The sequence below is a fragment of the Streptomyces sp. NPDC058751 genome (genome assembly GCF_042746485.1).
Lineage (GTDB): Bacteria > Actinomycetota > Actinomycetes > Streptomycetales > Streptomycetaceae > Streptomyces.
This window is the reverse complement of sequence record NZ_JBHYPZ010000004.1, coordinates 11,358-68,088: the sequence shown is the minus strand read 5'-3', so window position 1 is coordinate 68,088 and position 56,731 is coordinate 11,358. Positions and strand designations below refer to the sequence as shown.

The window sequence follows — 56,731 nt, the reverse complement described above, 5'->3', positions numbered from 1 at the left end:
TTTCGTGTGCCCGCACCTTTTGGACGCGTCGAGGCACGCGCAGGATCCCAGGAACGAGGACCACATGACCGACCCCGTGACGCTGGACGGCGAGGCCGCGATCGGCGAGTTCGACGAGAAGCGCGCCGAGAACGCCGTACGGGAACTCCTGATCGCGGTCGGCGAGGACCCGGACCGCGAGGGCCTGCGGGAGACGCCGGCGCGGGTCGCGCGGGCGTACAAGGAACTGCTCGCCGGGCTCAGGCAGGCTCCTGAAGAGGTGCTGACCACCACGTTCGATCTCGGCCATGACGAGATGGTTCTGGTGAAGGACATCGAAATCGTCAGTCTCTGCGAGCATCACTTGCTGCCGTTCCACGGAGTCGCTCACGTCGGGTACATCCCGGCGGAGAGCGGCAAGATCACAGGCTTGTCGAAGCTGGCCCGCCTGGTCGAGGTGTTCGCCCGTCGTCCGCAGGTGCAGGAGCGTTTGACCACGCAGGTCGCCGACTCGCTCATGCGGATTCTGGAGGCGCGCGGGGCGATCGTCGTCATCGAGGCCGAGCACATGTGCATGTCCGTGCGGGGCATCCGGAAGCCCGGCGCCAAGACCACGACGTCGGCGGTACGCGGCCAGCTTCGTGATGCCACGACCCGTCATGAGGCGATGAGCCTGATAATGGCGCGCTGACCTGAATGTCAGTGCTGCCCGATACGGTCCCTGATCAGTGAGGCGTTCGCTGAGCAGGGGGATCGGGATGGGGTACGGGCTGCCCAGCAGGCAGACGGTGAACGGCTTGAGCGGCCGCGTACGCGCGCGTGACGTTCAAGCCGGAGCCCGCCTGTGGTCACTGGACGGGGACCGCACGGTCGGGACGACAGTCACGCACGTGACGGCTGTCAAGGTCCGGAAGGTCGTCGACGTGGTCACCGATCACTCGGCTTTCACCGTGGCACCGGAACAATTGCTCCGTACACCGGACGGCTGGGCCCATGCCAGGGACGTGGAAGGCATGGTCCTTGCCTGGACCCACGCGAGGAAGCTCTGCCGGGAACGGCTGACCGTCAAGCCGGGCTACGAGTTCGGCTACCTGATGGGTGCTACGTGCTCGGACGGTACGGTCGGCACCAACTACGTGTCGCTCGTGGTCAACGACGAGGACTTCGCCGGCCGGTACGCGCAGTGCCTGACCAGCGCCACCGGCCTTGACTCAAGGTTCGAAGCCGTCACTCGCCCGTCGGGGTATCTGCGCCGCGAGGTGCCCGGGTTCCGTGTCCGTGTCGTCTCGTCCTACTTGGCCGATCTGATGCGCCAGTACGTGGGGGGCGACGCCCATCACATGCGTCAGCGTTTTCCTCGGGTGGTGCTGCGGGACCGAGTGACCTTCGAAGGCTTCCTGGACGGCTACACGGACGGCGACGGGTATCGCAGCAAGACGTGGTCCGGACGCCTGCTGGTCAGTTCCAACGGACCGTTTCTCTCCGAACTGGCCGAGGCGATCGGTGCGAGATTCACTCCATGTACCGATGGGCAGGCGTCACACCTGGTCGTGGTGGACAGGTGGCCGGACCGGGGCACGTTCAGGGCCGAGCGGCATCCGGTCCAGCTCAGGGAGTCCTCGTGGGCCCAGGTTCAGGAGGTGCGATACCGGGACGCGGGCAGCAAGCCCTACACCCTCTACGCGTTCCGGCTCGCTCCTTACGACGGGTTCCTGATCAACGGGCATCTCGCGCGGCAGAACTGGTAGAGCGTGTTCCTACGCCACCGGGGCCGTGCCGCCGTGGTGTTCGTCGTCCTCCGGGAGCTTGCAGACACGCTCCAGGAAGAAGGCGGCCGCTATCACGCCGAACCCGGCGAGGACGGAGAAGCCGGCGTAGATGGCCTGGTCGCGGCGGGCGGGGACCTCCAGGGACTCCAGGAGGAACACGCCGGTGCCGCCGTACATCCCTGCCACCAGGGCGGCCACCAGGGCGCTCGCCTGACCGAAGACGACCGCGCGGGCGGCCATCAGCGGATCGACGCCCTTGGCGCCGGGGCGGCGCTCGCGCTGGGCCTTCAGACGGGCGCGCAGCGACAGACCCGTCGCGAGGAGGACGATCGCGATCAGGGCGAGGACGATGGGGGCGGCCAGCGGGACCCGGGGCAGTGTGCCGACCGCGTTCCACAGGCGGGCGCCCGCCCAGGACAGCACTCCGGCCACCACGAACACGGCGGCCAGTGTCCTGATCCGCAGCTGTTTCACGTTGTCCCTTCGGTAGCCCGCGTGAGGCCGGGACCCGTGTCGGGCCGGCCTGTGGTCGTCTTGACCTTAACGACTACTCGGGCAGCCGGAGTTCCAGGTCGGCGCGGGCCGCGACACCGTCGAGGGTGAGGGCGTCGAGGAGGGCGGCGACGGAGCCGTGGCCGGGGAGCTGCGCCTCGGGATCCACGTCGTGCCAGGGGGCGAGGACGAAGGCCCGCTCGTGGGCGCGCGGGTGAGGGAGGGTCAGCACCGGGTCGCCGGAGACGACCTCGGCGTACGCCACGATGTCCACGTCGATGGTGCGCGGGCCCCAGCGCTCGTCCCGTACGCGGTGGAAGGCCTCCTCGACCGCGTGGGCGCGCTCCAGGAGCGAGGACGGCGGGAGGGTGGTCTTCAGGACCACGACCGCGTTGAAGTACGAGGGCTGGCTGCCCGGTTCGACACCCCACGGCTCGGTCTCGTAGACGGGGGAGACGGCTTTGACCCGGACGCCGGGGGTGTCCTCCAGGGCGTCGACGGCGCCCTGGAGGTTCTCCAGGCGGTTGCCCAGGTTCGAGCCGATGGAGATCACCGCGCGTCTGGGGTTGCTGAGCGTCGTGTCGGCGGCGTCGACCTGCTCGACCACGGAGGCGGGCACCGGCTGGACGGTCGGGTCGCTCTGACCCCCGGTGAAGGGCGCGGTCATACTCGGCTCCGGGTGATCGTGACGGTCACGTCGTCGAAGGGGACCGTGATGGGTGCGTCCGGTTTGTGGACGCAGACCTCGACCTCCTGGACCCCGTCGTGCTTGAGGCACGTCCGGGCGATGCGCTCGGCGAGCGTCTCGATGAGGTCGACCGGCTCGCCCTCGACCACGGCGACGACCTCTTCCGCCACGATGCCGTAGTGCACGGTCTTCGCCAGGTCGTCGTCGGCCGCGGCCGGCCGGGTGTCCAGGCCCAGCGTCAGGTCCACGATGAAGGTCTGGCCCTCCTCGCGTTCCTTCTCGAAGACACCGTGGTGCCCGCGGGCCTTGAGGCCGCGCAGCGCGACACGATCCACGCGAATCACTCCTGACAATCGTGGGTGAAGGCCGTCGTGCGCCGGTTGCGGTCGGCACACCGGCCTCGGACGAATCTACCCGCGGGCACTGACAACGCTCGCCGACGGGGACGGGCGCCCCGGTGAGGGCCACAAGGCTTCACCGGGTGTTTCCCCCGGGGAACGCGGCGGCTCACGGGTAGGTAGCCGCCCCTACCCCGGACCGGCGGTTCCAATCACCTTTCGGTCCCCGCGGGCCGCATCCCACTCAACCGGCGGTGTCCTCGTCCTCTTCCCCGTCGGACTCGGCCAGCACGGGGGAGGCGTGGTGGGACCAGAGTTTCCAGCCGTCGGCGGTACGGCGGAACACGTTCGTGGCGACGACGAGCTGGCCGACGAGCGGGCCGAGCCCGTCCCCGCCCTCGGGGGCGGGACCGCCGCTGAGGATGTTCTCGGTGCAGGTCACCAGGGCCGTGTCGCCGGACACGGAGACGCGCACGTCGGTGAGGAAGAACTGGATGTACTCCGTGTTCGCCATGATCAGCGCGTACGAGCGGAGCACCTCGCCGCGGCCGTTCAGGACGGGCCAGCCGGGGTGGACGCAGGACACGACGGCGCCCTCGCCCTCGAAGTCGTCGTCGGAGGTGTCCAGCGGGGCCAGCCACTGGGAGGTCAGCTCCTCGAAGTCACCCCTCTCCATCGCCTCGTAGTACGCCGTGTTGGCGAGTTCGACCTGCTCGACGTCGGTACGCGGTGTGCTCACCGGGCTCCCTCTGCGGCCGGACCGCCGTCGGTGTCGTCCGCCCCGCCGGTCCGGGCGCCCTCGACGGCGCGGGCGACCCGCACGGCGTCGGCGGTGGCCCGTACCTCGTGCACGCGGACCGCCCAGGCGCCCTGCTGGGCGGCTATCGCCGAGACGGCGGCGGTGGCGGCGTCACGCTCGCGCGCGGGCGGCGGGGCGCCCTCGGGGCCGGCCAGGACGCGGCCGAGGAAGCGCTTGCGGGAGGCGGCGACCAGCAGGGGGTGGCCGAGGGCGCGGAGGCGGTCGAGGTGGGCCAGCAGGGCCAGGTCGTGCTCGGGGTCCTTGGAGAAGCCGAGCCCGGGGTCGACGACGACGCGGTCGGGGGCGACGCCGCCCGCCAGAACGGCCTCCACGCGCGCGTGGAGCTCGTCGAGGACCTCGGTGACCACGTCCTCGTAGGCCCCCTGGATGTTCCCGTCGGCCAGGAAGCCGCGCCAGTGCATGACCACGAAGGGGGCGCCCGCGGCCGCCACGACGGGGATCATCGCGGGGTCGGCGAGGCCGCCGCTGACGTCGTTGACGAGGGCCGCGCCCGCGGCGAGCGCCTGCTCGGCGACGGAGGCGCGCATCGTGTCCACGGAGACGGTGACGCCCTCGGAGGCGAGGCCGCGGACGACGGGGACGACCCGTTTCAGCTCCTCGGCCTCGTCCACGCGCGTGGCTCCGGGGCGGGTGGACTCGCCGCCCACGTCCACGAGGTCGGCGCCCTCGGCGACCAGGCCGAGGCCGTGCTTGACCGCGGCCGTCGTGTCGAACCAGCGTCCGCCGTCGGAGAAGGAATCGGGGGTGACGTTCACGACCCCCATGACCGCGCAGCGGTCCCACGTCGGCAGTCCCGCGACTCGGCCGCGCCCGCGCTCGATGCTCATACGTCCAGCCTAGGCCCCACGGGTGATACGTCATCGCCCTTTGAAAGCCCCGTCGCCTCCGTCGGCCCCGGCGGCCGCCGCCGCGGGGGCGGGGAGCCTCCTGGGGCCGGACGCGGCGGGAGGCCCCGGGCTACGCCGCCCTGACCCCCCGTTCCGCCACCGCGTGGGCGCAGGGGCGCGGGACCGGTGCGCGGCGGCGCAGGATCCGGGGCAGGGCGAGGTTCACGAAGCCCTCGGCCTGCATGGCGGCGAAGCCGATGCGGGGGAGGTCGCGGGAGGAGGCGTAGACCACGAAGCGCGGCTCCCAGCGCGGGCGGAACTTGGCGTTGAACTTGTACAGCGACTCGATCTGGAACCAGCGCGACAGGAACACGAGCAGTCCGCGCCAGGCGCGCAGCACCGGCCCCGCGCCGATCTTCTCGCCGCGGGCGAGCGCCGCGCGGAACATCGCGAAGTTGAGGGAGACCCGGTCGACGCCGAGGCGGGGTGCCGCCTGGAGCGCCGCCACGATGAGCAGCTCGTTCATGCCGGGGTCGGCGGAGCGGTCGCGGCGCATGAGGTCGAGCGACACGCCGTCCGCGCCCCACGGGACGAAGTGCAGGACGGCCTTGAGGTCGCCGTACGGGCCGGGCGGATCGTCGGCCTTGTGGGCCGTGGCGATCAGACAGTCTCCGTCGGACGGGTCACCGATACGGCCGAGCGCCATGGAGAAGCCGCGTTCGGTGTCGGTGCCGCGCCAGTCCTCCGCCGCGCGCCGTATCCGCTCCAGCTCGCCCTCGCCGAGGTCACGGATGCGCCGTACCCGGGTCTCGTAGCCGGCGCGCTCGATGCGCTTGACCATCTGGCGCACGTTGCGCATCGCGCGCCCGGCCAGGGAGAAATCCGCGACGTCCACCACCGCCTCGTCCCCGAGCTCCAGGGCGTCGAGGCCGGTCTCGCGCGTCCACACCTCGCCGCCGGTCTCGGAGCAGCCCATGACGGCGGGTGTCCAGGAGTGCGCCCTGGCCTCGTCCATGAAGCGCTCGATCGCGCCGGGCCAGGCCTCGACGTCGCCGATGGGGTCACCGCTGGCGAGCATCACCCCGGAGACGACCCGGTAGGTGACCGCCGCCTTGCCGCTGGGCGAGAAGACGACCGCCTTGTCGCGGCGGAGCGCGAAGTGGCCGAGGGAGTCGCGGCCGCCGTGCCGTTCCAGGAGGGCGCGCAGCCGGGCCTCGTCGTCCTCGGTGAGGCGGGCGGCGGGGTGCTCGGGCCGGAAGGCGAGGTAGACGGTGGTGACGGCGGTGAGCCAGCCGAGGGCGCCGAGGGAGAAGGCGACGGTCCAGGAGGTGGGTCCCGCGTAGTCGACGGGGCCCTCGAAACCGATCAGGCCGTACAGGACGTGACTGATGCGGTCGGCCAGGCTCGGGTCGCCGATCATGCGGTCCTCGTGGACGCTGACGATGACGAGTCCGAGGACGAGGGAACCAGCGCCCATGAGAACGAAGTTGGCGAGAGCGCGCCAGCGGCTGCGCGGATCGGGCAGCGCGGCGAACTCGCCGCGGTGGCGCAGCAGCGGCGCGAGCAGCGCGGCCGAGATGACGACGCCTATCACCGAGTGGCGGTACGCGAACTGCGCGGCGGCCCCCGCGGGCAGCAGCAGGACCGCGGCGCGCCACGCCCGGCGCTTGCGGCGCCGCAGCCCGTGGGCGAGCAGCAGCAGGAGCACGCCGGCGCTGAGCGACAGCGCGGCGGCGAAGGGCCCGAACGAGCCGGGCAGCACCTCGGCCAGGGCGTGCATACGGCTGTGACGGAAGCGCGGGAAGACGCCCGCGGCGATGTCCAGGAGACCCACGAGCGTGCAGGCCCTGGCGATCAGGGCGGGGACGGCGTCCGGGCTCGGACCGCGCAGTGCGCGCCGCGCCCGGCCCGTCCGGCCCGGAACCCCACCCGACAATTCCCCATCTACCCTTACAGACATCGCATCCCGTGGTTCCGCGAGAGATCGTGAATCCGGCGCCATTCCGGCATCCGGCGACATTGCGCCCTCTAGGACGGTGTCTTGGGGAGACAGGTTCACTCCCTTCCGGAAAGCCGGTTCAAAAGGCAAGGAAAGTCCAGGGCAAGGCCTCGCCAATGGGCGGGACGGACCCGGACGGAAAGCGCAGGCGGTGCACCCCGTGGGTCTCACGAGCGACAAGATGCTGGCATTGGTGATCCTGCTCGCCGTACTGCTTTTCGTCGGCACGGTGTGGTGGTGGCCCCGGCTCGCCCGGCGTACCTGGCGGTCCGTCACCGGGCGCGTGGGGCTGCTGCTGGCCACCCAGGTGATGCTGTTCGCCTCGGTGGGGCTGTACGCCAACCAGGCGTTCGGGTTCTACGCGAGCTGGGCGGACCTCCTCGGCCGCGAGCGCGGTGAGGGCGTGGTCGTCGACCACGACGGCGCGAACGGTCCGGGAGCCGGCCCCCTCCAGGTCGTGGACACCGAGCAGGTGGCCGTCTCGGGCGGGGCGCGGCCGCGGACCGGCGGCCAGATCCAGAAGATCGAGATCGTCGGCCGTACGACCCGGATCGCCACACCGGCGTACGTGTACCTGCCGCCCGAGTACTTCCAGCCGCGGTACCGCACCCGCACGTTCCCCGCGGTCACCGTGCTGACCGGCTATCCGGGGACGGCGAGGGCGCTCATCAAGGCACTGCACTTCCCGCAGACGGCGGACCGCCTGGTCAAGAGCGGCAAGAGCCGGCCGATGATCCTGGTGATGCTGCGGCCGACCGTCGCCCCGCCCCGGGACACCGAGTGCGTGGACGTCCCCGGCGGACCGCAGACGGAGTCCTTCTTCGCCAAGGACCTCCCCGCCGCGGTCTCGGCGCATTACCGGGTGGGCGGAAAACCCCGGAACTGGGGTGTGATCGGCGACTCGACGGGCGGGTACTGCGCGCTGAAACTCGCCGTCCACCATCCGGAGGTGTACGCGGCCGGAGCCGGCCTGTCGCCGTACTACAAGGCGCCGGTCGACCGTACGACGGGTGATCTCTTCCAGGGTGACGAGACCCTGCGCGACAGCGCCGATCTGCGCTGGTACCTGAGGAACAGACCCGCGCCCGACACCTCGCTCCTCGTCACCAGCAGCAAGGTGGGCGAATCCAACTACAAGGACACGCTCGACTTCATAGAGCTGGTGAGATCCAGGAAGCCCACCAGGATCTCGTCGATCATCCTCGACAGCGGCGGCCACAACTTCAACACCTGGCGGCGGGAGATCCCGGGTGCCCTCCAGTGGCTCAGCGGACGCCTGGACGACCGCTGAGCCGGGCCGCTCCGACCCCCTCCCCGCGGGGCCTCCCGCCCGCGGACGAATTGGGTTGTCCGGCGCCGGGAAATGCCGTTCCCCGGTGGAATGGCGCACCCCGCTGATGACGATTCGGAAACTGTTCGGGGACGGCGGAATTGATCGGGAAGCCGGTGCGGTCGGGGGGCGTGACGGGCTTTGTGGGACAAGGGGTGTGCCCTGTAGACGCTCGATACAGGACAGAGCCTCCGGGGAGACTGTGTTTTTACCGGGCGGGCCACCAAGATTCGCCTACGCGCGGTAAGTTTCTGGCCATGCCACGTGGACGCCACCGCCATTCCCCGCCCTTGCACAGGGTGCTGCCTTCTTCGGCGATCGCCGGCGTGTCGCTCGTCTGCGCCATAGGACCCTGGCTGTTCACGGACGCGTTCGCGCTCCGTGTCCTGGCCGCGGGTGCCGCGGCGACGGCGGTCGTCAGCGCGGTCGTCCTGCGCCGCTGGGACACCGCGGCCGGCAAACGTGTCGCCGACCTCACGCGCGCGCGGGCGAGCGACGAGTGGCGTCACGAGGAGCGCGTCGCCGAACTGGAGACGGACCTCGAGGAGTCGCGCGAGCTGCGCGCCAAGCTGGAGCAGAAGCTGCGCGCCAAGCGCAGCGAGCTGGCCGGCCTGCGCAACGAGCACGCCGCGCTGCTGCGACGGTACGCCACGGCCGAGACGGAGCGGGCCACCGCCCTGGAGGGGCGCAGGCAGCTCGCCATAGAGACGTCGGTCCCGGCCCGCGCCCTGCCGGCCGCGCGGACGGCTCCGGACGAGATCGAGGCCCCGGACTTCTCCGGGACGCCGGACTCCACGGACGTCCCGGATTCCACGGACGTCCCGGACTCCTCCGGAGCGGTGGACGTGCCGGACGCCTCCGAGGCGCCCGGGGGACCGGACGCCTCCGAGGGGACGGCACCGTCCGAGGGCTTCGGGGGCGGGGTTTCCGCGTCCGTGAGCGGGGCCGACGCCATCGAGGCGTTCATGGCGCCCGACGACGACGCGGAGTTCCCGGACGCCGAGGACGACGCGAAGGCGAAGGCGAAGGCGGAGGCCGGGACCGACGGGTCCGCCGGGGCGTCGCTCTCCCCGCGGGCCGGAGCGGTGTCGAGCCGGATCGCGGGCGACGCCGTGAAGGCGGAGGGCACCGGGACGGCCTCGACGTCGGTGGCCCTCGCGCTGCCGGACACGGACCCCGACGCCGCCGTCGAGTCCGCCGCCCCCGGCACCGACCCGGCCTCCACGACCCGCTCCTCGACCGCCAGGTCCCTGTACGACGCGCCCGTTCCCGTGGAGTCCGCGCTGGACGCGGCCGTCGAGAGGGACGCGGCGGCGAAGAAGCGCGCGGCACTGCGGAAGGGCGCGGCCGCCACGAAGGACCTGGTCGCGACCAGGGACCGGGTGGCCGAGCCGGACGCGGCCGCGAAGGGCGAAGCCGCCACGGAGAGCGCTCCGGCCGCCGGGACGGATCCGTCCGCGGACTCCGTCACGGAGGCGGGTGGGGCGCAGGGGAAGCCCGAGGCGGCCCGCGAGCACCAGCGCGCGGCCGCCGACGCCGAGTCGTCGTCCGCCGGGCCCGAGACCTCCCGCCGGGCCGTGACGGCGCCGCCGGCGCGGGCGGCGCTTCCGCCCGCCAAGCCGGCCCAGCGCTCCGGGCAGCACTTCACCGTGCCGACCGCGGTGGCCGTCGTCCCGCAGTCCGCTCCGGTGCGGCGCCCCTCGGTCGAAGGAGGGTTCGACTTCTTCGGCACGCAGCAGGAGGAGTCCGACGACGCCGCGGTGGAGGCCGTGCAGAACGAGGACCTGGCCGACGTGGTCGGTCAGGAGGCGCTCGCCGCGCAGCGTGCCGAGACCGGGGCCGAGCCCGCGGGCGAGGCTTCGGACGGCGCCGGCCGCCAGGTCATCGACCTGACCGAGCACGACGAGACCGAGCACATCGACATGACGGGGCTGCGGAGCGCGGCTTCCTGATCCGCGGGGCCGCCGGCCGGCCCCGGACGCGACGAAGTGAGGGCAGTGGCACGGCGCCACTGCCCTCACCCGTTCTCCGTCCCGGCTCCCCCGGAGCCCCGCGTTCTCCCGGAGTCCCGCGTCCTCCCGGAGTCCCGCGCTCCCGCCGGTGAGCGCGCGTTCCCGCCGGTGAGCCGGCGCCCCGCGGACGCGCCCTCGTCCGCCACCCCGCCCTCGGGACATCCAGGCCCTCAGGACATCCAGCGGTCCGGGCGGGCCTCCCGGCGGCCGGTGCGGGACCGGTCCGCCTGGGCCTGGAGGAGGGCCGCCGCCTCCGAGGCGTCCCGCAGACGGGCCGTCACCGGCCTGCCGGCCCCGGCGTCGACGTGGACGTCGGCGAGCCCCTTGAAGCGCTCCCAGGGGCCCTGCGTCAGCCGGACGCTCTGCGCCTTGGCGTGCGGGACGAGGGAGAGGCGGCGCCGCAGCAGCCCGTGTCGCGCGGCGAACACGGCGTCGGTGACGGCGAGTCCGTACCCGCGCCACCAGAACGGCACGCACCAGCCGGCCCGCCGCGGCGGCCGCTCCAGGGACGCGGGAACGGTCACCCCGGGCAGCACGGCTGCGATCACGGCGTCGGCGGCCCCGCGCGGGGCGACGGGCACGAGGACCGAGTTCGACGACCCGGCCACGTCCAGCTCGACGCGCACCCATCTGCCGCGCCACAGCAGGGGCTCGACGATCCGTACGGTCTGCACGCGTCCGGGCGGCACCGTCTCGTGCGTACGGTCCAGGAGCCCGTGATCGATGCGCAGGCCGTCGGGCGACTCGCCCACCGTCCAGTCGTACTCGCCGACGAACCGTCCCACGCTGCTCGCGCCCGCCGCGCCGAGCAGGGGCAGCCCGGTCGCGAGGACCGTCCACACGCTGTGCGTGGTGAACCACAGCACCGCGGGCACGACGAAGGCGGCGGCCAGGGAGGCCCAGGTCGTGCCGGTGAGCAGCAGGGAGACGGCGAGGACTCCGGGCGGGACGTGCAGCAGCCGCCGGACCGGCGCCTCGCCGACATCGGGAGCGGACTCGGGCGCGAACCCGGCGGCCCGGGCGAGGAGTTCGGCACGCAGCCGCCGGGCCTCGCCCTCGCCGAGGTAGGCCAGCTCGTCCTTCTGGTCGGTCCCGACGACATCGAGCTTGAGCTTGGCGACACCCGCGACACGGGCCAGCAGCGGCTGGGTGATGTCGACGGCCTGGAGCCGTTCGAGCCGGATGTGCGCGGTACGGCGGAACAACAGGCCGGTACGGATGCGCAGTTCGGTGTCGGTCACCGCGAAGTGGGTGAACCACCAGCTCAGGAAGCCGTAGAGGGCGGCGCCCGGGACGATCACGGCGAGCCCCAGGAGCAGCGCGGTCGTCGTGAGCCGGGCCAGCTGCTCCTGCGCGTGGCCCGGGTCGTGGACGGCCCAGCCCGCGAGGACGGCGACCGGTGCCCAGGCGCGCCGGAACGGGGTCACGGGGTGCAGCCGCCGCTCGGACAGCGGTTTCCCCTCCTGCGGGCGACCGCCGTCGCCCGGTACGGCGGCCGCCCCGGGGAGGGCGCCGGACGCGCCGGACGGGGGTCCCGGGGAGTCCGGGGAGGCCGTGCTCACAGGCCCGCCGATCGTGCCTCGCCCAGTTCGGTCAGCCGGTCCCGCAGCCGCTCGGCCTCGGCCGGGTCGAGACCCGGGATGCGCGCGTCGGTGGCTGCGGCGGCCGTGTGGAGCTGCACGCCGGCGAGCCCGAAGTGACGTTCCAGCGGCCCGGAGGTCACCTCGACGAGCTGCATGCGCCCGTACGGCACCACGGTCTCCTCACGCCACAGCACCCCCCGGCTGATCAGCAGGTCGTCCGCGCGCTCCGCGTACCGCCAGGAACGCCAGTTGCGCTCCAGCACGTGCCAGCCCCACACGGTGAGGGCGAGCGGCAGCAGGGCGAAGGCCGCCCAGCCCGGGCCGGCGAACAGGGCGAGGAGCAGCCCGACGGCGACCGTCAGGAGCCCCAGCCACACCACCAGCAACAGCCGTCTCATACGCAGCAGCCCCGGAGGCAGTCCGGTCCAGACCGGCTCCCCCGGCGCGCTCTCCCCGGTCCGCGCGCTCCCCGTCTCCATGGAGCAAGCCTACGTACGAGAGACTGTGGCCATGACTCCCACGACGGAGACCGTGGTCGGCATCGGCGGCGCCGCCGAGAGCACCGACATGGTGCTCAACATCGGCCCCCAGCACCCCTCGACCCATGGCGTGCTGCGGCTGCGGCTCGTACTCGACGGCGAGCGGATCCAGCACGCGGAGCCGGTCATCGGCTACATGCACCGCGGCGCCGAGAAGCTCTTCGAGGCGCGCGACTACCGCCAGATCATCATGCTCGCCAACCGCCACGACTGGCTGTCGGCCTTCTCGAACGAGCTGGGCGTCGTCCTCGCCGTGGAGCGCATGCTCGGCATGGAGGTCCCCCCGCGCGCGGTGTGGATGCGCACCCTGCTCGCGGAGCTCAACCGGGTCCTCAACCACCTGATGTTCCTCGGCTCCTATCCCCTGGAGCTCGGCGGGATCACCCCGATCTTCTACGCCTTCACGGAGCGCGAGGAGCTCCAGCACGTCATGGAGGAGATCTCCGGCGGGCGCATGCACTACATGTTCAACCGCGTCGGCGGCCTCAAGGAGGACCTTCCGGCCGGATGGGCCACACGCGCGCGTGCCTGCGTCGCCGCCCTGCGCGCGCGGATGGGCGTGTACGACGACCTGGTGCTCGGCAACGAGATCTTCCGGGGGCGTACCCGCGGGGTGGGCGTGCTCACCCCGGAGGCCGTGCACGCGTACGGCGTGAGCGGCCCCATCGCGCGGGCCTCCGGCGTCGACTTCGACCTGCGCCGCGACGAGCCCTACCTCGCGTACGGGGAGCTCCGGGACACCCTGAGGGTCGTCACGCGCGAGGAGGGCGACTGCCTGGCCCGCTTCGAGTGCCTCCTGGAGCAGACGCACAACTCCCTGGACCTCGCGGACGCCTGTCTGGACCGGCTGGCCGAGCTGCCGCCCGGCCCGGTCAACCAGCGCCTGCCGAAGGTCCTGAAGGCGCCCGAGGGACACACGTACGCCTGGACCGAGAACCCCCTCGGCATCAACGGCTACTACCTCGTCAGCAAGGGCGAGAAGACCCCGTACCGGCTGAAGCTGCGCTCCGCCTCCTTCAACAACATCCAGGCGCTCACCGAACTGCTGCCCGGGACGCTGGTCGCCGACATGGTGGCGATCCTGGGGTCACTGTTCTTCGTGGTCGGGGACATCGACAAGTAGCGCGTCGCGCAGTACGGCGTCGGCTCCGGGGGAGCCCCCGGAGCCGGCGGGGGAGTTCCAGGGGCCGTCGGGGAAGCCGACGGGCTGGAGCAGCCAGCCGAAGTCGCCCAGCCCGCCCGGCGCGGTGAGTTCCGCCGCCTGCCCGGCGCCCGCGAGGGCGCGCACGTAGGCGGCGGGGTCCGTCGACGCCAGGGCGAGCGGGGGGCGGGCGCCGCTCACGCCCAGCGCGCGCAGTGCCGCGCGCTGGGTCACCACGCGGCCCCCCGGCAGGGCGCACGCGTCGAGCGCCACGTGCGCGGTGATGTCGCAGGAGCCGTCCGGCACCGGTGCCGTCTCGCGCCCCTCACGGAAGCCGGTGAGGGTCCCGAAGGGCGGCCGTCCGCCCGCGAAGTGCGCGTAGTCGGCGGCGACGGCGAGTCCCCGGTCGAGCGCGGCCACGGCGGAGGCCCAGGCGAGGTCCCGGGGGAGCCCGATCTCGGCCCGGGCGCCTCCGGCGGGCGCGAGGGGCGCCCCGGAAGCCGCGTCCGCCCCCGGGAGGCGGGGTGCTTCTCGCACGTCCACGGGCCCGGACCGGCCTTCCGGCGCGGGGGCGCGCAGATCTTCCGGCGCGGGGTCCGGGAGCCCTCCCGGCGCGGGCTCCGGCCGGTCTCCCGGTGCGGGCCGGCCATCGGCCGGCGGCCACCACCAGTTCCGCAGCCACCGGGCGTCCTCCCCGGTGACCGGCTCCCCGAGGCGTTCGGTCCCGTCGGCGCGGACGAGGACCCGCCGCGGCACTCCGTCCGCGCCGGTCTCGGCCACGTCCACGGGCACGTTGTCCAGCCACTCGTTGGCGAACAGCAGCCCGGTGACCCCCCGCGGCGGCTCGGAGAGCCACGAGATCCGCCGGTCGAGGCCGGCCGGCCGTTCCGCACGCTCGACGGCGTACGCGCGCACGCGGCCGGCGACGTCGGCGGGCAGGGCGGCGAGGACGCCGGTCACCAGCTCGCCGCGGCCGGCCGCCATGTCCACGAAGGCCAGCGGGTCCGGGCGGCCGAGCGCCGCGTCGAGGCGGCACAGCAGCCGGGCCACGGCGCCCGCGAACAGCGGGGAGGCGTGCACCGAGGTCCGGAAGTGCCCGGCCGGCCCCTCGGGCCGGCGGTAGAAGCCGCGGGGGCCGTACAGGGCCTCCTCCGTCGCCTCGCGCCACCCACGCCACTCACCCGCCGCCGCACCGTCCACCGGGCAAGGCTAGGGCCTGCCGTTTGGATCAGGTGGTGCCGAGGCGCGGTGCCTTGTCGGCTGGGCCGAGCGGGGCAGGGGGCGTGCAGCTGCAAGGCGGAGGAGGGAGGCGACGCGGAGCGTCGTCGACTGACGACAACGCCGCAGATGTGCGTGCCCTGCCCCGCGTCCCGCCGCATGATCCAAACGGCAGGCCCTAGGGCCTCTCAGGGGCCTTCCAAGTGCCCCGGAGGCGGGGGCATCCACCTTGGGGAGTACGAGGGGCGGTCCCGGATCGGTCCTCCGGTTGACCCGGGCACACCGTGGGCCTCCCTACTCTGGGTTACGTGCAGCGCCTCTATGACCTCCTCCGCAGGTACCCGACATGGGTCGACAGCTTCTGGGCCGTCGCCCTGCTCGGGATCTCCTGGGCGAGCATCAGCAATGCCAACGGCGCGGAGGAGCCACCGCCGGCCGCCGTGGCGCTCCCGATCGCCGTCGCGCTGAGCGCGGTCGTCGCACTGCGCCGCCGCATGCCCGAGAAGATGCTGGTCCTGGCCGTGGTCGCGGGCCTCGCACAGCTCGTCCTGGACGTCCCGTCGGCGCCCGAGGACTTCGCGATGCTGGTGATCATCTACACGGTCGCCGCGAACGGCGCCCGCTGGGCCTCCCGGCTCGCGCTGGTCGGCGGCCTGTGCGCCGGCACGCTCGCGCAGCTCCGCTGGCCCGCGACCGAGGCCAGCGGGCCCGGCGGTGTCTTCATAGCGATCTTCCAGACCGTCCCGTTCGCGCTCGCCTGGGTGCTCGGCGACTCGATCCGCACCCGCCGCGCCTACCTCGCGCAGCTGGAGGAGCGCGCCGCCCGCCTGGAGAAGGAGCGCGAGGCGCAGGCCAAGGTCGCGGTCGCCGCCGAGCGCGCCCGGATCGCGCGCGAGCTGCACGACGTCGTCGCGCACAACGTCTCGGTCATGGTGGTGCAGGCCGACGGCGCCGCGTACGTCATGGACACCGCCCCGGAGCAGGCCAGGAAGGCGCTGGAGACCATCTCGGGGACCGGCAGGCAGGCCCTCGCCGAGATGCGCCGGCTGCTCGGCGTCCTGCGCACCGGCGAGCACCAGGAGGTCGGCGAGTACGTGCCGCAGCCCGACGTCGAGCAGCTCGACGACCTCATCGAGCAGTGCCGCACCTCGGGCCTGCCCGTCGACTTCAAGGTGGAGGGCACCCCGCGCCCCCTGCCCAGCGGCGTGGAACTCACGGCGTACCGCATCGTCCAGGAGGCGCTGACCAACACCCGCAAGCACGGAGGCCCGAACGCGGGCGCCAGCGTGCGTCTGGTCTACTTCGACGACGGCCTCGGCCTGCTCGTCGAGGACGACGGCAAGGGAGCGCCCCACGAGCTGTACGAGGAGGGCGGCGCCGACGGGCAGGGCCACGGCCTGATCGGCATGCGGGAGCGCGTCGGCATGGTCGGCGGCACCCTGGACGCGGGGCCCCGGCCCGGCGGAGGTTTCCGCATCAGCGCCCTGCTGCCGCTCAAAGCGGCCCACTGACACCTGTACACACCCGGTCCGACGACCGGCCCCGACGAAGTGAAAGGCCCCCGATGGCGATCCGCGTGATGCTCGTCGACGACCAGGTGCTGCTGCGCACCGGCTTCCGGATGGTGCTCGCCGCCCAGCCGGACATGGAGGTCGTGGCCGAGGCGGGCGACGGCGTCGAGGCCCTGCAGGTGCTGGGTGCCACCGAGGTCGACGTGGTCCTGATGGACGTGCGCATGCCGAAGCTCGACGGTGTGGAGACCACCCGTCGCATCTGCTCGGACCCGAACCCGCCGAAGGTGCTGATCCTCACCACCTTCGACCTCGACGAGTACGCGTTCTCCGGACTGAAGGCGGGCGCCTCCGGCTTCATGCTCAAGGACGTGCCCCCGGGCGAACTGCTCGCCGCCATCCGCTCGGTGCACAGCGGCGACGCGGTGGTCGCGCCGTCCACCACCCGGCGCCTGCTCGACCGGTTCGCTCCGCTGCTGCCCAACGCCGGGAAGGAGACCCGGCCCAGGGGTCTGGAGCGGCTCACCGAGCGGGAGCGCGAGGTCATGATCCTCGTCGCCCAGGGCCTGTCCAACGGGGAGATCGCGGCCCGGCTCGTCCTCTCGGAGGCCACCGTGAAGACCCACGTCGGGCGCATCCTCACCAAGCTGGGCCTGCGCGACCGGGTCCAGGTGGTCGTCCTCGCCTACGAGACGGGGCTCGTCCGGGCGGGCGGGCTGGGCTGACGGGCGAGGCGGTGACGTGACCCGGACGTGACCGGTGCGCACTAGGGTCTGTGCGCATGCTCCTGTGGATCAACGGCCCCTTCGGGGGCGGCAAGACACAGACCGCACACGAGATCCGGCGCCGCCTGCCCGGCAGCGTCATCTGCGATCCGGAACACGCCGGTTTCGGCCTGCACCGCATGCTTCCGCCCGAACTCCGCGGTGACTTCCAGGACTTGGTGTCCTGGCGGCAGGGCGTGGTCGAGGTGCTCGACCTCGCGCTCGGCGGGCGGGACGGCGTGGTCATCGCCCCCATGACGGTCACGGACCCCGTGTACTTCGCGGAGACGGTCGGACGGCTGCGCGAACAGGGCCACGACGTACGTCACTTCACGCTGCTGGCCGAGCGCGAGACCGTTCTGCGGCGGCTGCGCGAACGCGGCTTCGGGCACGTCGTGGGCCATGTCGCCGGCAAGGACACCCCGTTGCGGCGCGAGAGCTGGGCCGTGGGGCGGCTCGACCACTGTCTGGAGCGGCTGCGCGAGCCGGAGTTCGCCGAGCATCTGTGGACCGACGGGACGACGGTCGCGAGGACCGCCGACCGGATAGCGGTCCTCGCCGGGCTGACGCTCGCGCCGAACCGCGACGGCGCCCTGCGCGGGCGTCTGCGCAGGGCGCGGACGAGCGTGCGCCACATCCGCTTCGACTGACCCGCCCACGGGCTTCTGCCCGAGCCGCCCCCCGGCTTTCGCCACGACGACACACCCGCAGCCGGGATCCGGCGGCAGGGCCCGGAACGGCCACCACGATGCACCCGCAGTCGGGCACGCGCGGGAGGGGCCGTGCCGGTACATCGATGCCCGTCGCCACCGACGCCCACGCCTCACCCGACGGCGACGGGCTGATGCACCGGCACGGCCCCGACCCACCCACCGGAGCGAACCCGCGACGGCCGGCGCCCGGGCCGGCCGTGGCCCCTCAGCGCAGGATCCCCTCCAGGAAGTCGCCGCCCAGCCGGCCCACCACGCCGACGTCGAGCTGGTGCAGCACGTAACGGCCGCGGCGCCGCGTGGTGATCAGGCCCGCCTTCTTGAGCACGCTCAGGTGCCGGGATATCTCCGGCGCGGTCATCCCGTGCACCTGGGCGAGCTCGCCGGTGGTGTACGCGCTGCGGGCCAGATGGCGGCAGATGCGCATCCGGACCGGGTGGGACAGGGCGGCCATCCGCAGGGTGAGCTGCTCGACCGAGGGAGGGGCGGCGAGCTCGGGCGAGCTGACCGGGTACTGGAGCACCGGCTGCCAGCGGTAGCGGTGCAGCACCAGCAGGTGCGGACGGCCGAGGCTGGTGGGGACCAGCAGCAGACCGCCGTCCGCCGTGACCGTCGTGCTCCCCTCGGTCAGCTTGTCGACGGTGATGATCCGCGCCGTCTCGTCCAGGGACAGGGCCGAGGAGACGGAGGCCAGCGCCTCGGACAGGCCCTTGTGCCGCAGCAGGTCCGTCTTGTGACGGGCCTCCGCGGCCAGCGGGTGGCGCAGCCGGGACCAGGTCTCCGCGAAGAAGGCCTCGTCGCAGTCCTCCAGGAGCTGGCGCAGCCAGGCCCGTACGCCCGGCGGGTCCACCAGCAGCCGCTCGGTGAACCGCGTCTGCTGCGGTCCCCGTGCGGCGGCCAGGTCCACGGCGCGCCGCCGCACCTCGGGGTCGGAGAGGGCGTGCGGCCCCTCGGAGCCGTAGGACAGCGCGCAGGTGAACTCCAGGGCCGTGTCCACGAACTGCTCGTCGGTGAGCTTGTCCAGCATGTCCAGGTCCTCGGCGAGCGTCGCACCCGGCACCGAGGCCCCGCCCGGGATGCCCGCGCACGGCAGGAACAGGTCCGAGAACGTCGTGCGCCACAGGAAGTCCGCCTCGCACATCCGGTCCGCGAGGTGGGCGTCGAGCCCGGCGGTCACCCCCGTCGCCCAGCCCTGCAGCCCGGGGTGGTGGCCCGGCTCCGCCAGCGCGTGCAGCGCCATCCCCAGCTCGGCCAGCGGGGACGGGACCACGGCCACCCGCTCCGGCCGCAGCCCGCCGATGTCGATGCGCACGCTCATGCCCCCATGGTGCACCCGGCCACCGACAGCGGGCCGCCCCGATTGACGAGGGCCGTCAATCGGGGCGACAGCCGCCGCGATCAGGCGCAACCTGGGACGACCGGGGCAGTTCGCGCGGGGCCTTCGGATCCCATCCCTCGTCCCGAGAGGCGATCGGTCATGAGCATCACCCAGCAGTACCTTCTGGACGGCTACCGGTTCGCGCAGCACGGGGAGGCCGCACCTCCGGCACCCGGCAGCCACGACCGGCAGACCGCGCGGGAGCTGCGCGAATACCGCCGGTTCCGCGCCGTCGTGGCGGGACGTCCGGCCCGTGGCCGGCTGCGCGGAGCCCTGAGCCGGTGGCTGAGCGGCGGGCACGGGCGCCCGGCCCGCTGACCCCCGCCCCGCCCGGCCTCCCCGTACCCCTGCCGTGACCGCCTTCCCGCGCCCCGTGCCGTGACCGTCCGGGCTCCTGTCCCACGAGGGGCCGTGCGCGCCCCCGTCCTACGGGGCGCCCCCGCCCGGCAGCCGTTCCACGAGCGTGCGGACCGCCGCCCTCACGTCGTCCGCCGTCCACTCCAGACCCGGTTCGGCCACCGTGACCTCGGTGTACGCGAGTCCGGGGCCGCCCTGGTTCCAGCCCTGGGCGAACAGGCCCGTCCCGGTCTCCTCGACCTGCCGCAGCGCCGCGTCCCCGAGGACGTCGGGCTCGTACGGCAGCCAGATCTGGAACTGATGGGTGTGCGGCACCTCCGGATGGACACGGACCCAGGGGACACCGGCCTCCGCGAAGCCCTCGCGCAGGGCGTCGGCGACCACGCGCGCGTGGGCGACGTACTCCGGCAGCCGGGGCAGCTCCCGCTCCAGGCCGATCAGTGCCGACACGACGGTCGGGAACTGATGGATGACCATGCCGCCGTACCGGTGCCGCCAGGTCTTCGCCTCGTCCACGAGCGTCTTCGGCCCCGCGACGGCGGCACCGCCGAAACCGCCGAGCGACTTGTAGAACGAGACGTACACACTGTCCGCGAGGCCGGCGATCTCCCGCAGGGAGCGTCCGAGGTGCGGGGTGCACTCCCACAGCCGGGCCCCGTCGACATGGACCACCGCGTCCCTCTCCCGGGCCGCCTCCACGACCTCGGTGAGCTCCTCCCAGGAGGGCAGGACGAAACCGGCGTCCCGGAGGGGCAGCTCCAGCAGCAGCGCGCCGAACGGCTCGGGGAAGTCCCGCACCTCCTCGGCGGTCGGCATCCGGGGCTCGTTCGTCAGACGGACCGGGCGCAGGCCGCTGACCTGGCTGAACGCCTGCCGTTCGTGCACCTCGGGATGGCTGAGTCCGTGCAGGGCGACGGCCGGGTTCCCGGTCCGGCCCGCCCAGCAGCGCAGGACGACCTGCTGGGCCATGGTCCCGGTGGGGAAGAAGACCGCCGCCTCCGTCCCCAGCAGCTCGGCGACCCGCTCCTCCAGGGTCTCGACGAGGCCGTCGCCGTACATGTCGACCCGCTCGTCGAGGTCGCACACCCCACCCGCGCCCTCGCTCAGCCAGTCCAGGCGCTCGCGGAGCGTCAGCTGGTAGCCGGGCCGCCACAGCACACGCCCGGCCGCCCTCCAGGCCACCACGCGCCGCTCGAACCGCTCCTGGTGGGACAGCCCGGCCACCCCCTCCCCGGCCCGCGCCGCGGGCTCCGCCCCGCCCGGCTCCACAAGTTCCCCACCGCTTCGTACCGCCGTATCGCTCATCCCAGGATCATGTCCCGGGCGGACCCTTCGGAGCACCCCGAAATCCACGTCCCGCCGACCTGCGGAACCCCCGCCCCCGCGGCGGTCCGCGGGCCGCCGCGGGGGCCCGCGGAAACCCACAGCCTGTGGATGGCCGAACGGCCCTGCGACCAATCGCGTTAACATGACGAGAAATCGTCCGGTACCCCGAGCGGACTGGAACGGAAGGCCGCCGTCGCGTGAGTGCACATCCCCAGCCAGAGCCCAAGGACCGCCCCGCGCGGCTGACCGTCGGCGTCGTCGGCGCCGGCCGTGTCGGACCCGCGCTCGCCGCCGCGCTCCAGCTCGCCGGACACCACCCGGTGGCCGTCTCCGGAGTCTCCGACGCCTCCAGGCGGCGTGCCGCGCAGCTCCTGCCCGGCGTCCCGCTGGTGTCCCCGGCCGAGGTCCTGGAGCTCGCCGACCTCGTGCTGCTGACCGTTCCCGACGACGCGCTCCCCGGGCTCGTCGAGGGACTCGCCGAGACGGGCGCCGTCCGTCCCGGACAGCTCCTGGTGCACACCTCCGGACGGTACGGGGCGCGCGTGCTCGACCCGGCCCTCAGGGCGGGCGCCCTGCCGCTGGCCCTGCACCCCGCGATGACGTTCACGGGCACCGCCGTGGACGTCCAGCGGCTCGTCGGATGCTCCTTCGGGGTCACCGCCCCCGAGCAGCTGCGGCTGGCCGCCGAAGCCCTCGTGATCGAGATGGGCGGCGAGCCCGAGTGGATCGCCGAGGAGTCCCGCCCGCTCTACCACGCGGCCCTCGCGCTCGGCGCCAACCACCTGGTGACCCTGGTCGCCGAGTCGATGGACCTGCTGCGCACCGCCGGTGTCGAGGCCCCCGACCGCATGCTCGGCCCGCTCCTCGGCGCCGCCCTGGACAACGCGCTCAGGTCGGGCGACGCGGCCCTGACCGGACCCGTCGCGCGCGGGGACGCGGGCACGGTCGCCGCGCACGTCGCCGAACTGCGCCGGCACGCCCCGGGGACCGTCGCCGGCTATCTGGCGATGGCCCGCGCGACCGCCGACCGCGCGCTCGCCCACGGACTGCTCAAGCCGGAACTTGCCGAGGACCTCCTGGGGGTACTCGCCGCCGGGACGGAAGCGACCCAGGGGACCGAGGGAGACACCCGATGACCACCACCCTGCTGCGCACCGCCGGCGAACTGTCCGCGCGGGCCCGCACCGGCCGCCGGGCCGTCGTGATGACCATGGGCGCCCTCCACGAGGGCCACGCCACCTTGGTCCGCACCGCCCGCGAGATCGCGGGCGCCGGCGGCGAGGTCGTCGTCACCGTCTTCGTGAACCCCCTCCAGTTCGGGCAGGGCGAGGACCTCGACCGCTACCCGCGCACCCTCGACGCCGACCTGAAGATCGCCGAAGAGGCGGGCGCCGACGTCGTGTTCGCGCCGTCCGCCGACGAGGTCTACCCCGGCGGCGAGCCCCAGGTCCGGATCTCCGCGGGGCCGATGGGCGAGCGCCTGGAAGGCTCCGTGCGGCCCGGTCACTTCGACGGCATGCTCACCGTCGTCGCCAAGCTGCTGCACCTGACCCGGCCCGACGTGGCCCTGTTCGGACAGAAGGACGCCCAGCAGCTCGCCCTGATCCGGCGCATGGTGCGCGACCTGAACTTCGGCGTGGAGATCCTCGGCGTCCCCACCGTGCGCGAGGAGGACGGACTCGCCCTCTCCAGCCGCAACCGCTACCTCTCGGCCGAGGAGCGGCGCACCGCGCTCGCCCTCTCCCAGGCCCTGTTCGCGGGCCGGGACCGGCACGCCGCCCAGGAGGCGCTGCGCGCGCGTGCCCTGGAGGTGCCCGCCACGCGCGAGCGCGCCGAGGCCCTCAGCGCCATAGGCGAGTCGCGGGCCGCGGCCGACGCGCACGCCGTCGCCAAGGCCGTCCCCGGCTGGCCCGGCGGGGTCCGCTCGGCGGCCCGGCTGGTCCTCGACGAGGCGGCCCGCCTGCGGCCGCCGCTCGTCCTGGACTACCTCGCTCTCGTCGACCCCTCCGACTTCACGGAGATCCCGGACGACTTCACCGGCGAGGCGGTCCTCGCCGTCGCCGCCCGGGTCGGGACGACCCGGCTGATCGACAACCTTCCCCTCACCTTCGGAGCCGCCTCGTGACCGGCAAAGGCACAGGTTCAGACACCGCCACTGGCACCGGCATACGCCTGCACGCCCCCGCCCCCGGGTGGGCCCTGACCGCTGACGTCGTGGTCGTCGGGTCCGGCGTCGCCGGGCTCACCACCGCCCTGCGCTGCGAGGCCGCGGGACTGCGGACCGTCGTCGTCACCAAGGCCCGCCTGGACGACGGCTCCACCCGCTGGGCCCAGGGCGGCATCGCCGCCGCCCTCGGCGAGGGCGACACCCCCGAACAGCACCTCGACGACACCCTGGTCGCGGGCGCGGGCCTGTGCGACGAGGAGGCCGTGCGCACCCTCGTCACCGAGGGCCCCGACGCGGTGCGCCGCCTCATCGAGACCGGCGCCCACTTCGACGAGTCCTCCGAGGGCGGCCTCGAACTCACCCGTGAGGGCGGCCACCACCGCCGCCGCATCGCGCACGCGGGCGGCGACGCGACCGGCGCCGAGATCTCCCGGGCCCTCGTCGAGGCGGTCCGCGCGCGCGGTCTGCGCACGGTCGAGAACGCGCTCGTCCTGGACCTCCTGACGGACGCCGAGGGCCGCACAGCGGGCGTGACCCTGCACGTCATGGGAGAGGGCCAGCACGACGGTGTGGGCGCCGTCCACGCCCCCGCCGTGGTCCTCGCGACCGGCGGCATGGGCCAGGTCTTCTCCGCGACCACCAACCCGTCCGTCTCCACGGGCGACGGCGTGGCCCTCGCCCTGCGCGCGGGCGCCGAGGTCTCCGATCTGGAGTTCGTCCAGTTCCACCCGACCGTGCTCTTCCTCGGCGCCGACGCGGAGGGCCAGCAGCCGCTGGTCTCCGAGGCGGTGCGCGGCGAGGGCGCCCACCTGGTCGACGCCGACGGCGTGCGCTTCATGGTGGGACAGCACGAGCTGGCCGAACTGGCGCCCCGGGACATCGTCGCCAAGGGCATCACGCGCCGCATGCTGGAGCAGGACGCCGAGCACATGTTCCTCGACGCCCGGCACTTCGGCGCCGCCATGTGGGAGCACCGCTTCCCCACGATCCTCGCCGCCTGCCGCGCCAACGGCATCGACCCGGTGACCGAGCCCGTCCCGGTCGCCCCGGCCGCCCACTACGCCTCCGGCGGCGTCCGCACCGACGCCCGGGGCCGCACCACGGTCCCCGGCCTGTACGCGTGCGGCGAGGTCGCCTGCACGGGCGTCCACGGCGCCAACCGGCTCGCCTCCAACTCGCTGCTCGAAGGCCTCGTCTACGCCGAGCGCATCGCCGCCGACATCGCGGAGCGCCACGCCGAGGACGGCCTGCACGCGCGCGTGCCCCAGCCGGTCCCGCACCCCGAGACGCCCGCGCACCCGCTGCTCGCCCCCGAGACCCGCTTCGCGGTCCAGCGGATCATGACGAACGGCGCCGGTGTGCTGCGCTCCGCGGAATCCCTCGCGGCCGCGGCCGAGCAGCTCCAGCGGCTGCACACGGACGCGCGCGACGCCCTCGACGAGAACGGCAAGACCTCCGAGCCCGGCGTCGACACCTGGGAGGCCACCAACCTGCTGTGCGTGGCCCGCGTCCTGGTCGCCGCCGCCCTGCTGCGCGAGGAGACCCGCGGCTGCCACTGGCGCGAGGACCACGCCGACCGCGACGACGACGGGTGGCGCCGCCACATCGTCGTACGGCTGAATCCCGACCGGACCCTCGCCGTCGGCACCACCGATACCGCAGACTTCCCCCCGACATCCCGGCAGCCCCACCCGGCGCCCCCGTCCCGTCCCCAGGAGCAGTGACCGAAGTGAGCACCCACGACCTTCCCCTCGCCGAGAGCGGCGGCTGCGGCGACGGCTGCGGCTGCGGCGCAGACACGGACGAGGCGTACCTGGAGTGCGGCCTCGATCCCGCTCTGGCCCAGCTCCTCGCCGACGCCGGTCTCGACCCCCTGGAGGTCGAGGACATCGCGAACGTGGCGATCCAGGAGGACCTCGACCACGGCGTGGACGTGACGACGGTCGCGACCATCCCCGAGGACGCCGTCTCCACCGGGGACTTCACCGCCCGGGACGCGGGCGTCGTCGCGGGTCTGCGCGTCGCCGAGGCCGTCCTCTCCGTGGTCTGCACCGACGAGTTCGAGGTCGAGCGGCACGTCGAGGACGGCGACCGCGTCGAGGCCGGCCAGAAGCTGCTGAGCGTCACCACGCGCACCCGTGACCTGCTGACGGCCGAACGCAGCGCCCTCAACCTCCTGTGCCGGCTGTCCGGCATCGCGACCGCCACGCGCGCGTGGGCGGACGCCCTGGAGGGCACCGAGGCGCGGGTGCGGGACACCCGCAAGACCACGCCGGGCCTGCGCTCCCTGGAGAAGTTCGCGGTGCGCTGCGGCGGCGGCGTCAACCACCGCATGTCGCTGTCCGACGCGGCGCTGGTCAAGGACAACCACGTGGTCGCCGCCGGCGGCGTGGCCGAGGCGTTCAAGGCCGTACGGGAGATGTTCCCGGAGGTCCCCGTCGAGGTCGAGGTCGACACCCTGCACCAGCTGCGCGACGTCGTGGACGCGGGCGCCGACCTGATCCTGCTGGACAACTTCACGCCCGTCGAGTGCGAGGAGGCGGTCGCCCTCGTCGCGGGCCGCGCCCTCCTGGAGGCGTCCGGCCGGCTCACCCTCGCCAACGCCGAGGCCTACGCGAAGACGGGTGTCGACTTCCTGGCGGTGGGCGCGCTCACGCACTCCTCCCCGATCCTCGACATCGGCCTCGACCTGCGAGCGGCGGAGTAACCCCGGCCATGCTGCTGACCATCGACGTAGGAAACACCCACACGGTCCTCGGCCTCTTCGACGGGGAGGAGATCGTCGAGCACTGGCGCATCTCCACCGACTCGCGCCGCACGGCGGACGAACTCGCCGTGCTGCTCCAGGGACTCATGGGCATGCACCCGCTGCTCGGCGAGGAACTCGGCGACGGCATCGACGGCATCGCGATCTGCGCGACCGTGCCGTCCGTGCTGCACGAGCTGCGCGAGGTGACGCGGCGCTACTACGGCGATGTCCCCGCCGTCCTCGTCGAACCCGGCGTCAAGACGGGCGTGCCGATCCTCACGGACAACCCCAAGGAGGTCGGCGCCGACCGGATCATCAACGCCGTCGCGGCCGTCGAGCTGTACGGGGGACCGGCGATCGTCGTCGACTTCGGCACGGCGACCACCTTCGACGCGGTCAGCGCGCGGGGCGAGTACGTGGGCGGTGTCATCGCCCCCGGCATCGAGATCTCCGTCGACGCGCTCGGCGTCAAGGGCGCGCAGCTCCGCAAGATCGAGGTGGCCCGGCCGCGCGCGGTGATCGGCAAGAACACCGTCGAGGCGATGCAGTCGGGCATCATCTACGGCTTCGCGGGCCAGGTCGACGGTGTCGTGAACCGGATGGCGCGCGAACTCGCCGACGACCCCGAGGACGTCACCGTCATCGCCACCGGCGGACTGGCCCCGATGGTCCTCGGCGAGTCCTCGGTGATCGACGAGCACGAGCCGTGGCTGACGCTGATCGGACTGCGTCTGGTCTACGAGCGCAACGTCTCACGCATGTGAGCCGCGCCCGCGTGACGCGGGCGGTCGGCACCGGAGGGGTCCCGCGTCGGCGGGGCCCCTCCGGTTTTCGTTCCGGAAGGGCGACGGGGGCGTCCTTCCGGCGGCGGCCGTCCCCCTTCCGGAATCCACGGCCTTCCGGAACCCGCGGCCTTCCGAAGGCCGCGGCGGAATTCCCCGCCCGGCCCCGTGCCCCCGCACCCGGCACTCGGCGCCCGGTGCCCGGCGCCGGTGAATACGGAACCGTCCACGGCGCGCGGTGAAAGCGGGATGCGCTCGGGTGTCCGACGAAAACAGGACGCGCCGCATTTCTTCTGCTATGCGGATTTTGTCTGATTAGCACGTATCGTCGCCCCCATGCCCACGCCCTACGGATCCCACGGCGGCATGGCGTTCGGCGCGGAGGAGCTGCGTGTGCTCCGCCGTGCCCTCGCCCTCGCCCTGCACCCCAGCCCCGTCTCGGCCGAGGACGTCCAGGACTGCCTCCGCCTCGCCGAGTCCGTCGACGAGGCGGCCGGCGAGGGGGCCAGGCTCCGGGCCTTCCTGCTGGCCGACCTGGCCCGCTACCGGGCCGCCCTGCCGGGCACCGCCGCCGGCTACCTCGCCCTCCTGGAGGAGGTCCTCGCCTCGGGGTACCGGCCGAACCCCGACGACCTCGCCGCGCTGCGCGCGCTGCGCGGCAACCCCCTGGCGGCGGCCCTCCTGGAACGCTGCCGGGGCCTCGCCGAGCAGGACGTGCGCGCCCGGCTCGCGGGCCGCACGGTCGCCTCGGTCCCCCAGTCCCGCACCCGTCTGCTGGCCCTGCCCGGCGGCCGCGCCGCCGAGGAGCCCGACAGGAAGTCCGAGCCGAGGCCGCAGCCCCAGCAGCCGGTCCGGTCGCCCCGCCCGGAGAGGCCCATCCCCACGCCGGGCGAGGTCTTCCCCCCGAGGCGCAAGCCCGGCCCCCCGCCGGCCGATCCGTCGCAGCGGCTCGCGGCGGGCTAGGGTCTGTCGTCCGGACCGGGCGGCACCGAGGCGCGGTGCCCTGTCGGTGGTGTCGCGCGGACCCGGGCCGAGTGGAGCGGCACCCCCTGGCTACTCTGGGGGCATGGACTACGTCTCCGCGCTCGTGCCCCCGGTAGTGATGGCCGTGTTCTTCATCGGGCTCATCGTGACGATCGTGAAGAGTCAGGGCGGGGCCAACAAGGCCAAGGAGGACGGGGCCGTCGACGCCGCCCTCGCACGCGCGGAGGCCGCCCGGCAGACCTCGGCCCCCAAGGACGCCGGGGCCTGAGCCCCGGGCCCCGCAGGCCCCGCGCGGCTCCCCCGGCGCGCCCCGGCCCCGCACCCGGCCGCGCCGTCACCGGCGTACGACTCGGACGTTTCCTGCGTCCTTCGAGTCGTACGCCCTTTTTGTTGGCCCTCTCCCACTATTGTTCTGAACTGTGCCTCGCCCATTGGGAGAACTCGAAGACGCGGTCATGTCGCGGGTGTGGAAGTGGAACCGCCCGGTGACCGTTCGGGAAGTCCTGGAAGACCTTCAACAGGAACGGTCCATCGCCTACACCACGGTGATGACCGTTTTGGACAATCTCCATCAGAAGGGCTGGGTGCGCCGCGAGGCGGAAGGCCGGGCCTATCGATATGAGGCGGTCTCCACGCGGGCCGCCTACTCGGCGGCGCTGATGAACGACGCCTGGTCGCAGAGCGACAACCCCGCGGCGGCTCTCGTCGCCTTCTTCGGGATGATGAGCGCGGAACAGCGGGTGGCGCTCAACGATGCCGTACGGATGGTGCAAGGGCCGCAACCGCCGGCCCCCGAAGCCGTCGAAAGGCCGCCGGCGCCCGAGCCCTCCGGGGAGAACCCCGCCGCTGACGGGGACGCCTCCGGGCGATAGCGTCCGCTCATGTCAGCAGAGCATCCCGCGGAGGTTCCGGCAGGGCTTCCGGCGGAGCATCCCGAAGTCACCGCAAAAGCCGTCACCGTCCGGCGGGCCAGGACCAGCGATGTCGCGGCCGTACGCAGACTCCTCGACGCGAACGTGCGCCGCCGTATCCTGCTCGACAAACCCACCGTCACCCTTTACGAGGACATCCAGGAGTTCTGGGTCGCGGAACGCGACGACAACGCCGAGGTGGTCGGCTGCGGCGCCCTGCACGTGATGTGGGAAGACCTCGCGGAAGTCCGCACTCTCGCGGTGAACCCCGCGGTCAAGGGCATGGGCGTCGGCCATCAGTTGCTCGAGAAGTTGCTCCAGACCGCCCGCTGGCTCGGTGTTCGCCGGGTTTTCTGTCTGACCTTCGAAGTCGGCTTCTTCGCGAAGCACGGCTTCGTGGAGATCGGCGAGACGCCCGTCGACACCGATGTCTACGCCGAGCTCCTGCGTTCCTATGACGAGGGCGTCGCGGAGTTCCTCGGTCTCGAACGAGTGAAACCGAACACCTTGGGCAACAGCCGGATGCTTCTGCATCTGTGATCGCGGCCGGCTATTCCGGCGGAGTGCGCTGCCCGCGTTCCCTATGTCCGAAACGCGCACGTTTCCGGGCGGGCGGAGTCCAGTGGGTCTCCGCCAGGGGTTTGTGTTTTTCCGGCAAAAGCGGTTTGCTTTCCGACGTACTGCAGTACTGCATATAACAAGGGACGGCGAAACGGCGGACGCCGCGGGGCCCTCCTTGCCCTGAAGTTATCGATGAAAGGAAATCCCGTGGCACAGAAGGTTCAGGTCCTTCTTGTCGACGACCTCGACGGTGGCGAGGCGGACGAGACCGTGACGTTCGCGCTGGACGGCAAGACGTACGAAATCGATCTCACGACCGCCAACGCGGACAAGCTCCGTGGCCTTCTCGACCCCTACGTCAAGGGCGGCCGTCGTACCGGAGGCCGTGCTTCGGGCGGACGCGGAAAGGCCCGCGTCGCTTCCGGCGGCAGCCAGGACACCGCGCAGATCCGCGCCTGGGCGAAGGAGAACGGCCTGGAGGTCAACGACCGCGGCCGCGTTCCCGCGTCCATTCGCGAGGCCTACGAGAAGGCCAACGGCTGAGCGCACGCTCGCCGCAGTTTCACGCGGTGGCAGTGAGTCGCCATCGTCTGCACCAGTCGTACGAGATCGGGGGCGTTCCCGACGCCCCCGCCGACGGCCCCGCCGCCCAGCGCCGACAGCGCCGGCAACGCCGGCTCCACGGCGCGGCCGGGCTCCGGGGGCCGCAGCCAGCGGGCGGCCCCTCGTGGGCCTCTCCGCGTTTCCCGGGTCCCGGGATCCGGCGCCACCACGACACCGGGGTCCGGCGGCGGGGGAGCCTCGATGCTCCCGCCCGCGCCGATCGCCGTGAGGTCCAGCGCGAGAGCGCCCCACTCCAGCCAGTCGAGCAGCCCCGGCAGCTCCTCGGCACTCCCCGCGGCCACCAGCAGCCGCATCCGCTCCCCGTGAAGGGCCACCGGGGAAGCCGGCCCTAGGTGCCGCAGCCCCGGGAACCCCGCCTCCGCCGGCACCTCCAGGACGTCGAAGCGCAGCCCCGTGACCAGCCGGACCGGTGATCCGGGCACTGCCGCCCAGCCCAGTTCGTTCTCGTACCACCGACGCACCGCCTCGACCGGATCATCCGGCCGGGGCGGCCGACGGGGGACGCGAGAGACAGGGACGGAGGGAACCATGCAGGGAGCAACCGTCGAAAGCGCCCCGGAGTTACGCTGGGCGTTTCCGTGAACGCGAAGAGTTCCGGAAAAGGGGGCGCGAGGGAGCGTTCCGGCGGGCGCGGATGTTCGCCCGTAGCGGAGGGAATCGGTGCGCGCGGCATGGACTGTCAGTGCGCGCGGGTAAGACATGCCTAGTGGGAGGGGCGACACGCAGGGTTCGGGCATCTCACGTTCGCCATCGGCGTACAGCGGGAGAGGGTATCCGCCTGGCCTGCGGGAACATCGTCTCGCACCATCAGGTTGGAGCAGATGTCGGCGTTCGGGGTCAGGAGGCCAAGGACGGTGTCGGCAGTTGGAATGAGCGGTCCCCGCTTGCGGGACTAAGCTGCGGAAGGACAGGGAGGGGAGCGTCCCCTTACTGCCTGACCGCTCTGAGGAGCGATTAACGATGTTCGAGAGGTTCACCGACCGCGCGCGGCGGGTTGTCGTCCTGGCTCAGGAAGAAGCCCGGATGCTCAACCACAACTACATCGGCACCGAGCACATCCTCCTGGGCCTGATCCACGAGGGTGAGGGTGTCGCCGCTAAGGCCCTGGAGAGCCTCGGGATTTCGCTCGAGGCGGTCCGCCAGCAGGTGGAGGAGATCATCGGCCAGGGCCAGCAGGCCCCCTCCGGCCACATCCCCTTCACCCCCCGTGCCAAGAAGGTCCTGGAGCTGTCGCTCCGCGAGGCCCTTCAGCTGGGCCACAACTACATCGGCACGGAGCACATCCTGCTCGGCCTGATCCGTGAGGGCGAGGGCGTCGCCGCCCAGGTCCTGGTCAAGCTGGGCGCAGACCTCAACCGGGTGCGGCAGCAGGTCATCCAGCTGCTCTCCGGCTACCAGGGCAAGGAGACCGCCACCGCCGGCGGTCCTGCCGAGGGCACCCCCTCCACGTCCCTGGTCCTCGACCAGTTCGGCCGGAACCTCACCCAGGCCGCCCGCGAGTCCAAGCTCGACCCGGTCATCGGGCGCGAGAAGGAGATCGAGCGGGTCATGCAGGTGCTGTCCCGCCGCACGAAGAACAACCCGGTGCTCATCGGCGAGCCCGGCGTCGGCAAGACCGCCGTCGTCGAGGGCCTCGCCCAGGCCATCGTCAAGGGCGAGGTGCCCGAGACCCTCAAGGACAAGCACCTCTACACCCTCGACCTCGGCGCCCTGGTCGCCGGCTCCCGCTACCGCGGTGACTTCGAGGAGCGCCTGAAGAAGGTCCTCAAGGAGATCCGCACCCGCGGCGACATCATCCTGTTCATCGACGAGCTGCACACGCTGGTCGGTGCGGGTGCCGCCGAGGGCGCCATCGACGCCGCTTCGATCCTGAAGCCCATGCTGGCCCGCGGTGAGCTCCAGACCATCGGCGCCACCACCCTGGACGAGTACCGCAAGCACCTCGAGAAGGACGCGGCCCTCGAGCGCCGCTTCCAGCCGATCCAGGTGGCGGAGCCTTCCCTCCCCCACACGATCGAGATCCTCAAGGGTCTGCGCGACCGGTACGAGGCCCACCACCGTGTCTCCATCACGGACGAGGCCCTGGTGCAGGCGGCGACGCTCGCCGACCGGTACATCTCGGACCGCTTCCTGCCCGACAAGGCGATCGACCTGATCGACGAGGCCGGTTCCCGGATGCGCATCCGCCGGATGACCGCGCCGCCGGACCTCCGCGAGTTCGACGAGAAGATCGCGGGCGTGCGCCGCGACAAGGAGTCGGCGATCGACTCCCAGGACTTCGAGAAGGCGGCCTCTCTCCGCGACAAGGAGAAGCAGCTGCTGGCGGCGAAGGCCAAGCGCGAGAAGGAGTGGAAGGCCGGCGACATGGACGTCGTGGCCGAGGTCGACGGCGAGCTGATCGCCGAGGTCCTGGCCACCGCCACCGGCATCCCGGTCTTCAAGCTGACCGAGGAGGAGTCCTCGCGTCTGCTGCGCATGGAGGACGAGCTCCACAAGCGGGTCATCGGCCAGAAGGACGCCATCAAGGCGCTCTCGCAGGCGATCCGCCGTACGCGAGCGGGTCTGAAGGACCCGAAGCGTCCCGGTGGTTCCTTCATCTTCGCCGGCCCCTCGGGTGTCGGTAAGACGGAGCTGTCGAAGACCCTCGCGGAGTTCCTCTTCGGTGACGAGGACGCGCTGATCTCCCTCGACATGTCGGAGTTCAGCGAGAAGCACACGGTCTCGCGTCTCTTCGGTTCGCCCCCCGGCTACGTGGGCTACGAAGAGGGCGGCCAGCTGACCGAGAAGGTCCGCCGCAAGCCGTTCTCCGTCGTCCTCTTCGACGAGGTCGAGAAGGCCCACCCGGACATCTTCAACTCGCTGCTGCAGATCCTGGAGGACGGTCGTCTGACCGACTCCCAGGGCCGGGTCGTGGACTTCAAGAACACGGTCATCATCATGACGACCAACCTCGGCACCCGGGACATCTCCAAGGGCTTCAACCTCGGCTTCGCGGCCGTGGGCGACGTCAAGACCAACTACGACCGGATGAAGGCCAAGGTCAACGAGGAGCTGAAGCAGCACTTCCGCCCCGAGTTCCTGAACCGTGTCGACGACACGGTGGTCTTCCACCAGCTCACCGAGGAAGACATCATCCAGATCGTCGACCTCATGATCGCCAAGGTCGACGAGCGTCTGAAGGACCGGGACATGGGCATCGAGCTCAGCCCGACCGCCAAGTCGCTCCTCGCCAAGAAGGGCTACGACCCCGTCCTGGGCGCCCGGCCGCTGCGCCGGACCATCCAGCGCGAGATCGAGGACATCCTCTCGGAGAAGATCCTCTTCGGCGAGCTCCGTCCCGGCCACATCGTGGTCGTCGACACGGAGGGCGAGGGCGATGCCAAGACCTTCACCTTCCGGGGTGAGGAGAAGTCGGCGCTCCCCGACGTCCCGCCGATCGAGCAGGCCGCCGGCGGTGCCGGTCCCAACCTGAGCAAGGAGGCGTGACCTCCGGGTCCGCCTGAAAGGGGCTGCCCCGGGACTCCGGTCCCGGGGCAGCCCCTTTTCCCGTCTGCCGGGGCGGCTCCTTTTTCCCGTCCGTCAGGCGTCACGTCTCCCGTCCGCCCGGAATCACGGACCTCGCTCCGGGAGGAGTCACAGAACGCTCTGGGTCGCGGTCGCCGTGTGCTCGCCCGGCAACTGCTCCGCGAGACGCTCCGGCACGGTCCCGCTGTCCGAACCGAGGACGAAATGCACGGTCCGCAGATTCGGCAGCAGGGCCCTCAGCGCGGAAAGGTCCTCGTCCCCCGCCGGTTTCCTCAGCTCCAGGTGCTCGACCGAGGGCAGCGGCGGCGCCGAGGAGAGGGCTCCGAGGGCGGACCGGTGGATCCGCAGCTCCCTGAGTCCCGGCAGCGCGGCGGCCTCGGACCAGTCCTCCGGACCCAGCTCCGCGGGCACCCGGCTCAGCCACAGGGTGCGCAGCGACCGCCAGTGGCGCAGCCCCCGCAGCCCGGTCTCCCGCAGCACGTCCAGGCCGAAGGAGAGGACTTCCAGCGGGGAGCCCAGGGGGAGCGCCTCGCTCAGGGACCGGCCCGCGAGCCGGTGACCCACGTTCAGTTCACGCAGGGACGTCAGGGCGGTCAGACCGTCGGGCGGCGGGGTCCGCGCATGGTGGGACAGCATCGACAGCGTCCGCAGGGGCAGCTCCGCGAGGGGCGCGAAGCTGTCGACCTCCGTGCACTGGTCGAGACCGAGCCGTGTCAGCCGCGGCTGGGCGGTCAGGAAGTCCAGGTCCCGCAGACGGCCGTTGTACAGCAGCGCCAGATGGGTCACCTGGTCGGGCGGCAGGCAGGAGCGCAGCTCCGCGGCGCCGATGTCACCGACGATCTGCAGCATGGGCCGGCCGCCCAGCTCGCGCAGCGCGTGGAGCTGGGCGGCCGAGTGGGCGGTGAAGTACAGGCCCTCCGGGTCCAGTCCGGAGATGACCTCGGACGCGTAGCGCTCGGTGTCGAACCGGTGCCACGCCCAGGTGAGTTGGGCCCGCACCGCCAGCGCCGGGTGGGAGCGGAAGCGCGCCAGTACGGGGAGGGCCGCGTCGGTGCCGATCAGCGAGGCGGTGATCACGACGCCCCGGGCCTCGGCATCGGTCAGCCCCTCGGGTCCGGGCAGCAGTTCCAGGACGAGGGGGCCCGCCTCGGCCAGGGCACGGGCCTCCGCCGCCGTCCTCGGCGGGATGAGCGTGGCCGCGTCGCGTTCCACCGCGGTCCGCACCTCGGGCGCGAGCTGCGTGGCGTGTTCCAGCGAGGCGAGGGCGAGAAGCCGTACCCGGGTCGCCGCCGCCGTGTCGAGGTGTGCCGCCGCGCCGGTCATGGAGCCGAGCAGCTCGGCGCGTTCACGGGGCCGGGCGTGGGCGACGGCCATCCGGATCACGTCGGCCCACTGGGCCTCGCCGGCGTTGCGCACCAGCAGCCCGAAGTCCCCGTCCTCGACGGCCGCTTTGGCGCCCAGGTGGTCCTGGAAGGTGCGGTGGACGAACTCCACTGTTCCCGGGGCGGGTTCACGCAGGAGGCCGCTGCGCACGACGAGGTGGCGCAGGATCCGTGCGGCGTCGCCCTGCCGGGCGGCGGCCGGGAGGGAGGGCAGGACGTCGGCGACGATGCGTTCGGCGCGGTCCCGGTCCATCTCCGAGCGGTTGTTGCGGATCAGCCAGTAGGCGAGCCGCTGCAGGAGCTGGATCTGCGGGAGCTCCGTGAGACGGACGCCGTCGTGACCGCCCCCGGCGGTGAACATGTCGCGTTCCTCGTCGCGGCGCGACAGCAGCATGGAGAGCGCGGCGTCGTACAACTCCTGTCTGCCGTGGGGCAGGTAGCCCCGCCGGTCGCGGTGCAGCGCGCAGATCAGCCCGCACATCAGGGGGTTGGTGGCGAGGCGGCCGAGGTCGGGCTTGGTCCGGACGGCGTCGAGGAGCGAGCGCTCGTAGTCGTCGAGGCGGTCCGTGTCGGAGGCGTCCGGGCGTACCGCGGCGTGCCAGCGGCGGATGAAGGCGGCCACGTCGTCGCCGGTCATGGGGGAGAGGAGGAGTTCGGTGAAGCCGTCGGACGCGAGCCAGTCCTCCCGTACGGCCGAGGGGCGGGACGTGACCAGCCACTGGTTGCCGGGGTAGGCGTCGAGGAGTTCGCGCAGCCAGCGCCGGGTGTGTTCGCGGTCGCGTTCGGGGATCTCGTCGAGTCCGTCGACGAGCAGCAGGCCGCGGCCGTGGCGCAGCACCCTGTCGGCCCAGCCGTCCGGCTGGGTCGCGTGGAAGGGGATCCGTACGGCGGACAGGAACGCGTCGGGGGCCGGCAGGCCGTCGGGGCGGCGGACGAGGGTGCGCAGCGGGAGGACGAAGGGAATGCGGTCCCCGCGCTCGCCGCGTGCCGTGGTCACCGCCAGCCACTGCACCAGCGTGGTCTTGCCGGATCCGGCCACTCCGCGCAGCAGGACGAGGTCCTGCTGCGCGAGGGCCTGTTCGGCGGGCAGTGAGGCACCGGCGGCGGCGATGCGTACGCCCTCCGGTGCGACGGTCTCCTCGTCCTCGGCGGGGCGCAGGGCCCGGAGGCTGAGGTAGGCGGTGTCGAGGGGCCAGCGTTCGGGGGAGTTGACGAGATCGACGCCGTAGATGGTGAGGTGTCCGTGCCGGGTGGCGGTGTGGGTGAGGTAGCGCTGCTCGAAGGCACGGTCGGTGCCGCCCGTCATGGGGGTGCGGGCGATCAGTTCGTCCACCTTGGCGATGAGCTCGCGCTGTCTGCGGCTCTGTTCCACGAGGGTGCGGGGGACAAAGGCGGAGCGCTGGGTGAAGAAGTGCAGGACGTGGAGGCAGGCGGTGTCGAGCAGCCCCTCGTAGAACACGGTCGCGTCGAAGGACAGGTCCCGGCCCGGGTCCCCGGCGGCGGCGCGCAGCCGCTGGGCGAGCGCCCGGTGGCCGAGCTCCACCGCCTGGACGTCCGTCATGGTGAGGTCGCCCAGGGCGTGCAGGGTCGTGCCGAGGGCGTGGACGACGGCCTGTTCCTCGTCCGCGGGGAAGGGCCGTTCCCCGCCGCGCAGTGCCCGGCCGACCAGTTCGGCCGAGAGGCCGGCCAGTTCCCTCTCTCCGACGACCCGTTTCTCGCCCTTGAACGAGACGAGCGCCGAGATCCGTACGGGCTTGTCCACGAGCCCCGCTCCGGGCCCCTCGGCCACGAAGAGCTTCTTGACCAGCGGCGCCGCCACGCTGGAGGCCAGGCGGATGCCGACGGTTACTGGGTCCATGACGATCCCCCGGAGAGCGTTGGGCCGGAAGGACAACCGTATGTTCTGACAGCACAGCGGCACAGTGTTCCGGCGGGGTGGTGGCGCAACCGTGCCGCGGGGTGCCCGTGATGGGTCCGCGGACGCCTCAAGACCCTTGAAAACAGGGGCCGACGGCGTAGCCCGCGTCACATTCCGGGGGGCTCGGACGGGGTGCCCCGGTGATGTGCCGCACAGGCGTTTCGGCCGGTACTAAGACGCATAGTGGATACGCTAAATCGGACAAAAGGGACCTTTGGCATGGGGTGGGTGGGGCTGCCGTCGGGTCGTCCGGACAGGCGGGCCAAAAGCGTGTTTAGCAAGGGATGTGTGGGTCTGAAGTGGGGGTAAACCCTGTTTTCCGGGCCAAATGGACAAGATCCCGTACGAGATGTCCGAGCTGTCGCGGTTCATGAAGTTTTGACGCGAAGTACTACTTCAGGCCGTAGATGGGGGGTTTGAGTGCGGTTGGGGAGCCGGGTTACCAATGAATGGCCCACACGGCACCAGGCAGTTCGCCGGAGTGGTTGTTCAGCCCCTTGTCCCCGTCTTCATGAGGTATCCATGTCGAAGCGCGTCACGTCCCGCAAGTCCCTCACCTCCCTGGTCCGCACTCGGGCGGTCGTTCTGGCCGCCGGCCTGGGCGCCTCGGTCGTGCTGGGCGCCGGGGTCGCGACCGCCGCCGAAACGGGCGTCAGCAGCGCCCCCGTCAGCACGGCCAACGCCGTGCAGACGCAGGCCGCGGCTCAGGCCAAGGCCGCCGCCGCGAAGAAGGCCGCCGCCACCAAGACGGCCGTCGCCAAGAAGGCCGCGGCGAAGAAGAAGGCCGCCTCCTGGGTCGACCCGGTCGCGAAGTACTCCCTGTCCGCCAGCTTCAACCAGGCCGGCGGCATGTGGGCCCACAAGCACTCCGGCCAGGACTTCGCCGTGCCTACGGGCACCAACGTCGTGGCCACCCACGCCGGCACCGTCGTCAAGGCGGGCCCCAACGGCGCCGGTGACGGCCCGGCGTACGGCAACGCCGTCGTCATCAAGCACCCCAACGGCAAGTACTCGCAGTACGCCCACCTGTCGCGCGTCGACGTGCGTGTCGGCCAGACCGTCTCCACCGGCCAGCACATAGCCCTGTCCGGCAACACCGGTAACTCCAGCGGCCCGCACCTGCACTTCGAGATCCGTACGACCCCCAACTACGGTTCGGCCGTCAACCCGGTGGCGTTCCTCAACAGCCTGGGTGTCAAGGTCTGACCCGTCCGCGCCGGTGACACGGTGCGGAGCCCCGGTGCCGAAAGCGGCGCCGGGGCTCCGTCGTCGTGTGCGGGGGCCCTGCCGCCGCGCGCGGGGCGACTCTCAGGAGGCGCCGCGCTCGTGAGCCTGCGTCACCAGATCGATCGCGACCTCCAGGACCGCCTTGCGCTTGTCCTCGGGGTCGCCTTCGACCTCCCTGAGCACGAACATGCCGGCGTGCATCGTGAAGAGCGCGCTGATGCACCGGACCTGGTCGGTCAGCGGTGCCTCCGGCTCCTTGATGATCTCCAGCATGCTGATCATGCGGTCCTTGAAGGTCTCGCCGATGCTCAGCTCGCGGACCGTCGCCTGGTTCTCCTGCATGAAGCGGAAGAGCGGGGACGCGCCGCCGAGGGCCTCGCTGTAGCGGCGCAGCACCTCCTGCTTGGTCTCCAGGCTGTGCGGCTGCTGCCTGCCCCACTCGATCAGCTCGTCGAGCGGCCGCGTCAGATCCTGGAAGATGCTGATCAGGATCTCTTCCTTGGTCTTGAAGTGGTAGTAGAGCGCCGCCTTGGTGACGTCGAGGTGCTCGGCGATCTCGCGCAGCGAGGTCTTCTCGTAGCCGTGCTCGGAGAACAGTTCGAGGGCTACGTCCTGGATGCGCTGCCGCGTGTCGCCTCGGCGTTGCCGCTTGATGCCGTCCATGGTGCCGCCCATCCTCGTATCCCTCGCGCTGCTTGGAAACTTACCTGTCGACCGGCTGGTAAAACTAGCCCTACTTACTTGACGCCCGGCTAGTTAGAGGACTACTTTCCGGGATGTGGTGAGCTTGCCGGTCGGCAAGTAAGTAGCCGACGGTGACAGAGGTACTCAGGGGAGTGGGAGCGATGGCGGACAAGACGAAGGCGGCCGACCCGGCCGCCGAACAGACCGGGAAACCGGCCGAGGGCGAGAAGCAGCAGCGGAGCGTACGGGTCGTCCTCATGGCGCTCATGATCGCCATGATGCTCGCGATGCTGGACAACATGATCGTGGGCACCGCCATGCCGACGATCGTCGGCGAACTGGGCGGACTGGAGCACCTCTCCTGGGTGGTCACCGGTTACACCCTCGCCACCGCGGCCTCCACCCCGATCTGGGGCAAGCTCGGCGACATGTACGGCCGCAAGGGCTCCTTCATGACGTCGATCGTGATCTTCCTGATCGGCTCCGCGCTCAGCGGCATGGCCCAGGACATGGGCCAGCTCATCGGCTTCCGCGCCGTCCAGGGTCTGGGTGCCGGCGGTCTGATGGTCGGCGTCATGGCGATCATCGGCGACCTGATCCCGCCCCGCGAGCGCGGCAAGTACCAGGGCATGATGGCCGGCGTCATGGCGCTGGCGATGATCGGCGGTCCGCTGGTCGGCGGCACCATCACCGACAACTGGGGCTGGCGCTGGTCCTTCTACATCAACCTGCCGCTGGGCGCGATCGCGCTCGCCGCGGTCAGTGCCGTCCTGCACCTGCCGAAGAAGCGGTCCGAGACGCGCATCGACTACCTGGGTGCCGTGCTGCTGACCGTCGGCATCACCGCCATCGTCCTCGTCACCACCTGGGGCGGCTCGGAGTACGACTGGGCGTCCCCGCAGATCATGGAGCTCATCGGTCTCGGCGTCGCCGCGCTGGTCGGGTTCGTGTTCTGGCAGACCAAGGCGGCCGAGCCGATCGTGCCGCTGCACATCTTCCGCAGCCGTAACTTCACCCTGATGTCGATCATCGGCTTCATCACGGGCTTCGCCATGTTCGGTGCCACGCTCTTCCTGCCGCTGTACCAGCAGGCGGTGCAGGGTGCCTCCGCGACCAACTCCGGTCTGCTGCTGCTGCCCATGCTGGGCGCGATGCTCGTGACGTCGATGGTCGCCGGCCGGGTCACCACCGCCACCGGCCGCTACAAGATCTTCCCCGTCATCGGCGGTGTGCTGATGGTGATCGGCCTCTACCTGCTGTCGACCATGGACACGGACACCACCCGATTCATGTCCGGCGTCTACATGGCCGTCCTCGGTCTGGGCATGGGCTGCCTGATGCAGGTCACCATGCTGGTGGCGCAGAACAGTGTCGAGATGAAGGACATGGGCGTCGCGTCCTCGTCCACCACCCTGCTCCGCACGCTCGGCTCGTCGTTCGGTGTCGCGATCATGGGCGCGCTGTTCAACCACCGGGTGCAGGACGTCATGGCCGAGCGGGCCGGCGCACTGGGTTCGAAGATCACCGAGCAGTCCGCGCAGCTCGACGCGGCGAGCCTGGCGAAGCTGCCGGCGGCGGCGCGGGAGGCCTACCAGCACGCGGTGTCGGCCGGTACCCACTCGGCCTTCGTCCTGGGGGCCGCGGTGGCCGTGATCGTGGTGGTGGCGTCGCTGTTCGTCAAGGAGGTCGCCCTCAAGGGAGCGGGAGCGCCCAAGCCCGGCGAGGGCGGCGCGCCGGACGAGGCACCCAAGGTCCCGGTCGCGGAGGCGGTCTGACCTGACCGCGGGGCCGGCCTCGGTGCCGCCCCCGGACCCTCCCTCGACGAAGGCCCCCGGCGTTGTCCGCCCCGGGGGCCTTCTCCTGTGCCGGGCGGGTCCCGGTGCCGCGGCAGGCCGCGCGGCCCCGGCGGCTCCTTCCCGGGCGGGCGGCTACTTCCCGGGCACGTGCAGCATCGGAAAGCTCCCGGTGCTCGTCGGCGCGTGCTCCGGCAGCCACAGCACCGCGACCGCGCCCTCGGCGGGCACGCCCTCCGGAGCCCCCGCGGGCCGCACGTTGCGGAAGGTCAGCCGCGCGCCGAGCACCCGGGCCTGGCCCGCGGCGATGGTGAGACCGAGTCCGTGGCCGTCGCCCGCGCGGTCGGCGCTGCCGGTGCGGAACCGGCTCGGCCCCTCGGCGAGGAGCTTCTCGGGGAAGCCCGGGCCGTGGTCGCGTACCCGGATGACCCGCCCCTCGACGGTGACCTCGATCGGCGGCCTGCCGTGCCGGGCCGCGTTCGCCAGGAGGTTGAGCAGGACGCGCTCCAGACGGCGCGGGTCCGTCGTGACCTCCGACTCGTGCACCACCCGCACCTCGACGTCCGCGCCCTTGGCGGCGATCCGCCGGGCCACGAACTCGCCGAGCATGATGTCCTGCAACTCGGCCCGCTCGGAGGCCCCGTCGAGCCGGGCGACCTCCAGGACGTCCTCGACGAGCGTGCGCATGGCCTGCGCGCGGTCCCGTACGAGTTCGGTGGGGCGGCCGGGCGGCAGGAGCTCGGCCGCCGTGAGCAGCCCGGTCACCGGGGTGCGCAGCTCATGGGCGATGTCGGCGGTCACCCGGCGCTCGGCCTCGATGCGCTGCTGGAGCGCGTCGGCCATGGCGTCCACGGCCCGCGCCAGGTCATCGGTCTCGTCGAGCACGACACCGCCGATCGCGTCCCGCACCCGGACGTCCGGCTCGCCCTTGGCGACCCGGTTCGCCGCGGCCGCCGCCTTGCGCAGCCGGCGCGAGAGCTGACCGCCTATCAGCACACCGAGCGCGCTGCCGCCGAGGACGACCGCGATCGAGCCGATGATCAGCGCCTGGTCGAGGTCCTTCATCACGTCCGCGTTGCGGTCGGTGAACCGCTCGTGCCAGGACAGCACCTGACCGTTCCTGAGCGGTACGGCGGCCCAGATGTCCGGCACGCCGTTCGAGCTGTCGGAGACGTAGGTCGCCCGCCGCCCCTGCGAGACCGTCGCCAACAGGTCCGCCGGGATGGAGGGGTCGTCTATCTGGGCGCCGAACGGCGGCGGCCGGCCCGGCCCGTACATCCGCTCGGCGAGCTGGATGCGCTCGTCGGCGAGGTCGCGCGAGTTGTCCAGCATCGAGACGCGGGCCGCGTTGTGCACGACCAGGCTCAGCGCCACGGCGACCAGCGCGCCGACCAGGGCGATCGCCGTACTGAGCTTCCAGCGGATGCCCGTACGGATGCTCGTGCCCGAATCCGTGCCCCGGTCGATCCCTATGCCGATGCCCCGGCCGCGGCCGAAGAGCGCGCCGGGCCTCCGGCCACCGCCGAGCACCTCGCCCCGCCCGGCACCCTCGCCGGCGCCGGCCCTCTCGCGCGAACCCGTGCTCACACCGCCCCCCGCTCCCGCACGTCCGCCCGGAACCGGTCCCCGCCCCGCGGCCGGGGGCTTCCCCGGAGCAGAGCGCTGAAAAATCCCCCGCATGGCGTGCTCAGGCCTTCAACTTGTAGCCGAAGCCGCGGACCGTCTCTATACGGTCCTGGCCGATCTTCGTACGCAGTCGCTGCACATGGACGTCGACGACCCGGGTGTCCCCGCCCCAGCCGTAGTCCCACACCCGCTCCAGCAGCCTGTCGCGGCTCAGCACCGTGCCCGGCGCGGACGAGAACTCCAGGAGCAGCCGCATCTCGGTGGGCGTCAGCGCCACCGGCGTACCGCTCCGGGTCACCTCCATGCCCTCGGTGTCGACCTCCAGCTCGCCGAAGACGAGCACCCCGCCCTCCGCCGGAGCGCCGCCGTCGAGGCCGCCGCCCACGCTTCCGCTCGCGTGCCCGAAGCGGCGCAGCACCGCGCGGATCCGGGCGACGAGCACGGCGCCGTCGAAGGGCTTGGTCACGTAGTCGTCGGCGCCCGCCTCCAGGCCGAGCACGATGTCGATCGAGTCGGCGCGCGCGGACAGCATGATGACCGGCACGGTCGACTCGTCGCGGATGCGGCGGCACAGTGACACACCGTCGAGTCCCGGGACCATCACGTCCAGCAGGGCGATGTCGGGCCGGTCGGCGCGGAACGCCTCCAGGCCCGAGAGCCCGTCGGGCATGGCCGTCACCGCGAAGCCGTCGCGCTCCAGGGCGAGTTGTGTGGCCTCGCGGATGACGTCGTCGTCCTCGACGAACAGGACGTGGGTCTGCTCTGCCATCCGGCTGCTCCGCGCTCTCAGTTCGCGTCCGGGGCGGGCGAGTCGGAGCCGCCCACCGCGCTGCTGTAGTCGTTGTGGATCCTGGACTGCTCGACGAAGCGTGCCGAGGCCCAGCTGTAGGTGATCACTTCCTCGCTGGAGGGGTACGACACCGGGTCGCCCTTCCCGTACAGCTGCTGGGTGACCACGAGGGCGCCCCGGTCGATCTCGGCGTAGACCGGGGGCTCCTCGAGCGTGAAGACGTTCTGGTACCGGCCGTTCTCCTCGCGATAGACGTAACTGCCGACACCCACGGCTTCGGCACAGGTCATCACGTTGATCACGACGTCGTTCGCGGACCCCCCGGTCAGGTCCCCGTACGACACGTCGACCGGGTACTCGTCGGCGACGCACGGCTTCAGGTCGCGCTTGACCGCCGCGCTGACCACCGGGTCGCTCTTGACGATCTTGACCGCGTCCACGCGTCTGGAGGCGCTGGACGGCGAACCGGAGACGACGGGCTTGATGCCGCCCTTGGCGGCCGCGTCACTGCCCGCCGGGCCCTCGTCGCGGGCACCGGTGCCACCGGTGGCACACGCGGTCACGAAAAGGCCGAGGGCGGCGAACCCGGCCGCCGCCGAACTCCCCGCCTTCAGGGCCGTTCTGGCCCGGGCTGCTAGGCCGCGCAACGCTCCCGCTCCTCACGTTCGAGCGCGCGTGCGTCCAGGTCGCGGTTCTCCAGCTCCTCGCGGAGCCGGGCCAGCGCCCGGTGCAGCGTGCTCTTGACCGTTCCGGCCGACATGCCGAGTGCGGCGGCCGTCTCCTCGGTGGACATCTGCTCCCAGTGTCGCAGCACCACGACACTGCGCTGCTTGGGTGCCAGCACCTTCATGATGTCCATCAGCAGCGCGCGGTCCGCGTGCTGCTCGGTGGCGTCGTCCACGCACGCGTCCGGCAGCTGCTCGGTGGGCACCTCCTCCAGCTTGCGGGCCCGCCACCACTCGGTGCGCGTGTTGATCATCACCCGGCGCAGGTAGGCGTCGGCGAGACGCTTGTCCGCGATGCCCTCCCAGCGTCCGTACGTCCGCACGAGCGCCGTCTGGAGCAGGTCCTGCGCGTCGACCGGGTCGGGGACCAGACGCCGGGCGCTGCGCAGCAGCGCGTCCTGCCGGGTCCGGACGTACTCCTCGAATTCGAGCACCTCGCCCTGCGCCATGATCGACCGCCTCCGTCCCCGTTTCCGGCCCGCCCGCTGCCGGTTGTCCGTTGCCTGCGAACCGCCGCCGCCGTCGGTCGGGCGGGCTGCTGCGGTACGGCACGAAGCTACGGAGGCGTTGTCACGGGGCTGTCCGAGACAGCCTGCGGACAGCACTCGGCTGTCCGTCGGTTGTGTAACAGCTGTAGGTACGGGGTAAAGAAGGACGGCCCTATGCCATGGTTGATCCGGTTATGGCACGGGGCCCGGGCGTTCAGGCGACGATCCCTGGGCGAGGGCGGTCGATACAGAGCGCCACCCTGGGCGAGGTGCGGCCGGTGCGGACCTAGGTGAGGGGCAGCCGGTACAGACCGCCGGGGAGCGGTTCGACCAGTCCGTCGGCGACGAGCCCGTCGAGGGCGCGGCCCCGCTGCACCGGCTCGTCCCACACCCGCTCCAGCGCGGCCTGGGGAACCGGCACGTGCGCCTCCCGCAGGACGGCCAGCAGCTTGCCGCGAACCTGGCGGTCCGTGCCCGCGTACGTCTGTCCCTTGCGCGGCGGGCCGTCGTGCTCCGGCTTGCCGGCCAGCCGCCAGGCGCACCGGGCGGCGATCGGACAGCGGTGGCACGTCTCGTTCCGTGCCGTGCAGACCAGCGCGCCGAGCTCCATGGAGGCGGCGGCCCAGCGTGCCGCCGTGCTCTCGTCCTCGGGCAGCAGGGCGCGGGCGAGCTTGCGCTCGGCGGCCGTGGTGGCGTTCGGCGGGTACTGCACGCCGGTGACGGCACGGGCGAAGACCCTGCGGACGTTCGTGTCCAGGACGGGGTGGCGCTGGCCGTAGGCGAACGACGCGACGGCCGCAGCCGTGTACTCCCCGATGCCGGGCAGCGCCAGCAACTGCGCGTGATCGGTCGGTACGTCGCCGCCGTGCCGTTCCGTTATGGCCACCGCGGCGCCGTGCAGCCGCAGGGCGCGGCGCGGATAGCCGAGCCGCCCCCAGGCCCGGACCGCCTCCCCGGGCGCCTCCTTCGCCAGGTCGGCGGGGCGCGGCCAGCGCGTCAGCCACTGCTCGTACACGGGCAGGACGCGGTTGACCGGGGTCTGCTGGAGCATGAACTCGCTGACCATCACCGCCCAGGGGCCGGCATCGGGGTGCCGCCAGGGCAGGTCGCGGGCGTGTTCGTCGAACCAGGCGATGACGGGGGTGTGGAGGTCCTCGCCGGGGGTGTTCCGGGTGGGCCCGGTGGGCTTGGTGGGTGCAGTCATGGCGATGTCGATCCTGCCATGCGGCGGTCGGGATGCGGGGACGACGCCGGGGCGGGCGGTGGTGAAAGACCGCGACCGGCGGCCCTCGCGGCGCCGGGACGGACGTCCGCCGGAATGATGATCCGGAAAAGTTGGTACCGGAGCGGCGGGTGGGGCCTGACGCGAGGTCGATCTCTCGTACAGTTTGCGACGTGGGATCTCTGCGCAATCCGGTCGGGCCGCTACCCTCCACCATCTACTGGCGGCGGAGGGCCGTTCTGCTGTCCGTACTAGGGCTGTTGGCGCTCCTCACCGTCTGGATGGTCGGCACCGGAGGCGGGGGCGGCGGCAAGAACGCCGGCGGGTCGAACGGCAAGAACCCCGCCGCCTCGATCACGCCCGGCCCCTCCGGCTCCGGCCCCGCGATCAGCCAACACCCGGGCGGGCGCGACGAGTCGGGAGACGACGAGGGCGACGGCACCGGTGACGGCGGCAGCGGCAGCGGTGGTGCGTCGGGCGGCGGTTCCGGTGACGGCGCGGGCGACGGCGCGAACGACGGTCCGGGTGACGGATCCTCAGGTTCCGGCGGGAGCACCGGCGGTGGTTCCGGAGGCGGAGCGGCCGACCGGCTGCCCGCGAGTTCCACCGTCCCCAACTGCACCCCGGGCGACGTCAAGTTGACGCTCAAGAGCGCGCACAACTCCTACGCGCCCGGAGAGCGGCCCGAGATCGACGTCATCGTCAAGAACTCCTCGGGCAGCGACTGCAAGTTCGATGTCGGCCCGAAGCGCACGGTTCTGACGATCACTCAGGCGGGAAGCGAGGGGGACGTCTGGGCCTCGGACGACTGCCCGAAGGACGCCGCGGGCGTCTTCCTGCGCGTGCCGGCCGGCGGCCAGGCCGTCCACACGGTGAAGTGGGACCGCAGGCCCGGCGTCCCCGAGTGCGCCACGTCCCCCTCGGGTCTGGTCTCCGCGGGCACCTACCTGGTCGAGGCGAAGGCACCGGGACTGGCGAAGGCGCAGACGTCGTTCGTCCTGTCCAAGGACTGAGCGCCCTCGCCCGGCGGGAGCGGGCCCCGGTGGACCGGGGTCCGTAGGTCCGCGGGTCCTCCGGACAGGGGCTGCCGGACAGGCGCTAGACGTAACGCTCCAGGATCGACGACTCCGCGAGGCGGGACAGGCCCTCGCGGACGCTGCGCGCCCGGGCCTCGCCCACGCCGTCGACCGTCTGGAGGTCGTCCACGCTCGCGGCGAGCAGCTTCTGGAGCCCGCCGAAGTGCTCCACGAGCCGGTCGATGATCGCGCCGGGCAGCCGCGGCACCTTGGCGAGGAGGCGGAAGCCGCGCGGGGAGACCGCGGAGTCGAGCGCCTCGGGGGAGCCGGTGTAACCCAACGCCTTCGCCACCGTGGACAGTTCGAGGAGTTCCGCGTGGGAGAGCGCGTCCAGCTCGGACAGCGCCTCGTCGACCGTGCGGGAACGCTTGGCGGTCGGCTCGGGAACGTAGTCCCGGACGACCAGCTCGCGATCGGGCTCGACGCCGGCGATCAGCTCGTCGAGCTGGAGGGTCAGCAGCCGCCCGTCCGTGCCCAGTTCCACGACGTACTCGGCGATCTCCGTCGCGATGCGGCGCACCATCTCCAGGCGCTGGGCGACAGCGGAGACGTCCCGGACGGTGACGAGGTCCTCGATCTCCAGCGCCGACAGCGTGCCCGCGACCTCGTCCAGCCGGAGCTTGTAGCGCTCCAGGGTCGCGAGGGCCTGGTTGGCGCGGGAGAGGATCGCGGCCGAGTCCTCCAGGACACGGCGGTGACCGTCCACGTACAGGGCGATCAGGCGCATCGACTGGGAGACCGAGACGACGGGGAAGCCGACCTGCTTGCTCACCCGGTCCGCGGTGCGGTGCCGGGTGCCCGTCTCCTCCGTCGGGATCGTCGGGTCGGGCACGAGCTGGACACCCGCCCGGAGGATCTTGGTGATGTCCTTGTCGAGCACGATCCCGCCGTCGAGCTTGCACAGCTCGCGCAGACGGGTCGCGGTGAACTCGACGTCCAGGACGAATCCACCCGTGCACATCGCTTCGACGGTCTTGTCGGAGCCGAGCACGATGAGTCCGCCCGTGTTGCCCCGGAGGATCCGTTCCAGCCCGTCGCGCAGTGCCGTGCCGGGCGCCACGGCGCTCAGTGAGGCGCGCATCAGGCCATCGGCACCGGAGCTCCCGCCGGACTTTCCGGGAGCTGCTGCCCGGTCGTTGGCTGCCACTGCACTCCTCCGGTCGCAGGTTTTCGGTCGCCCTCGTTTCGTACGGACGGGCGAGACCAGGGCAAAGTCTACCGGCGCTGCTCCTCGTCCCGTGGGGCCTCTCTGCGACGCGAGCGCGGAAGGACACTCAGGGCCGCGCCGATGTCGGCCACTTCCAGGACCTTCATACCGTCGGGGACCCTGCCCGGATCGGTCGGTACGAGGGCGTGCGTGAAGCCCAGACGGTGGGCCTCGGCCAGCCGGCGCTGGACGCCCGTGACCCGCCTGACCTCGCCCGCGAGTCCGACCTCGCCGATCGCCACGAGGTTCTTGGGCAGCGGGACGTCACTGGCCGCGGACGCCAGGGCGAGCGCGACGGCGAGGTCCGCGGCGGGCTCGGTGAGCTTCACGCCGCCGACCGTCGCCGAGTAGATGTCCCGCTTGCCGAGAGCGCTGATCCGGCCGCGCTGCTCCAGGACGGCGAGCATCATCGAGACGCGGGAGGTCTCCAGACCCGAGGTCGTCCGGCGCGGGGAGGGGATCTGGGAGTCCACCGTGAGCGCCTGGACCTCGGCGACCAGCGGACGGCGGCCTTCGAGGGTGACGGTCAGACAGGTGCCGGGGACGGGCTCGGTGCGGCGCGTCAGGAACAGCCCCGACGGGTCGGCGAGCCCCGTGATGCCCTCGTCGTGCAGCTCGAAGCAGCCGACCTCGTCCGTCGTGCCGTAGCGGTTCTTGACCCCTCGGACGAGCCTGAGGCGCGCGTGCCGGTCGCCCTCGAAGGAGAGGACGACGTCCACGAGGTGTTCGAGCAGCCGGGGTCCGGCGATCGCGCCGTCCTTGGTGACGTGGCCCACCAGCAGGGTGGACATGCCGCGCTCCTTGGAGGCGCGGATGAGCGCGCCCGCCACCTCCCGGACCTGGGCCATCCCGCCGGGCGCGCCGTCGATCTCCGGGGAGGCGACGGTCTGCACGGAGTCCAGGATGAGCAGCGACGGCTTCACCGCGTCCAAGTGGCCGAGGACGGCCGACAGGTCGGTCTCCGCGGCGAGGTACAGGTGGTCGTCGATCGCCTTGATGCGGTCCGCGCGCAGCCGCACCTGGCTCGCCGACTCCTCGCCCGTCACGTACAGGGTGCGGTGTTCGTCACTCGCCGACTTGGCCGCCACGTCCAGCAGGAGGGTGGACTTGCCGACGCCGGGCTCGCCGGCGAGGAGGACGACGGCTCCGGGGACCAGACCGCCGCCGAGGACCCGGTCCAGCTCGGGCACGCCGGTGCTGCGGGCGGCGGCCTGCCGGCCGTCGACCTGTCCGATGGGCACCGCGGACGTGGTGACGCGGCCCGGTGCCGTCGTGCGGACGGCGGGCGCGCCGTACTCCTCGACAGTCCCCCATGCCTGGCACTCGGCGCAGCGGCCGAGCCACTTGGCCGTCTGCCAGCCGCACTCGGTGCAGCGGTAGGACGGCCGGTCCTTCGCGGATTTCGTACGGGCAGCCATGACCGAACCGTAGCCCGGGCCACTGACAACCCGGCACGCGGCGGTACGACCCAGCCCCCGGACCGGTCCCCGTCCTCACGCGAAGCCCCCGGCGGCCCCGCGTGAGGCCCGCCCTCGCGGAACCCGTGCGGCGAGCCCCCGTGCCCCGGTCCCACCCCCGCGCGACCGGGTCCCGCGCGGGCCCGCCGCAGCCCCATCTGCCATGGACTGCCATAGCGGCCGGTGACGGCCATGGCCAGGGGTCGGGGCTTCCTGTCCCCTTATGAGGGATCGTTTCACCCGTACGGATTAAATGTGCTCAAGGTGGCGGAAGGCGCTGGCCCCGGGCACCTACGGTCGCACGGGTGACGAGCAGCAGTCCGGAGACCTCCACGCACACCACCGGCGCACACTGGGCGCACGGAGCCGCGCGCAAGCGGACGGCCGTGCCCCGTGGCGTGACCTCCCGCACCCTGGTCCAGCGTCCCCCCGCGCGGTACGAGCCCTACCTGGACGGCCTGTTCACCTACTGCCTGTCCGTGCTGTGCGACCACGACGCGGCCACCGCCGCCCTGGGGGACGCCCTCGCGTTCGCCGAGCGGCGCGGCCCGCGCGGCCCGGAGGACGCCGACGACCGCAGGGCCTGGCTCTACGCGCTCGCCCGCTGGGCCTGTCTGCGCAAGCTCGCGGAGGCCCGGCGCAGGCGCCGGGCCGCGCACGCCTCCGGGCGGCGCGCGCCGCACCGGGGCGCGGACCGGAAAGCCGCGGGCGGACCCCGGGAAGGGGCCTCCCTGGACGCGGCGCACAAGGCCGCCGCCGACCGGCGGGCCGCCGAGGCGCTGAGCGCCGCTCCCGTCTCCGAGGAGGTCCAGGACCACCGCCGTCGCGAACTCTCCCTGCTGGCCTGGCCGGAGGCCGCCGGGACCACCCCGGAACAGCGCGAGGCGCTCGAACTCGCGGTGCGCCACCAGCTCGCCGCCCGCGAGGTCGCCGCCGTCCTCGGCATGGACCTCGCCGTGGCGCGCGAGCTGCTCTCGTCCGCCGCCTGCGAGGTCGAGCGCACCCGGGCGGCCCTCGCCGTGGTGGAGACCGGCGCCTGCCCCGGCGTCGCCCGGCTCACCAACGACAGCCGTCTCGTGCTGAGCACCACCCTGCGCGGAGAGCTGGTCCGGCACGTCGACGACTGCCCGCGCTGCCGCCGCACCGCCGAACGCGCGGTCGCCGGCGCCTGGCCCGGCACCAGCGTCACGCCCGCGGCGCTGCCCGTGCTCCAGGCCCCGCACGCGGCCCTGTGCACCGCGATGGCGCACGCCCCCCGCGCGCGGAGCAGCGCCCCGCGCTTCGACCGGCGCGGCTTCCCGATGGACCCCAAGGACCACGCCGCCCGGAGGGACCGGCTGCGCGCGCGGGCCGTCACGACGACGATCGTCGCCACCGTCGTCGCCGCACCCGTCCTCGCCCTCTGGGCCGCCTACAGGAGCGCGCCCCTGACCGGCGAGGGCGTGGACGGACGCCCGGCCAGCACGAGCGAGGCCCAGGACCCCGAGGGCCTGGACGGCGGCCGGGCCGGGGGGTACGAGAACGCGGGGAACGCCAGCGCGGGCCCCGGCCCCCGCTTCACCAAGGGCGGCTCCTCGGACGTCTCCGTCGAGGTCGTCAGCGCCCGGGGAACCACCCCGGGACACCTGTCGGTGACGGCCGGAACCAGCGGTGACACGACGCTGGTCAGACTGACCGCGTCCGGCAGCTCCCCGGTCCGCTGGTCCGCGCGCACCGGCGCGGCCTGGCTCTACCTCAGCCGGTCCTCGGGAACGCTCGATCCGGGCGAGTCGCTGACGGTCAAGGTGTACGTCGACCACCTCCGCGAGCCGACGGGCCACTGGACCGCGCGCGTGGCCGTCGCCCCGGCGGGCGCGGTGGTCACGATCGCCGGGTTCGGGAAGGCGGGCCCGTCCCGCCCCAGCGGGAGACCGGCTCCCGGCACGAGCGCCCCGGTCCCCTCGGGTCAGGGCTCCACCCCGGCCGCCACCCCCACCCAGGACCCTTCCCCGACCCCGGACGAACCGACGCCGACCGCCACCGCCACCGAGACGTCCCCGCCGGCCCCGGGCACCTCGTCGGCACCGCCGGACGGGGGCGGTGACCCGGGAGCGGGCACGCCGTAGCGGCCGGGCCCGCCGACCGTACGGCCCGGACCCGGACCCGGACTCAGTCCACCGGATCCGCGGGATGCGGCGCCACCAGCGGCAGCTGCGAGGCCAGCCGCTCCTCGCAGAGCTGGGCCAGACGGTCGTACCCCGCCTTGCCCATCAGCTCGATCAGCTCCGGACGGTACGAGACGTACACCGGGTCGCCGGCGCCGTGTGCCGAGGTCGCCGACGTGCACCACCAGTGCAGGTCGTGGCCGCCCGGTCCCCAGCCGCGGCGGTCGTACTCGCCGATGGACACCTGGAGCACCCGGGTGTCGTCGGGCCGGTCGATCCACTCGTACGTACGGCGCACGGGGAGCTGCCAGCAGACGTCCGGCTTGGTCTCCAGCGGCTCGCGCCCCTCCTTGACGGCCAGGATGTGCAGCGAACAGCCCGCGCCGCCGGCGAAACCGGGACGGTTCTGGAAGATGCAGGAGCCCTCGTACGGGCGGGTCTGGCGGTCGCCGTCCTCGTCCTCGGACACCCAGCCCGTCTCCGTGCCCACGTCGTGGTGCTGCCAGATCTCCGGCGTGAGCCGGGCCACGTGCTCCGCCACCCGCTTCTCGTCGTCCTCGTCGGAGAAGTGGGCGCCCAGCGTGCAGCAGCCGTCGTCGGCGCGGCCCGCCTGGATGCCCTGGCACCCGCTTCCGAAGATGCAGTTCCACCGTGAGGTCAGCCACGTCAGATCGCAGCGGAAGACCTGCTCGTCATCGGCGGGATCGGGGAACTCCACCCACGCGCGCGCGAAGTCGAGCCCCTTCTCGTCGCCCTTCTTCGCGGGCTTCCCGGACCTGGCGGCCTTCGCCTGCGCGGAGCTCGTGGCCGTTTTGTCGGACTTCGCCTTTTTCGTCTTTGGCACGCGTCCAGGGTAAGTCGCCCGGGGCCGCTCCGGGGCCGCTCCGGGGATGCCCTCGCGGTACCACGGAGGTCACCGTTCGACGTGGGCTTTCGCCCCGCCCCACGTGAACCGCCGTGCTGGCAGTAGCGTTCCGTGCATGAGACTCGGTGTCCTCGACGTGGGTTCGAACACGGTGCATCTGCTGGTGGTGGACGCCCACCCCGGCGCCTGCCCGCTGCCCGCGCACTCGCACAAGGCCGTTCTGCGGCTCGCGCAACTGCTCGACGAGAGCGGGGCGATCGGCCCCGAAGGCGTCGGCAAGCTGATCGAGACGGTCCAGGACGCCCTGGAGGCGGCCGAGGACAAGGGCGTCGAGGCCCTGCTGCCGTTCGCGACGTCCGCCGTGCGCGAGGCCGGCAACGCCGACGAGGTCCTCGCCCGGGTGCAGGCCGAGACCGGCGTCGAGCTCCAGGTCCTCACCGGCGCCGAGGAGGCACGGCTCACCTTCCTGGCGGCCCGCCGCTGGTTCGGCTGGTCCGCGGGCAAGCTGCTCGTCCTCGACATCGGCGGCGGCTCCCTGGAGATCGCGTACGGCATGGACGAGGAGCCGGACGCGGCGGTGTCGCTGCCGCTCGGGGCCGGCCGGCTGACCGCGGGCTGGCTGCCCGGCGACCCGGCGGACCCGGCGGACGTGCGGGCGCTGCGCCGGCACGTGCGGGCCGAGATAGCCCGGACGGTCGGGGAGTTCAGCCGTCTCGGCTCCCCGGATCACGTGGTCGCCACCTCCAAGACGTTCAAGCAGCTCGCCCGGATGGCCGGTGCCGCCCGCTCCGCCGAGGGCCCGTACGTCCAGCGCGAGCTCAAGCGCCGCACGCTGGAGGACTGGGTCCCCCGCCTCGCGTCCATGACGGCCGGCGAACGGGCCGAGCTGCCGGGCGTCTCCCCGGACCGCTCCGGCCAGCTCCTCGCCGGGGCCCTGGTCGCCGAGGCCGCCATGGACCTCTTCGGCGTGGAGACCCTGGAGATCTGCCCCTGGGCCCTGAGGGAGGGCGTCATCCTGCGCCGCCTGGACCAGATGGCCTCGGAGTAGGAGGCGTAAGAGAGGAGGCCGCCTGCCCGCCCCTGGGGGCGGGCAGGCGCCCTGAAGGTGCGCGGGGAACGGCGAGCCCAGCCCCCCCCCCCGCAAGGGAAGCCCGCCCACCGGCCCGAGCCCCCGCGGCGACAAGGCGTCCCCGAACCGCCCGGCAGGGCCGTGGCGTCGATCACAAGCGGCCCCCGCCGAGAACCCCCCGCCCCGCCACCCGGAGCTCCACCCCGTCCCCGGCCGGGGGCCCGAGAGTCCCAGGCCGGAGGTCCGTCCGCTCCCGGGCCGGAGGCCGGTCGACCCCGGCCGGGGACGGACGGAAGGCTTCCGGCCGGGCCCGCCATCCCCGCCCGACCGCCGGAGGCACCCCGTACGCTGTCCCTCGTGGCAGAACCAGTCGTGCGGATCCCGGATGCGAAGGTCGCGCTGTCCACGGCCTCCGTGTACCCGGAGTCGACCGCGACGGCCTTCGAGATCGCCGCGCGCCTCGGGTACGACGGCGTCGAGGTCATGGTGTGGACCGACCCCGTCAGCCAGGACATCGACGCGCTGCGCCGCCTCAGCGACTACCACCGCCTGCCGATCCTCGCCGTCCACGCCCCCTGCCTGCTGATCACCCAGCGGGTCTGGTCCACCGACCCGTGGACCAAGCTCCAGCGCGCGAAGGCCGCCGCCGAGAAGCTCGGCGCGAGCACCGTCGTGGTCCACCCCCCGTTCCGCTGGCAACGCCAGTACGCCCGTGACTTCGTCACCGGCATCTGGCGGATGGCCGACGAGACGGACGTGCGGTTCGCCGTCGAGAACATGTACCCGTGGCGCTACCGCGACCGCGAGATGCTCGCGTACGCCCCCGACTGGGACGTCACGAAGGACGACTACCGCCACTTCACGATCGACCTCAGCCACACCGCGACCGCCCGCACCGACGCCCTCCAGATGATCGACCGCATGGGCGACCGCCTCGGACACGTGCACCTCGCCGACGGCAACGGCTCCAACAAGGACGAGCACCTGGTGCCGGGCCGCGGCACCCAGCCCTGCGCCGAACTCCTGGACCGCCTCGCGACGACCGGCTTCGACGGCCACGTCGTCATCGAGGTCAACACCCGCCGGGCGATGTCCAGCGCCGAGCGCGAGGCCGACCTCGCCGAGGCCCTCGCCTTCACCCGGCTCCACCTCGCCGCGGCCGCGAAGGTGCCCCGCGGATGACGGACGCCGCCCCCCGCCGAGGCCGGGGACGCCCCACCCGCACCCAGACCGAGGCCGGCCCCGCCACCCGTGACCGCATCCTGGAGGCGGCCCGCGAGGAATTCTCCGAGCGCGGTTACGAGAAGACCTCCGTCCGCGGCATCGCCAAGTCCGCCGGCGTGGACTCGGCCCTCGTGCACCACTACTTCGGCACCAAGGAACAGGTCTTCGAGGCGGCCATCGAGGTCGCCTTCGCCCCCGCCCTCGGTGCCCCCGAGAAGATCGCCGAGGGCCCCCTCGACGGCGTCGGCGAGCGCCTGACCCGCTTCATACTCGGCATCTGGGAGAACCCCACGAGCCGTACCCCGCTGCTCGCGATCGTCCGCTCGGCGGTGAACAACGACACCGCGGCCGCCGTCTTCCGGCGTCTCGTCGCCGCCCAGCTGCTGCGCCGCGTCGCGGCCGGGCTCGACGTCCCGGACGCGGAGCTGCGCGCGGAGCTCGCGGCGGCCCAGCTCGTCGGGGTCGCGATGCTGCGCCACGTCATCAAGGTCGAGCCGCTGGCCTCGGCGGACCTGGAGAGCATCGTGGCCAGAGTGGCGCCCGTGGTGCAGGGCCACCTGACGAACCCATGAGCGAACGGGGCCGCCGCCGAGGCGACCCCGCCTCGGCGGACGCGTCCGACGTGCGCGGACTCCGTACCGGGACAGCCGCTGGGCGAGACATATGTCCCGGGATGCGGACGGCCTGTCCGGATCCTGGAGCACCGGCGTACGCTCGACTTCAGTCTTAACTCTCCGAAGGAGCGAGCGACGATGCCCGAGCTGAGGTCCCGCACAGTCACCCACGGCCGCAACATGGCGGGCGCACGCGCCCTTATGCGCGCCTCCGGTGTACCGGGCGCGGACATCGGACGGAAGCCGATCATCGCGGTCGCCAACTCCTTCACGGAGTTCGTGCCCGGGCACACCCACCTCCAGCCCGTCGGCCGGATCGTCAGCGAGGCCATCACGGCCGCCGGCGGCATCGCCCGCGAGTTCAACACGATCGCCGTCGACGACGGCATCGCGATGGGCCACGGCGGCATGCTGTACTCCCTGCCCTCCCGCGACCTGATCGCGGACTCGGTGGAGTACATGGTCGAGGCGCACTGCGCCGACGCCCTGATCTGCATCTCGAACTGCGACAAGATCACCCCCGGCATGCTCATGGCCGCCCTGCGCCTGAACATCCCGGCGGTCTTCGTCTCCGGCGGCCCGATGGAGTCCGGCCGCGCCACCCTGGTCGACGGCACGGTCCGCACCCTCGACCTGGTCGACGCGATCTCCGACGCCGTGAACGACAAGATCTCGGACGAGGACATCCTCCGCATCGAGGAGAACGCCTGTCCGACCTGCGGCTCCTGTTCCGGCATGTTCACCGCCAACTCGATGAACTGCCTGACCGAGGCCATCGGCCTGAGCCTGCCCGGCAACGGCTCGGTCCTCGCCACCCACACCGCCCGCAAGGGCCTGTACGAGGACGCGGCCCGCACGGTCGTCGACATCACGCGCCGCTACTACGACCAGGACGACGAGTCGGTCCTGCCGCGCAACATCGCCACCCACGCGGCCTTCGAGAACGCCATGGCCCTCGACATCGCCATGGGCGGCTCCACCAACACGATCCTGCACCTGCTGGCCGCCGCCCAGGAGGCGGGCGTGCCCTTCGGCCTCGACGAGATCAACGAGGTCTCGCGCCGGGTGCCGTGCCTCGCCAAGGTCGCCCCGAACGTCGCCAAGGACCGCACGTACTACATGGAGGACGTGCACCGCGCCGGCGGCATCCCCGCCCTCCTCGGCGAACTGCACCGCGCGGGCCTCCTGAACGAGGACGTCCACTCGGTCCACAGCCCGTCCCTCTCCGACTGGCTGAAGACCTGGGACGTGCGCGCCGGATCCCCGTCCCCCGAGGCGGTCGAGCTCTGGTACGCGGCCCCCGGCGGCGTCCGCTCCTCCGAGGCCTTCTCGCAGTCCGAGCGCTGGGAGGCCCTGGACGAGGACGCCGAGGGCGGCTGCATCCGCTCCGCCGAGCACGCCTACTCCAAGGACGGCGGCCTCGCGGTCCTCAAGGGCAACCTGGCCGTCGACGGCTGCGTCGTGAAGACGGCCGGCGTCGACGAGTCCATCTGGACCTTCGAGGGCCCGGCGGTCGTCTGCGAGTCCCAGGACGAGGCCGTCGACAAGATCCTCAAGAAGCAGATCACGCACGGCGACGTCGTGGTCATCCGCTACGAGGGCCCCAAGGGCGGCCCCGGTATGCAGGAGATGCTCTACCCGACCTCGTTCCTCAAGGGCCGCGGCCTCGGCAAGACCTGCGCCCTGATCACCGACGGCCGCTTCTCCGGCGGGACCTCGGGCCTCTCGATCGGTCACGCCTCCCCCGAGGCGGCCTCCGGCGGCACGATCGCCCTAGTCGAGGACGGCGACCGCATCCGCATCGACATCCCGAACCGCTCGATCGAACTCCTCGTCTCCGACGAGGAGCTGGCGACCCGCCGCGAGGCCCTGAACGGCGTCTACGCCCCCGCGAACCGCGACCGCAAGGTCTCCGCCGCCCTGCGCGCCTACGCGGCGATGGCGACGAGTGCGGACAAGGGCGCGGTGCGGGACGTCTCGAAGCTGGGCTAGTCCGCCCCGGCCTCGGGGCCCGGGCCGCGCCCGCTTCCCGGGCGCCTGTGGAACCGCGTGGAGGGGCCGCCCCCGCCGGGGGGGGCCCGCCCCCGCGGAACAACCCCGGGGGGAACCCCCGGCCCCGGCGGAGAGGGAGGCCGA

50 protein-coding genes are annotated in these 56,731 nt (G+C 72.5%); 28 read left to right on the top strand and 22 right to left on the bottom strand.

What is annotated here, in order from left to right:
* Positions 1–64 precede the first annotated feature (64 nt).
* Together folE and ACFW6B_RS05550 are read left to right on the top strand one after the other, a co-directional pair.
* Positions 65–670, top strand: a complete 606-nt coding sequence (gene folE, locus ACFW6B_RS05555) for a GTP cyclohydrolase I FolE (protein WP_386592312.1) — start codon at positions 65–67, stop codon at positions 668–670.
* A 199-nt stretch (positions 671–869) separates the two neighbouring features.
* Entirely contained in the window at positions 870–1,727 is an 858-nt protein-coding gene (locus ACFW6B_RS05550) for a hypothetical protein (RefSeq protein WP_386592310.1), read from the top strand.
* Positions 1,728–1,736: 9 nt separating this feature from the next.
* Here ACFW6B_RS05550 and ACFW6B_RS05545 read toward each other — a convergent pair whose 3' ends face one another.
* From ACFW6B_RS05545 to ACFW6B_RS05520, 6 genes are all read right to left on the bottom strand, one after another.
* A complete protein-coding gene (locus ACFW6B_RS05545) occupies positions 1,737–2,222 on the bottom strand; it encodes a DUF3180 domain-containing protein (protein ID WP_386592307.1) in 486 nt (161 codons plus the stop codon).
* A 73-nt stretch (positions 2,223–2,295) separates the two neighbouring features.
* On the bottom strand, positions 2,296–2,907 hold the full coding sequence (folK, locus tag ACFW6B_RS05540) for a 2-amino-4-hydroxy-6-hydroxymethyldihydropteridine diphosphokinase (RefSeq protein ID WP_386592305.1): 612 nt from the start codon (positions 2,905–2,907) through the stop codon (positions 2,296–2,298).
* On the bottom strand, positions 2,904–3,263 hold the full coding sequence (folB, locus tag ACFW6B_RS05535; RefSeq protein WP_386592303.1) for a dihydroneopterin aldolase: 360 nt from the start codon (positions 3,261–3,263) through the stop codon (positions 2,904–2,906). Before folB ends, folK begins: the two co-directional genes overlap by 4 nt.
* A gap of 247 nt (positions 3,264–3,510) precedes the next feature.
* The gene (locus ACFW6B_RS05530) at positions 3,511–4,005 is read right to left on the bottom strand and encodes a nuclear transport factor 2 family protein (protein WP_386592301.1); all 495 of its coding nucleotides are present in this window, start codon (positions 4,003–4,005) and stop codon (positions 3,511–3,513) included.
* Entirely contained in the window at positions 4,002–4,913 is a 912-nt protein-coding gene (folP, locus tag ACFW6B_RS05525; RefSeq protein ID WP_386592299.1) for a dihydropteroate synthase, read from the bottom strand. Before folP ends, ACFW6B_RS05530 begins: the two co-directional genes overlap by 4 nt.
* A 130-nt stretch (positions 4,914–5,043) precedes the next feature.
* Positions 5,044–6,873, bottom strand: coding sequence for a phosphatidylglycerol lysyltransferase domain-containing protein (locus tag ACFW6B_RS05520; RefSeq protein WP_386592297.1), 1,830 nt, complete (start codon positions 6,871–6,873; stop codon positions 5,044–5,046).
* A gap of 199 nt (positions 6,874–7,072) precedes the next feature.
* On the opposite strand from ACFW6B_RS05520, the gene ACFW6B_RS05515 reads away from it, so the two are divergent.
* Together ACFW6B_RS05515 and ACFW6B_RS05510 are read left to right on the top strand one after the other, a co-directional pair.
* Positions 7,073–8,203, top strand: coding sequence for an alpha/beta hydrolase (locus ACFW6B_RS05515; RefSeq protein WP_386592295.1), 1,131 nt, complete (start codon positions 7,073–7,075; stop codon positions 8,201–8,203).
* 296 nt (positions 8,204–8,499) lie between these two features.
* Positions 8,500–10,194, top strand: coding sequence for a hypothetical protein (locus ACFW6B_RS05510; RefSeq protein ID WP_386592293.1), 1,695 nt, complete (start codon positions 8,500–8,502; stop codon positions 10,192–10,194).
* 230 nt (positions 10,195–10,424) lie between these two features.
* Here the strand turns inward: ACFW6B_RS05510 and ACFW6B_RS05505 are convergent, their stop codons facing one another.
* Together ACFW6B_RS05505 and ACFW6B_RS05500 are read right to left on the bottom strand one after the other, a co-directional pair.
* Positions 10,425–11,816, bottom strand: a complete 1,392-nt coding sequence (locus tag ACFW6B_RS05505; protein ID WP_386592291.1) for a PH domain-containing protein — start codon at positions 11,814–11,816, stop codon at positions 10,425–10,427.
* On the bottom strand, positions 11,813–12,316 hold the full coding sequence (locus ACFW6B_RS05500; RefSeq protein WP_386592288.1) for a PH domain-containing protein: 504 nt from the start codon (positions 12,314–12,316) through the stop codon (positions 11,813–11,815). The genes ACFW6B_RS05505 and ACFW6B_RS05500 overlap by 4 nt, the downstream gene beginning before the upstream one ends.
* A 31-nt stretch (positions 12,317–12,347) precedes the next feature.
* Between ACFW6B_RS05500 and ACFW6B_RS05495 the strand changes: the two genes are divergently transcribed.
* Positions 12,348–13,499 (top strand): NADH-quinone oxidoreductase subunit D, encoded by a 1,152-nt coding sequence (locus tag ACFW6B_RS05495; RefSeq protein WP_386592286.1) that lies wholly within the window; start codon positions 12,348–12,350, stop codon positions 13,497–13,499.
* Here ACFW6B_RS05495 and ACFW6B_RS05490 read toward each other — a convergent pair.
* Positions 13,464–14,717, bottom strand: a complete 1,254-nt coding sequence (locus ACFW6B_RS05490; protein ID WP_386592284.1) for an SAM-dependent methyltransferase — start codon at positions 14,715–14,717, stop codon at positions 13,464–13,466. The two genes, ACFW6B_RS05495 and ACFW6B_RS05490, sit on opposite strands and share 36 nt — an antisense overlap.
* A gap of 326 nt (positions 14,718–15,043) precedes the next feature.
* Here ACFW6B_RS05490 and ACFW6B_RS05485 point away from each other — a divergent pair, with 326 nt between their 5' ends.
* The 3 genes from ACFW6B_RS05485 to ACFW6B_RS05475 are packed head-to-tail and all read left to right on the top strand — an operon-like array spanning position 15,044 to position 17,660.
* On the top strand, positions 15,044–16,246 hold the full coding sequence (locus tag ACFW6B_RS05485; protein ID WP_386592282.1) for a sensor histidine kinase: 1,203 nt from the start codon (positions 15,044–15,046) through the stop codon (positions 16,244–16,246).
* Positions 16,247–16,299: 53 nt separating this feature from the next.
* The gene (locus ACFW6B_RS05480; protein ID WP_386592280.1) at positions 16,300–16,971 is read left to right on the top strand and encodes a response regulator; all 672 of its coding nucleotides are present in this window, start codon (positions 16,300–16,302) and stop codon (positions 16,969–16,971) included.
* Between the two features lie 56 nt (positions 16,972–17,027).
* Complete coding sequence (locus tag ACFW6B_RS05475; RefSeq protein WP_386592278.1) at positions 17,028–17,660, top strand: AAA family ATPase; 633 nt, start codon at positions 17,028–17,030, stop codon at positions 17,658–17,660.
* A 268-nt stretch (positions 17,661–17,928) separates the two neighbouring features.
* On the opposite strand, the gene ACFW6B_RS05470 is transcribed toward ACFW6B_RS05475, so the two are convergent.
* Positions 17,929–19,038 (bottom strand): DUF5937 family protein, encoded by a 1,110-nt coding sequence (locus ACFW6B_RS05470; RefSeq protein ID WP_386592276.1) that lies wholly within the window; start codon positions 19,036–19,038, stop codon positions 17,929–17,931.
* Positions 19,039–19,197: 159 nt separating this feature from the next.
* Here ACFW6B_RS05470 and ACFW6B_RS05465 point away from each other — a divergent pair, with 159 nt between their 5' ends.
* Positions 19,198–19,416 carry a hypothetical protein gene (locus ACFW6B_RS05465; protein WP_386592274.1) on the top strand — a complete coding sequence of 73 codons (219 nt, stop codon included), beginning with the start codon at positions 19,198–19,200 and terminating at the stop codon, positions 19,414–19,416.
* Positions 19,417–19,524: 108 nt separating this feature from the next.
* On the opposite strand, the gene ACFW6B_RS05460 is transcribed toward ACFW6B_RS05465, so the two are convergent.
* Positions 19,525–20,760: a threonine aldolase family protein gene (locus ACFW6B_RS05460; protein ID WP_386592272.1), complete on the bottom strand. Its 1,236-nt coding sequence runs from the start codon at positions 20,758–20,760 to the stop codon at positions 19,525–19,527.
* A 218-nt stretch (positions 20,761–20,978) separates the two neighbouring features.
* Between ACFW6B_RS05460 and ACFW6B_RS05455 the strand changes: the two genes are divergently transcribed.
* The 10 genes from ACFW6B_RS05455 to ACFW6B_RS05410 all read left to right on the top strand — a co-directional run bounded on the left by ACFW6B_RS05455 (position 20,979) and on the right by ACFW6B_RS05410 (position 29,478).
* Positions 20,979–21,917 carry a Rossmann-like and DUF2520 domain-containing protein gene (locus ACFW6B_RS05455; protein ID WP_386592270.1) on the top strand — a complete coding sequence of 313 codons (939 nt, stop codon included), beginning with the start codon at positions 20,979–20,981 and terminating at the stop codon, positions 21,915–21,917.
* On the top strand, positions 21,914–22,906 hold the full coding sequence (gene panC, locus ACFW6B_RS05450; protein ID WP_386592268.1) for a pantoate--beta-alanine ligase: 993 nt from the start codon (positions 21,914–21,916) through the stop codon (positions 22,904–22,906). The genes ACFW6B_RS05455 and panC overlap by 4 nt, the downstream gene beginning before the upstream one ends.
* Positions 22,903–24,672: an L-aspartate oxidase gene (locus tag ACFW6B_RS05445; protein WP_386592266.1), complete on the top strand. Its 1,770-nt coding sequence runs from the start codon at positions 22,903–22,905 to the stop codon at positions 24,670–24,672. Before panC ends, ACFW6B_RS05445 begins: the two co-directional genes overlap by 4 nt.
* Positions 24,673–24,677: 5 nt before the next feature.
* A complete protein-coding gene (gene nadC / locus ACFW6B_RS05440) occupies positions 24,678–25,655 on the top strand; it encodes a carboxylating nicotinate-nucleotide diphosphorylase (RefSeq protein ID WP_386592264.1) in 978 nt (325 codons plus the stop codon).
* A gap of 8 nt (positions 25,656–25,663) precedes the next feature.
* Positions 25,664–26,461, top strand: coding sequence for a type III pantothenate kinase (locus ACFW6B_RS05435; protein ID WP_386592262.1), 798 nt, complete (start codon positions 25,664–25,666; stop codon positions 26,459–26,461).
* Positions 26,462–26,815: 354 nt separating this feature from the next.
* Positions 26,816–27,442 (top strand): hypothetical protein, encoded by a 627-nt coding sequence (locus ACFW6B_RS05430; RefSeq protein ID WP_386592260.1) that lies wholly within the window; start codon positions 26,816–26,818, stop codon positions 27,440–27,442.
* Positions 27,443–27,545: 103 nt separating this feature from the next.
* Positions 27,546–27,731 carry a hypothetical protein gene (locus tag ACFW6B_RS05425; protein ID WP_386592258.1) on the top strand — a complete coding sequence of 62 codons (186 nt, stop codon included), beginning with the start codon at positions 27,546–27,548 and terminating at the stop codon, positions 27,729–27,731.
* Between the two features lie 151 nt (positions 27,732–27,882).
* Positions 27,883–28,335 (top strand): BlaI/MecI/CopY family transcriptional regulator, encoded by a 453-nt coding sequence (locus tag ACFW6B_RS05420; RefSeq protein ID WP_386592256.1) that lies wholly within the window; start codon positions 27,883–27,885, stop codon positions 28,333–28,335.
* Positions 28,336–28,344: 9 nt separating this feature from the next.
* On the top strand, positions 28,345–28,914 hold the full coding sequence (locus ACFW6B_RS05415) for an amino-acid N-acetyltransferase (protein WP_386592255.1): 570 nt from the start codon (positions 28,345–28,347) through the stop codon (positions 28,912–28,914).
* Between the two features lie 228 nt (positions 28,915–29,142).
* A complete protein-coding gene (locus tag ACFW6B_RS05410) occupies positions 29,143–29,478 on the top strand; it encodes an Lsr2 family protein (protein WP_386592253.1) in 336 nt (111 codons plus the stop codon).
* On the opposite strand, the gene ACFW6B_RS05405 is transcribed toward ACFW6B_RS05410, so the two are convergent.
* Positions 29,457–30,089, bottom strand: a complete 633-nt coding sequence (locus ACFW6B_RS05405) for an SCO3374 family protein (protein WP_386592251.1) — start codon at positions 30,087–30,089, stop codon at positions 29,457–29,459. The genes ACFW6B_RS05410 and ACFW6B_RS05405 overlap by 22 nt on opposite strands.
* Before the next feature lie 430 nt (positions 30,090–30,519).
* Between ACFW6B_RS05405 and ACFW6B_RS05400 the strand changes: the two genes are divergently transcribed.
* Positions 30,520–33,045, top strand: coding sequence for an ATP-dependent Clp protease ATP-binding subunit (locus ACFW6B_RS05400; protein WP_386592249.1), 2,526 nt, complete (start codon positions 30,520–30,522; stop codon positions 33,043–33,045).
* Between the two features lie 147 nt (positions 33,046–33,192).
* Here the strand turns inward: ACFW6B_RS05400 and ACFW6B_RS05395 are convergent, their stop codons facing one another.
* Positions 33,193–36,324 (bottom strand): NACHT domain-containing protein, encoded by a 3,132-nt coding sequence (locus tag ACFW6B_RS05395; RefSeq protein WP_386592247.1) that lies wholly within the window; start codon positions 36,322–36,324, stop codon positions 33,193–33,195.
* Between the two features lie 582 nt (positions 36,325–36,906).
* On the opposite strand from ACFW6B_RS05395, the gene ACFW6B_RS05390 reads away from it, so the two are divergent.
* Positions 36,907–37,590, top strand: coding sequence for a M23 family metallopeptidase (locus ACFW6B_RS05390; protein WP_386592245.1), 684 nt, complete (start codon positions 36,907–36,909; stop codon positions 37,588–37,590).
* A gap of 102 nt (positions 37,591–37,692) precedes the next feature.
* Here the strand turns inward: ACFW6B_RS05390 and ACFW6B_RS05385 are convergent, their stop codons facing one another.
* Positions 37,693–38,286, bottom strand: coding sequence for a TetR/AcrR family transcriptional regulator (locus ACFW6B_RS05385; protein WP_386592243.1), 594 nt, complete (start codon positions 38,284–38,286; stop codon positions 37,693–37,695).
* Positions 38,287–38,456: 170 nt separating this feature from the next.
* On the opposite strand from ACFW6B_RS05385, the gene ACFW6B_RS05380 reads away from it, so the two are divergent.
* Positions 38,457–40,070 (top strand): MDR family MFS transporter, encoded by a 1,614-nt coding sequence (locus ACFW6B_RS05380; protein ID WP_386592241.1) that lies wholly within the window; start codon positions 38,457–38,459, stop codon positions 40,068–40,070.
* Positions 40,071–40,223: 153 nt separating this feature from the next.
* Here the strand turns inward: ACFW6B_RS05380 and cseC are convergent, their stop codons facing one another.
* From cseC to ACFW6B_RS05355, 5 genes are all read right to left on the bottom strand, one after another.
* Positions 40,224–41,768, bottom strand: coding sequence for a two-component system sensor histidine kinase CseC (gene cseC, locus ACFW6B_RS05375; protein ID WP_386592239.1), 1,545 nt, complete (start codon positions 41,766–41,768; stop codon positions 40,224–40,226).
* A 7-nt stretch (positions 41,769–41,775) separates the two neighbouring features.
* Positions 41,776–42,483, bottom strand: a complete 708-nt coding sequence (cseB, locus tag ACFW6B_RS05370; RefSeq protein WP_386592237.1) for a two-component system response regulator CseB — start codon at positions 42,481–42,483, stop codon at positions 41,776–41,778.
* 17 nt (positions 42,484–42,500) lie between these two features.
* Complete coding sequence (locus tag ACFW6B_RS05365; protein WP_386592235.1) at positions 42,501–43,151, bottom strand: hypothetical protein; 651 nt, start codon at positions 43,149–43,151, stop codon at positions 42,501–42,503.
* Positions 43,139–43,678: a SigE family RNA polymerase sigma factor gene (locus ACFW6B_RS05360; protein WP_386592233.1), complete on the bottom strand. Its 540-nt coding sequence runs from the start codon at positions 43,676–43,678 to the stop codon at positions 43,139–43,141. The genes ACFW6B_RS05365 and ACFW6B_RS05360 overlap by 13 nt, the downstream gene beginning before the upstream one ends.
* Positions 43,679–44,003: 325 nt before the next feature.
* Positions 44,004–44,921 carry an A/G-specific adenine glycosylase gene (locus ACFW6B_RS05355; RefSeq protein ID WP_386592231.1) on the bottom strand — a complete coding sequence of 306 codons (918 nt, stop codon included), beginning with the start codon at positions 44,919–44,921 and terminating at the stop codon, positions 44,004–44,006.
* A gap of 191 nt (positions 44,922–45,112) precedes the next feature.
* Between ACFW6B_RS05355 and ACFW6B_RS05350 the strand changes: the two genes are divergently transcribed.
* Positions 45,113–45,952: a hypothetical protein gene (locus tag ACFW6B_RS05350; protein ID WP_386592229.1), complete on the top strand. Its 840-nt coding sequence runs from the start codon at positions 45,113–45,115 to the stop codon at positions 45,950–45,952.
* A gap of 85 nt (positions 45,953–46,037) precedes the next feature.
* Here ACFW6B_RS05350 and disA read toward each other — a convergent pair whose 3' ends face one another.
* Positions 46,038–47,162, bottom strand: a complete 1,125-nt coding sequence (gene disA / locus ACFW6B_RS05345; protein WP_103552408.1) for a DNA integrity scanning diadenylate cyclase DisA — start codon at positions 47,160–47,162, stop codon at positions 46,038–46,040.
* 68 nt (positions 47,163–47,230) lie between these two features.
* Positions 47,231–48,640, bottom strand: a complete 1,410-nt coding sequence (gene radA, locus ACFW6B_RS05340; RefSeq protein ID WP_386592227.1) for a DNA repair protein RadA — start codon at positions 48,638–48,640, stop codon at positions 47,231–47,233.
* 344 nt (positions 48,641–48,984) lie between these two features.
* On the opposite strand from radA, the gene ACFW6B_RS05335 reads away from it, so the two are divergent.
* A complete protein-coding gene (locus ACFW6B_RS05335; protein ID WP_386592225.1) occupies positions 48,985–50,784 on the top strand; it encodes a hypothetical protein in 1,800 nt (599 codons plus the stop codon).
* 43 nt (positions 50,785–50,827) lie between these two features.
* On the opposite strand, the gene ACFW6B_RS05330 is transcribed toward ACFW6B_RS05335, so the two are convergent.
* Entirely contained in the window at positions 50,828–51,667 is an 840-nt protein-coding gene (locus ACFW6B_RS05330; RefSeq protein ID WP_386592223.1) for a hypothetical protein, read from the bottom strand.
* A gap of 136 nt (positions 51,668–51,803) precedes the next feature.
* Between ACFW6B_RS05330 and ACFW6B_RS05325 the strand changes: the two genes are divergently transcribed.
* The 4 genes from ACFW6B_RS05325 (at position 51,804) to ilvD (ending at position 56,587) form a co-directional block, all read left to right on the top strand.
* A complete protein-coding gene (locus tag ACFW6B_RS05325) occupies positions 51,804–52,736 on the top strand; it encodes a Ppx/GppA family phosphatase (protein WP_386592221.1) in 933 nt (310 codons plus the stop codon).
* A 378-nt stretch (positions 52,737–53,114) separates the two neighbouring features.
* Positions 53,115–53,939, top strand: coding sequence for a sugar phosphate isomerase/epimerase family protein (locus tag ACFW6B_RS05320; protein WP_386592219.1), 825 nt, complete (start codon positions 53,115–53,117; stop codon positions 53,937–53,939).
* Positions 53,936–54,553: a TetR family transcriptional regulator gene (locus ACFW6B_RS05315; RefSeq protein ID WP_386592217.1), complete on the top strand. Its 618-nt coding sequence runs from the start codon at positions 53,936–53,938 to the stop codon at positions 54,551–54,553. The genes ACFW6B_RS05320 and ACFW6B_RS05315 overlap by 4 nt, the downstream gene beginning before the upstream one ends.
* Before the next feature lie 180 nt (positions 54,554–54,733).
* Positions 54,734–56,587, top strand: a complete 1,854-nt coding sequence (gene ilvD / locus ACFW6B_RS05310; protein WP_386592215.1) for a dihydroxy-acid dehydratase — start codon at positions 54,734–54,736, stop codon at positions 56,585–56,587.
* Positions 56,588–56,731 lie beyond the last annotated feature (144 nt).

Bases quoted from the DNA above. Each gene is read 5' to 3' on its own strand.
- ACFW6B_RS05510 (WP_386592293.1), top strand. From the start codon at position 8,500: ATGCCACGTGGACGCCACCGCCATTCCCCGCCCTTGCACAGGGTGCTG.
- cseC (WP_386592239.1), bottom strand. From the start codon at position 41,768: ATGCGGGGGATTTTTCAGCGCTCTGCTCCGGGGAAGCCCCCGGCCGCG.
- ACFW6B_RS05460 (WP_386592272.1), bottom strand. From the start codon at position 20,760: ATGAGCGATACGGCGGTACGAAGCGGTGGGGAACTTGTGGAGCCGGGC.
- ACFW6B_RS05475 (WP_386592278.1), top strand. From the start codon at position 17,028: ATGCTCCTGTGGATCAACGGCCCCTTCGGGGGCGGCAAGACACAGACC.
- panC (WP_386592268.1), top strand. From the start codon at position 21,914: ATGACCACCACCCTGCTGCGCACCGCCGGCGAACTGTCCGCGCGGGCC.
- ACFW6B_RS05500 (WP_386592288.1), bottom strand. From the start codon at position 12,316: ATGGAGACGGGGAGCGCGCGGACCGGGGAGAGCGCGCCGGGGGAGCCG.
- ACFW6B_RS05415 (WP_386592255.1), top strand. From the start codon at position 28,345: ATGTCAGCAGAGCATCCCGCGGAGGTTCCGGCAGGGCTTCCGGCGGAG.
- ACFW6B_RS05385 (WP_386592243.1), bottom strand. From the start codon at position 38,286: ATGGGCGGCACCATGGACGGCATCAAGCGGCAACGCCGAGGCGACACG.
- ACFW6B_RS05355 (WP_386592231.1), bottom strand. From the start codon at position 44,921: ATGACTGCACCCACCAAGCCCACCGGGCCCACCCGGAACACCCCCGGC.
- radA (WP_386592227.1), bottom strand. From the start codon at position 48,640: ATGGCTGCCCGTACGAAATCCGCGAAGGACCGGCCGTCCTACCGCTGC.
- ACFW6B_RS05470 (WP_386592276.1), bottom strand. From the start codon at position 19,038: ATGAGCGTGCGCATCGACATCGGCGGGCTGCGGCCGGAGCGGGTGGCC.
- ACFW6B_RS05435 (WP_386592262.1), top strand. From the start codon at position 25,664: ATGCTGCTGACCATCGACGTAGGAAACACCCACACGGTCCTCGGCCTC.
- ACFW6B_RS05315 (WP_386592217.1), top strand. From the start codon at position 53,936: ATGACGGACGCCGCCCCCCGCCGAGGCCGGGGACGCCCCACCCGCACC.
- ACFW6B_RS05390 (WP_386592245.1), top strand. From the start codon at position 36,907: ATGTCGAAGCGCGTCACGTCCCGCAAGTCCCTCACCTCCCTGGTCCGC.
- ACFW6B_RS05400 (WP_386592249.1), top strand. From the start codon at position 30,520: ATGTTCGAGAGGTTCACCGACCGCGCGCGGCGGGTTGTCGTCCTGGCT.
- folK (WP_386592305.1), bottom strand. From the start codon at position 2,907: ATGACCGCGCCCTTCACCGGGGGTCAGAGCGACCCGACCGTCCAGCCG.
- ACFW6B_RS05325 (WP_386592221.1), top strand. From the start codon at position 51,804: ATGAGACTCGGTGTCCTCGACGTGGGTTCGAACACGGTGCATCTGCTG.
- ACFW6B_RS05430 (WP_386592260.1), top strand. From the start codon at position 26,816: ATGCCCACGCCCTACGGATCCCACGGCGGCATGGCGTTCGGCGCGGAG.
- ACFW6B_RS05405 (WP_386592251.1), bottom strand. From the start codon at position 30,089: ATGGTTCCCTCCGTCCCTGTCTCTCGCGTCCCCCGTCGGCCGCCCCGG.
- folP (WP_386592299.1), bottom strand. From the start codon at position 4,913: ATGAGCATCGAGCGCGGGCGCGGCCGAGTCGCGGGACTGCCGACGTGG.
- ACFW6B_RS05395 (WP_386592247.1), bottom strand. From the start codon at position 36,324: ATGGACCCAGTAACCGTCGGCATCCGCCTGGCCTCCAGCGTGGCGGCG.
- ACFW6B_RS05360 (WP_386592233.1), bottom strand. From the start codon at position 43,678: ATGGCGCAGGGCGAGGTGCTCGAATTCGAGGAGTACGTCCGGACCCGG.
- ilvD (WP_386592215.1), top strand. From the start codon at position 54,734: ATGCCCGAGCTGAGGTCCCGCACAGTCACCCACGGCCGCAACATGGCG.
- folE (WP_386592312.1), top strand. From the start codon at position 65: ATGACCGACCCCGTGACGCTGGACGGCGAGGCCGCGATCGGCGAGTTC.
- ACFW6B_RS05495 (WP_386592286.1), top strand. From the start codon at position 12,348: ATGACTCCCACGACGGAGACCGTGGTCGGCATCGGCGGCGCCGCCGAG.
- ACFW6B_RS05480 (WP_386592280.1), top strand. From the start codon at position 16,300: ATGGCGATCCGCGTGATGCTCGTCGACGACCAGGTGCTGCTGCGCACC.
- ACFW6B_RS05465 (WP_386592274.1), top strand. From the start codon at position 19,198: ATGAGCATCACCCAGCAGTACCTTCTGGACGGCTACCGGTTCGCGCAG.
- ACFW6B_RS05425 (WP_386592258.1), top strand. From the start codon at position 27,546: ATGGACTACGTCTCCGCGCTCGTGCCCCCGGTAGTGATGGCCGTGTTC.
- cseB (WP_386592237.1), bottom strand. From the start codon at position 42,483: ATGGCAGAGCAGACCCACGTCCTGTTCGTCGAGGACGACGACGTCATC.
- ACFW6B_RS05520 (WP_386592297.1), bottom strand. From the start codon at position 6,873: ATGTCTGTAAGGGTAGATGGGGAATTGTCGGGTGGGGTTCCGGGCCGG.
- ACFW6B_RS05380 (WP_386592241.1), top strand. From the start codon at position 38,457: ATGGCGGACAAGACGAAGGCGGCCGACCCGGCCGCCGAACAGACCGGG.